The organism is Pontibacter sp. GD13 (assembly GCF_058216355.1).
Genome location: NZ_JBYZMQ010000009.1, coordinates 115,344 through 169,412 on the forward strand (window position 1 = coordinate 115,344; position 54,069 = coordinate 169,412).

The 54,069-nt window shown below is 49.8% G+C and carries 49 protein-coding genes and 1 tRNA gene (1 of these 50 cut by a window edge); 28 read left to right on the forward strand and 22 right to left on the reverse strand.

What is annotated here, in order from left to right:
• From gldD to mutY, 4 genes are all read right to left on the reverse strand, one after another.
• Positions 1-58: the 5' portion of a gliding motility lipoprotein GldD gene (gene gldD / locus AC4BAN_RS13250; protein ID WP_490564935.1), read on the reverse strand. Its footprint begins 509 nt before the window's first position; only the first 58 of its 567 coding nucleotides appear in the window; its start codon is at positions 56-58; its stop codon lies off the left edge, out of view.
• A gap of 19 nt (positions 59-77) precedes the next feature.
• Complete coding sequence (gene gldE / locus AC4BAN_RS13255; protein ID WP_490564890.1) at positions 78-1,448, reverse strand: gliding motility-associated protein GldE; 1,371 nt, start codon at positions 1,446-1,448, stop codon at positions 78-80.
• Positions 1,449-1,475: 27 nt separating this feature from the next.
• The gene (locus tag AC4BAN_RS13260) at positions 1,476-1,931 is read right to left on the reverse strand and encodes a single-stranded DNA-binding protein (RefSeq protein ID WP_490564891.1); all 456 of its coding nucleotides are present in this window, start codon (positions 1,929-1,931) and stop codon (positions 1,476-1,478) included.
• A gap of 104 nt (positions 1,932-2,035) precedes the next feature.
• Positions 2,036-3,121 carry an A/G-specific adenine glycosylase gene (mutY, locus tag AC4BAN_RS13265; RefSeq protein WP_490564892.1) on the reverse strand — a complete coding sequence of 362 codons (1,086 nt, stop codon included), beginning with the start codon at positions 3,119-3,121 and terminating at the stop codon, positions 2,036-2,038.
• 321 nt (positions 3,122-3,442) lie between these two features.
• Between mutY and AC4BAN_RS13270 the strand changes: the two genes are divergently transcribed.
• From AC4BAN_RS13270 to AC4BAN_RS13280, 3 genes are all read left to right on the forward strand, one after another.
• Positions 3,443-3,748 (forward strand): HU family DNA-binding protein, encoded by a 306-nt coding sequence (locus tag AC4BAN_RS13270; protein ID WP_187068752.1) that lies wholly within the window; start codon positions 3,443-3,445, stop codon positions 3,746-3,748.
• 62 nt (positions 3,749-3,810) lie between these two features.
• The gene (locus tag AC4BAN_RS13275; protein ID WP_490564893.1) at positions 3,811-4,677 is read left to right on the forward strand and encodes a tetratricopeptide repeat protein; all 867 of its coding nucleotides are present in this window, start codon (positions 3,811-3,813) and stop codon (positions 4,675-4,677) included.
• 206 nt (positions 4,678-4,883) lie between these two features.
• Positions 4,884-6,482, forward strand: a complete 1,599-nt coding sequence (locus AC4BAN_RS13280) for an Rne/Rng family ribonuclease (RefSeq protein WP_490564894.1) — start codon at positions 4,884-4,886, stop codon at positions 6,480-6,482.
• Between the two features lie 74 nt (positions 6,483-6,556).
• On the opposite strand, the gene AC4BAN_RS13285 is transcribed toward AC4BAN_RS13280, so the two are convergent.
• Positions 6,557-7,216: a porin family protein gene (locus AC4BAN_RS13285; RefSeq protein WP_490564895.1), complete on the reverse strand. Its 660-nt coding sequence runs from the start codon at positions 7,214-7,216 to the stop codon at positions 6,557-6,559.
• Between the two features lie 76 nt (positions 7,217-7,292).
• On the opposite strand from AC4BAN_RS13285, the gene gldB reads away from it, so the two are divergent.
• The 3 genes from gldB (at position 7,293) to AC4BAN_RS13300 (ending at position 10,088) form a co-directional block, all read left to right on the forward strand.
• Positions 7,293-8,297, forward strand: a complete 1,005-nt coding sequence (gldB, locus tag AC4BAN_RS13290; RefSeq protein ID WP_490564896.1) for a gliding motility lipoprotein GldB — start codon at positions 7,293-7,295, stop codon at positions 8,295-8,297.
• A 24-nt stretch (positions 8,298-8,321) separates the two neighbouring features.
• On the forward strand, positions 8,322-9,530 hold the full coding sequence (locus AC4BAN_RS13295; protein WP_490564897.1) for a glycosyltransferase family 4 protein: 1,209 nt from the start codon (positions 8,322-8,324) through the stop codon (positions 9,528-9,530).
• A 117-nt stretch (positions 9,531-9,647) separates the two neighbouring features.
• A complete protein-coding gene (locus tag AC4BAN_RS13300; RefSeq protein WP_490564898.1) occupies positions 9,648-10,088 on the forward strand; it encodes a DUF4890 domain-containing protein in 441 nt (146 codons plus the stop codon).
• Positions 10,089-10,235: 147 nt separating this feature from the next.
• Here AC4BAN_RS13300 and AC4BAN_RS13305 read toward each other — a convergent pair whose 3' ends face one another.
• Positions 10,236-10,748 (reverse strand): LURP-one-related family protein, encoded by a 513-nt coding sequence (locus AC4BAN_RS13305; RefSeq protein WP_490564899.1) that lies wholly within the window; start codon positions 10,746-10,748, stop codon positions 10,236-10,238.
• 293 nt (positions 10,749-11,041) lie between these two features.
• On the opposite strand from AC4BAN_RS13305, the gene AC4BAN_RS13310 reads away from it, so the two are divergent.
• Positions 11,042-12,223 (forward strand): sensor histidine kinase, encoded by a 1,182-nt coding sequence (locus tag AC4BAN_RS13310; RefSeq protein ID WP_490564900.1) that lies wholly within the window; start codon positions 11,042-11,044, stop codon positions 12,221-12,223.
• Positions 12,224-12,287: 64 nt separating this feature from the next.
• On the opposite strand, the gene nth is transcribed toward AC4BAN_RS13310, so the two are convergent.
• From nth to AC4BAN_RS13330, 4 genes are all read right to left on the reverse strand, one after another.
• Positions 12,288-12,971, reverse strand: a complete 684-nt coding sequence (gene nth, locus AC4BAN_RS13315) for an endonuclease III (RefSeq protein WP_490564901.1) — start codon at positions 12,969-12,971, stop codon at positions 12,288-12,290.
• Positions 12,972-12,989: 18 nt separating this feature from the next.
• Entirely contained in the window at positions 12,990-13,220 is a 231-nt protein-coding gene (locus AC4BAN_RS13320) for a hypothetical protein (protein ID WP_490564902.1), read from the reverse strand.
• Positions 13,195-13,797 carry an RNA polymerase sigma factor gene (locus tag AC4BAN_RS13325; protein ID WP_490564903.1) on the reverse strand — a complete coding sequence of 201 codons (603 nt, stop codon included), beginning with the start codon at positions 13,795-13,797 and terminating at the stop codon, positions 13,195-13,197. Before AC4BAN_RS13325 ends, AC4BAN_RS13320 begins: the two co-directional genes overlap by 26 nt.
• Before the next feature lie 1,046 nt (positions 13,798-14,843).
• Positions 14,844-15,191 (reverse strand): hypothetical protein, encoded by a 348-nt coding sequence (locus tag AC4BAN_RS13330; RefSeq protein ID WP_490564904.1) that lies wholly within the window; start codon positions 15,189-15,191, stop codon positions 14,844-14,846.
• 463 nt (positions 15,192-15,654) lie between these two features.
• Between AC4BAN_RS13330 and AC4BAN_RS13335 the strand changes: the two genes are divergently transcribed.
• Positions 15,655-16,917, forward strand: a complete 1,263-nt coding sequence (locus tag AC4BAN_RS13335; protein ID WP_490564905.1) for an MFS transporter — start codon at positions 15,655-15,657, stop codon at positions 16,915-16,917.
• Positions 16,918-16,983: 66 nt separating this feature from the next.
• Here the strand turns inward: AC4BAN_RS13335 and AC4BAN_RS13340 are convergent, their stop codons facing one another.
• Positions 16,984-17,118 carry a 30S ribosomal protein THX gene (locus AC4BAN_RS13340; protein WP_490564906.1) on the reverse strand — a complete coding sequence of 45 codons (135 nt, stop codon included), beginning with the start codon at positions 17,116-17,118 and terminating at the stop codon, positions 16,984-16,986.
• A gap of 323 nt (positions 17,119-17,441) precedes the next feature.
• On the opposite strand from AC4BAN_RS13340, the gene uvrA reads away from it, so the two are divergent.
• The 7 genes from uvrA to AC4BAN_RS13375 all read left to right on the forward strand — a co-directional run bounded on the left by uvrA (position 17,442) and on the right by AC4BAN_RS13375 (position 29,608).
• Entirely contained in the window at positions 17,442-20,249 is a 2,808-nt protein-coding gene (uvrA, locus tag AC4BAN_RS13345; RefSeq protein WP_490564907.1) for an excinuclease ABC subunit UvrA, read from the forward strand.
• A 227-nt stretch (positions 20,250-20,476) separates the two neighbouring features.
• Complete coding sequence (gene tpiA, locus AC4BAN_RS13350; protein ID WP_490564908.1) at positions 20,477-21,238, forward strand: triose-phosphate isomerase; 762 nt, start codon at positions 20,477-20,479, stop codon at positions 21,236-21,238.
• Positions 21,239-21,330: 92 nt separating this feature from the next.
• On the forward strand, positions 21,331-21,705 hold the full coding sequence (locus AC4BAN_RS13355; RefSeq protein WP_490564909.1) for a 7(1) septoil knot domain-containing protein: 375 nt from the start codon (positions 21,331-21,333) through the stop codon (positions 21,703-21,705).
• A 7-nt stretch (positions 21,706-21,712) separates the two neighbouring features.
• On the forward strand, positions 21,713-22,543 hold the full coding sequence (prmA, locus tag AC4BAN_RS13360; RefSeq protein ID WP_490564910.1) for a 50S ribosomal protein L11 methyltransferase: 831 nt from the start codon (positions 21,713-21,715) through the stop codon (positions 22,541-22,543).
• A gap of 34 nt (positions 22,544-22,577) precedes the next feature.
• Positions 22,578-27,323: a hypothetical protein gene (locus AC4BAN_RS13365; protein ID WP_490564911.1), complete on the forward strand. Its 4,746-nt coding sequence runs from the start codon at positions 22,578-22,580 to the stop codon at positions 27,321-27,323.
• Positions 27,324-27,489: 166 nt separating this feature from the next.
• Positions 27,490-28,134 carry a glycerol-3-phosphate 1-O-acyltransferase PlsY gene (gene plsY / locus AC4BAN_RS13370; RefSeq protein ID WP_490564912.1) on the forward strand — a complete coding sequence of 215 codons (645 nt, stop codon included), beginning with the start codon at positions 27,490-27,492 and terminating at the stop codon, positions 28,132-28,134.
• 112 nt (positions 28,135-28,246) lie between these two features.
• Complete coding sequence (locus tag AC4BAN_RS13375) at positions 28,247-29,608, forward strand: dipeptidase (protein WP_490564936.1); 1,362 nt, start codon at positions 28,247-28,249, stop codon at positions 29,606-29,608.
• An 87-nt stretch (positions 29,609-29,695) separates the two neighbouring features.
• On the opposite strand, the gene AC4BAN_RS13380 is transcribed toward AC4BAN_RS13375, so the two are convergent.
• From AC4BAN_RS13380 to AC4BAN_RS13420, 9 genes are all read right to left on the reverse strand, one after another.
• The gene (locus tag AC4BAN_RS13380; protein ID WP_490564913.1) at positions 29,696-30,340 is read right to left on the reverse strand and encodes a porin family protein; all 645 of its coding nucleotides are present in this window, start codon (positions 30,338-30,340) and stop codon (positions 29,696-29,698) included.
• A gap of 130 nt (positions 30,341-30,470) precedes the next feature.
• Entirely contained in the window at positions 30,471-31,139 is a 669-nt protein-coding gene (locus AC4BAN_RS13385; protein WP_490564914.1) for a porin family protein, read from the reverse strand.
• A 333-nt stretch (positions 31,140-31,472) separates the two neighbouring features.
• Positions 31,473-32,063 carry a porin family protein gene (locus AC4BAN_RS13390; RefSeq protein ID WP_490564915.1) on the reverse strand — a complete coding sequence of 197 codons (591 nt, stop codon included), beginning with the start codon at positions 32,061-32,063 and terminating at the stop codon, positions 31,473-31,475.
• A gap of 236 nt (positions 32,064-32,299) precedes the next feature.
• A complete protein-coding gene (locus AC4BAN_RS13395) occupies positions 32,300-33,838 on the reverse strand; it encodes a YifB family Mg chelatase-like AAA ATPase (protein WP_490564916.1) in 1,539 nt (512 codons plus the stop codon).
• 129 nt (positions 33,839-33,967) lie between these two features.
• Complete coding sequence (locus tag AC4BAN_RS13400; protein WP_490564917.1) at positions 33,968-34,627, reverse strand: hypothetical protein; 660 nt, start codon at positions 34,625-34,627, stop codon at positions 33,968-33,970.
• A gap of 241 nt (positions 34,628-34,868) precedes the next feature.
• On the reverse strand, positions 34,869-35,444 hold the full coding sequence (lpcA, locus tag AC4BAN_RS13405) for a D-sedoheptulose 7-phosphate isomerase (protein ID WP_490564918.1): 576 nt from the start codon (positions 35,442-35,444) through the stop codon (positions 34,869-34,871).
• Positions 35,441-35,794 carry a hypothetical protein gene (locus AC4BAN_RS13410; protein ID WP_490564919.1) on the reverse strand — a complete coding sequence of 118 codons (354 nt, stop codon included), beginning with the start codon at positions 35,792-35,794 and terminating at the stop codon, positions 35,441-35,443. The genes lpcA and AC4BAN_RS13410 overlap by 4 nt, the downstream gene beginning before the upstream one ends.
• 126 nt (positions 35,795-35,920) lie before the next feature.
• Positions 35,921-37,759 carry an ABC transporter ATP-binding protein gene (locus AC4BAN_RS13415; RefSeq protein ID WP_490564920.1) on the reverse strand — a complete coding sequence of 613 codons (1,839 nt, stop codon included), beginning with the start codon at positions 37,757-37,759 and terminating at the stop codon, positions 35,921-35,923.
• A gap of 333 nt (positions 37,760-38,092) precedes the next feature.
• Positions 38,093-39,760: a capsule assembly Wzi family protein gene (locus tag AC4BAN_RS13420; RefSeq protein WP_490564921.1), complete on the reverse strand. Its 1,668-nt coding sequence runs from the start codon at positions 39,758-39,760 to the stop codon at positions 38,093-38,095.
• A gap of 120 nt (positions 39,761-39,880) precedes the next feature.
• On the opposite strand from AC4BAN_RS13420, the gene AC4BAN_RS13425 reads away from it, so the two are divergent.
• The 3 genes from AC4BAN_RS13425 (at position 39,881) to AC4BAN_RS13435 (ending at position 42,067) form a co-directional block, all read left to right on the forward strand.
• Positions 39,881-40,819 (forward strand): GNAT family N-acetyltransferase, encoded by a 939-nt coding sequence (locus tag AC4BAN_RS13425; RefSeq protein ID WP_490564922.1) that lies wholly within the window; start codon positions 39,881-39,883, stop codon positions 40,817-40,819.
• Positions 40,792-41,448 carry a uracil phosphoribosyltransferase gene (gene upp / locus AC4BAN_RS13430; RefSeq protein WP_490564923.1) on the forward strand — a complete coding sequence of 219 codons (657 nt, stop codon included), beginning with the start codon at positions 40,792-40,794 and terminating at the stop codon, positions 41,446-41,448. Before AC4BAN_RS13425 ends, upp begins: the two co-directional genes overlap by 28 nt.
• A 166-nt stretch (positions 41,449-41,614) precedes the next feature.
• Positions 41,615-42,067, forward strand: coding sequence for a hypothetical protein (locus tag AC4BAN_RS13435; RefSeq protein WP_490564924.1), 453 nt, complete (start codon positions 41,615-41,617; stop codon positions 42,065-42,067).
• Between the two features lie 70 nt (positions 42,068-42,137).
• Here AC4BAN_RS13435 and AC4BAN_RS13440 read toward each other — a convergent pair whose 3' ends face one another.
• A complete protein-coding gene (locus AC4BAN_RS13440) occupies positions 42,138-43,493 on the reverse strand; it encodes a DEAD/DEAH box helicase (RefSeq protein ID WP_490564925.1) in 1,356 nt (451 codons plus the stop codon).
• A 137-nt stretch (positions 43,494-43,630) separates the two neighbouring features.
• Between AC4BAN_RS13440 and AC4BAN_RS13445 the strand changes: the two genes are divergently transcribed.
• The 5 genes from AC4BAN_RS13445 (at position 43,631) to AC4BAN_RS13465 (ending at position 47,925) form a co-directional block, all read left to right on the forward strand.
• Positions 43,631-44,965, forward strand: coding sequence for a dihydroorotase (locus AC4BAN_RS13445; protein ID WP_490564926.1), 1,335 nt, complete (start codon positions 43,631-43,633; stop codon positions 44,963-44,965).
• 78 nt (positions 44,966-45,043) lie between these two features.
• Positions 45,044-45,120, forward strand: a tRNA-His gene (locus tag AC4BAN_RS13450).
• 151 nt (positions 45,121-45,271) lie between these two features.
• The gene (locus tag AC4BAN_RS13455) at positions 45,272-46,192 is read left to right on the forward strand and encodes a PfkB family carbohydrate kinase (RefSeq protein ID WP_490564927.1); all 921 of its coding nucleotides are present in this window, start codon (positions 45,272-45,274) and stop codon (positions 46,190-46,192) included.
• 156 nt (positions 46,193-46,348) lie between these two features.
• Positions 46,349-46,546 carry a hypothetical protein gene (locus AC4BAN_RS13460; RefSeq protein WP_490564928.1) on the forward strand — a complete coding sequence of 66 codons (198 nt, stop codon included), beginning with the start codon at positions 46,349-46,351 and terminating at the stop codon, positions 46,544-46,546.
• Positions 46,547-46,683: 137 nt separating this feature from the next.
• Positions 46,684-47,925: an NAD(P)/FAD-dependent oxidoreductase gene (locus AC4BAN_RS13465; protein WP_490564929.1), complete on the forward strand. Its 1,242-nt coding sequence runs from the start codon at positions 46,684-46,686 to the stop codon at positions 47,923-47,925.
• 228 nt (positions 47,926-48,153) lie between these two features.
• Here AC4BAN_RS13465 and AC4BAN_RS13470 read toward each other — a convergent pair whose 3' ends face one another.
• Positions 48,154-49,869, reverse strand: coding sequence for a M61 family metallopeptidase (locus AC4BAN_RS13470; RefSeq protein WP_490564930.1), 1,716 nt, complete (start codon positions 49,867-49,869; stop codon positions 48,154-48,156).
• A 234-nt stretch (positions 49,870-50,103) separates the two neighbouring features.
• Between AC4BAN_RS13470 and rpmH the strand changes: the two genes are divergently transcribed.
• The 5 genes from rpmH (at position 50,104) to AC4BAN_RS13495 (ending at position 53,764) form a co-directional block, all read left to right on the forward strand.
• On the forward strand, positions 50,104-50,265 hold the full coding sequence (gene rpmH / locus AC4BAN_RS13475; protein ID WP_115566561.1) for a 50S ribosomal protein L34: 162 nt from the start codon (positions 50,104-50,106) through the stop codon (positions 50,263-50,265).
• 40 nt (positions 50,266-50,305) lie between these two features.
• Entirely contained in the window at positions 50,306-50,716 is a 411-nt protein-coding gene (locus AC4BAN_RS13480; RefSeq protein WP_490564931.1) for a ribonuclease P protein component, read from the forward strand.
• 29 nt (positions 50,717-50,745) lie between these two features.
• Positions 50,746-52,395 (forward strand): S41 family peptidase, encoded by a 1,650-nt coding sequence (locus tag AC4BAN_RS13485; protein WP_490564932.1) that lies wholly within the window; start codon positions 50,746-50,748, stop codon positions 52,393-52,395.
• Positions 52,396-52,535: 140 nt separating this feature from the next.
• Entirely contained in the window at positions 52,536-53,228 is a 693-nt protein-coding gene (gene tsaB, locus AC4BAN_RS13490) for a tRNA (adenosine(37)-N6)-threonylcarbamoyltransferase complex dimerization subunit type 1 TsaB (protein ID WP_490564933.1), read from the forward strand.
• Positions 53,229-53,251: 23 nt separating this feature from the next.
• Positions 53,252-53,764, forward strand: coding sequence for a DUF2480 family protein (locus AC4BAN_RS13495; protein ID WP_490564934.1), 513 nt, complete (start codon positions 53,252-53,254; stop codon positions 53,762-53,764).
• The last annotated feature ends 305 nt before the right edge of the window (positions 53,765-54,069 follow it).

The following is a 54,069-nucleotide window of genomic DNA, read 5'->3' on the forward strand; positions in this document are numbered from 1 at the left end:
CTTTGGGTTTTGGGGTGTACTCGGCGCCGCAGGCTGCCAAGCCGGCTACCAGTCCCATCCACAGCAACACATGTAGCTTAGCCAACTTTGTGGTAGTTCTCTTTTTTATTTGCGACATTGATTTTTACTCGTTTAACGCGCTTTGCATCAGCAGATTCTACCGTGAAATGGAAACGGCCATAGGCTACATCCTCGCCCACGCGCGGAATGCGTGAGAAAAGCGCCAGCATCAGCCCGGCCACTGACTCGTTATCGCCCTTTACCTCGTTAAAGGCATCGAACGGAATTTCGGCAATCTTACAGAAGTCGTGCAAGGATGTTTTACCGTCAAAGATAAACGTATTTTCGTCTAACTGCGAATAGATGATGTCGTCCTCGTCGTCGAACTCATCGTTGATCTCCCCAACGATTTCTTCCACAATATCCTCCAGAGTAAGCAAACCGGAGGTAACGCCATACTCATTCACCACAATGGCCATGTGCACATGCTTGTCCTTAAACTCCTGAAAAAGGTCGGATATGCGTTTGGTCTCAGGTACAAAGAAAGGCGGACGCACCAACTGCAGCCAGTTAAAGCCAGCCCCTTCGTGCAGGTGCGGAAGCAAGTCTTTTACGTAAAGGATGCCCTCTATTTTATCAGTGTTAGCGGTGTAGACGGGTACCCGCGAGTATCCCCACTGTAAAATCTGCGGCACCAGCTCCGGTAGGGTTTCGAGGGCATTAAAAGCCACCACATCTATGCGCGGGCGCATGATCTGCTTTACCGTGATGGAGCCAAAATTTACCACGCCACGCAAAATCCTGCGCTCCTCAGGCGATGTGTCCTCGTTGGTGAGGGCCATGTCCAGGCTGTGATGCAGTTCCTCTATGGTATGGTTATAGCCCCGGATCATGTAGTTTTTTTCGATGTACGCGCTGATGGAGGCCATGAGCCACGACAAAGGCATAGCAGCCTTTTGTAGCAGATGAACAAACGGAGCGATGCGTTTAACGATACGCAGTTGCTTGGTTTGGACGTACACCTTGGGCAGCACCTCGCCAAAGAACACGATGAACAGGGTGGCAAACAGCACGCAAACGATCATGGGCCCCCACGATAACGCTTTGGTGCCGAACAAATGCCAGGCAACGTAAGCAAACAGCGTGATGAGGCTTACATTGATGGCGTTGTTGAAAACCAGGATCGTATTTAAGAGCTTGCGGGGGTTTTGCAGGAGTAGGTAGGCCTTACGCTCAGCACGATTTAGGCTGGTCTTGCACTTTTCCAGCTCCTGCTCTGAGAGAGAAAAAAAAGCTGCCTCTGCTCCCGAAAGGAGAGCAGAGAGCAGCAATAAGATAATGGCGGCGAAAAACGCGGCCAGGTATTCTATCCTGAGTTCGGTAAAAGAGTTTTGTACTACTTGAAATAAACTAAAACTCAGGGGGTCTCCGGAATCTAAACTTTCCAAAATTAAACTGTTTCGTTCAACATAGGGTTAGAACGGCAGGTCGTCCGGCTCGTCGTTCTGAGGGGCAGGCGCACCCGCGTTGCTGTAGTTGCTGCCGCTGTTGGAGCCCGTTGATGCCTGAGCATGCGACTCGCTACTGTTGCTGTTGCCGCCTGCGCCACCAAGCATGGTCATGTTGTCGGCCACAATCTCAGTGCTGTAGCGCTGTACGCCCTCTTTGTCCTGGTAATTACTGGTCCTGATCTTGCCTTCAATGAAAACAGACTGGCCTTTGCGCAGGTACTTTTCCGCCACTTCGGCAAGGCCTCTCCAGAGCACCACATTGTGCCACTCGGTTCTTTCCTGCTTTTGGCCGGCTTTGTCTTTAAATGTTTCGGAAGTTGCGATAGGGAAACGTGCTACTGCTACGCCGCCTTCTAAATGACGAACCTCAGGGTCTTTGCCCAGGTTTCCGATCAGGATTACTTTGTTTACACTTGCCATGTCTTTTTTTGTCTAAATAGTGAATGAAATGGGCTACTCCGGCAACCAAGCCGGAGGCAAATATGGCTTTCTGAACTACAAATCTACACTGATTTTAGTTCAGCTTATAAATATACTAAAATCTTCGCATCTTTCAAATAGCTGTTGATAAGAATCGGCTTCGGTAAAGCTTCTATTTCAGGGGCTGTATAAGCCGTTAAACGCGTTTCAGTCAGTACTTTGTCCTTTAAACGGGATTTTAGCTTAAAACGGTAAAAACGGGCGTTTATTTTCTGATGACTCAGGATGTGTTTGTAGTCTTTTTGGGGTGTGAGTTGTGTGGTGGCCGCAATGTCAATCCCGGCGCTTTCTAATTCCTGCTCCAGCATTTCAGGCGCAAGGTCTTTGCTCTCGTTCTCATACAGGTAAAAGTCGTATAGGCCCTGCCAAATGTCGCCTTCCAGTCTTTTCCGTAGGTAAAATTCTCCCTCAAACTCCAGCACAAGGTAATGGAAGAAGCGGGGGCGGGCAGGTTTTGCCTTCGACTTGACGGGCAGTTCCTGCACCATGCCTTTGTTAAAGGCGAAACAACTTTCCTGCAGCGGACAGAACAGGCAATCGGGCATGACCGGTGTGCACTGGATGGCCCCAAACTCCATGATAGCCTGGTTAAACGTGTCGGGCTCGCTGGCAGGCACCAGCTCATTGGCCAGCTTCTGGAACACCTTGCGCGAGGCCGGGGCTGCAATGTCATCTGTTAGGCCGAAGACCCGGGCAAGCACCCTGAACACATTCCCATCCAGCACGGCAACCCGTTCTTTAAAAGCAAAAGAAGCAATAGCCGCCGCCGTGTAGCTGCCCACCCCTTTCAGTTTCAGCAGCTCCTCATAGCTATGGGGGAACACACCCTGGTGCTTTTCCGCCACTACCTGAGCCGTGTGGTGCATGTTGCGGGCCCTGGAGTAGTACCCCAGTCCTTGCCAAAGGCGCAGCACCTCGTCCTGGGGTGCCGCGGCAAGCTCCTGCACGGTAGGGTAGGCCGCCACAAACTTCTGGTAATAGGGCAGGCCCTGAGCTACCCTGGTTTGCTGCAGGATAACCTCCGATAACCAGATATAATACGGGTTGGTGGTGTTGCGCCAGGGCAGGGAGCGCTTATGCCGGCCATACCAGCTGATCAACTTATGCGAAAAATGGGAAGGGGCAGGCATGGCAAAATAAAATTGGACGCAAATTGCTTACAAGGAACGGACAAAAGTAATCATTTGTTGAAAGGGCTGCACTGCTGGCAGGCCCTGAAATATTATACTACGGGGAGCGTTATGCAGTCGGAGTTGTGGCACGGCTCTTGTTTTAGGAGCGAAAGGGATGTTAAAATCGTAAGTATCAGGCTTTAATAATTTACCATTAAAGCTTTTACTTATCGAAAAGTAAAATTACCTTTGTGCCCCGAAAATCAGAGAATTAGTTGAGTTTCTGATTTTAAACATAGGAAAGTTATCTTATTATTAAATTTATAAAAATCTAAGAAAGTGACTAAAGCAGAAGTAATATCAGAGATTGCTGATAAAACAGGAATCGATAAGGCGGATGTTCAGGCAACAATTGAGGCTTTTTTCAAAGTAGTGAAAGACTCAATGGCCGATGGAAACAACATCTACGTGAGAGGTTTTGGTAGCTTTGTGAATAAGAAGCGCGCTAAGAAAGTGGCACGTAACATTTCTAAAAACACGTCTATCATCATTGATGAGCATTTTATACCGAGCTTTAAGCCGTCTAAAACGTTTATCCAGAAGATTAAAAACAGCAAAAAGATCAAAGAGCTGGCAACTGCTTAATTTTTTGTATCTTTGCAGTTCGGATTTTGTTTAATTCAATCGCACTTACCTAAGCAGAAAGAATGTCCCGGTCCCAAATACTGATCGTTGTTGCAGCCATCGCCTTGGCGGCCGCTATGTTCTTTCTGCCAAAAGTAGTTGTAAATGAAGACGACAAAGACACTTTAGCTACGGGCCAAACAGCGGCAGCCGCATCGGATGGTCATTCTGAAGATGACGGCCATAACCACGAAGCAACAGCTGAAGCCGGGGCGGATGTTCATCAGACAGCCACCCCCGATCAGCTGATGACATTGGCAACAGCCCGTGCTAAGTTTAACAAAACCACGGATACGCAGACGCGTAACCGTTTGGCAAAAGAGTTGGGCGAGGCTTATGCCGCTGCCTCTAAGTATGACAGCGCCGGTTATTATTTTGAAATTGCGGCCAAAAGCCGCGGTGGCGAAAAGACTTATAAAAAAGCCGGTGACGCTTACTACGAAGCATTTACATTTGCCCCTACCCAGGAACGCGCCAATGAGTTAGGTTCCAAGTCCAGGAGCATGTACGAGCAGGTGCTGAAAAACAATCCATCGGACCTGGATGCAAAGACGAACATTGCCATGACCTATATTGCCAGCACCAACCCCATGCAGGGAATCATGCTGCTGCGTGAGGTGATCGCAACGGATCCGAATAATGAGAAGGCACTGTTCAATCTTGGTATTCTGTCCATTCAGTCTAACCAGTACGATAAGGCTGTGGGGCGTTTCCGCCATTTAGTGGAGGTGAACCCCCAGCATGTGGAAGGCAACTTTTACCTGGCCGTGTCGCTGGCCGAAACCGGAGAGAAGGAAGAGGCCAAGGCCTTGTTTAACAAGGTGAAAGGCTTGAGCAACGACCCTGCCCTGGCGGCCTCCGTGGAGGAGTACCTGGCCAAATTAAATTAAATTTAAAGAAATTTTCAAAACATAAATTCAAGACTATGCCTTGCGGAAAGAAAAGAAAAAGACATAAGATCGCTACACACAAAAGAAAGAAGCGTCTTAGAAAGAACAGACATAAGAAGAAGTAATTTCTTCTGCGTTTCTTGAGGCCCACATTGCTTTGCAATAGTGGGCTTTGGTCTATACATCCAACTAATCTTTGAGAGAAATTGAGTAATGAACTAATCATCAATTCTACTCAAGATGGAGAGCGCATCGCCCTTTTACAAGACAAAAGACTGGTAGAGTATCACTTCGAGCGTAAAGACACAAATTACATCGTTGGCGATATTTTCCTGGGCACCGTCAAAAAGGTAATGCCAGGCCTAAATGCTGCTTTTATTGATATTGGCTACCAGAAGGATGCTTTTTTGCATTACCATGATCTGGGAGCCAACATCAAGACACTGAACAAGTACCTAAAAGTAGTACAGACTCAGAAGAACGCAACGCCGAAACTTAACCAGTTAAAATTTGAGCCTGAGATAGACAAACTCGGAAAAATAGCGGATGTCCTTAAAAAAGGGCAGCAGCTGTTAGTCCAGATTGTAAAAGAACCTATTTCTACAAAAGGCCCACGCCTGTCCTGCGAGATTTCTTTGGCTGGCCGTTTTCTGGTACTCGTGCCGTTTTCAAACACGGTAAGCGTATCCAAGAAGATCGTCAGCAAGGAAGAACGCACACGCCTCAAGCGCCTGATCACATCGATCAAGCCGGAAAATTTTGGCGTGATCATCAGAACCGTGGCCGAAGGGCGCGAAGTGGCAGAACTCGACAGAGACCTGCGCAACATGCTTGCTAACTGGGAAGAAGGGTTTCAGACGTTGAAGACCGCTAAAACCTGTGACAAAGTCATAGGGGAGCTTAACCGTTCTTCTTCCATTTTGAGGGATTTGCTAAACGAAAGTTTTGACAACATAGTAGTAGACGATAGTCAGCTCTATGAGGAGATCAAGACGTACATCGGAAGTATTGCGCCAGATAAATTAAAAATTCTGAAGCAGTATTCCGGCAAAACCAAAACCTACGAACACTTTCACATTGAGAAACAGCTAAAGGCTGCTTTTGGTAAAACAGTAACTATACCAGGCGGAGGATACCTGGTGATAGAGCATACCGAAGCCCTGCACGTTGTGGATGTGAACAGTGGAAACAAATCTAATACTGAAAGCGATCAGGAAGCTACGGCTTTAAACGTGAACATGATGGCTGCCAGAGAGGTGTCGCGGCAACTACGCCTGCGCGACCTAGGGGGCATCATCGTTATAGACTTCATCGATATGAAGTCGCCTGAAAACCGCCAGAAAGTATACGAGGTTGTAAAAGAGGAGCTGAAAAGAGACCGATCAAAGTCTACCGTCCTCCCAATTTCAAAGTTTGGCCTGATGCAGATCACACGGCAACGTGTACGGCCAGAGCAAAATATTATTACCGGAGAAGTTTGCCCGACTTGCGGCGGCACCGGTAAGATAACAGCCAGTATTCTGGTAACAGACCAGATTGAGGCAGCGGTGAATGACCTGCTGACAAGCCACAACCACAAAGGGCTGATAATTTACCTGCATCCGTTTGTGTATGATTATTACACAAAAGGAGTCTACTCCAAGCAGATGCAGTGGTTCTTTAAGTACTTTAAGTGGGTAAAACTTGTAAAAGATACCTCGCTGGGCGTCACAGACTTTAAAGTGATGGACGAACGGGGCGATGAAATTGAACTTCGCTCTTCTTATGTAGAAGAACCCGAGGTACTGGAAAAAGAAGAAGAGTAGCCTATACTCAAAACCAAGAAGCCGCCTGATCTTATCGGGCGGCTTCTCGGTTTTCAAATAAGCTGGGTAATGAACTAGAACTTCACGCCGATATCCAGTGAAAAGCCATTGTTTTTTAAGGAGATGTTCTTATCACCGAGCTGCTCGCTGTAGTAATCGTCTATATCAGACAAGCCCCTGTGGTAGGTCAGGCCGGCAAAGATCTTGGTGCTTTCACCCATCTGCATTTCGGCACCACCGCCCAGTATAGCGTCGGCTTCAAAAATGTTGAAGCGCTTGATCACCTTCTCGCTGTTAATAACTTTCTTGTCGTTCACGTTTGCGGCCACCTTCGTGTTTAGGGAGCCACCCACCTGGAAATAAACCAGCGTACCGGGTGCTACCTCGTTTGTAAATAATTTCAAAGAGATCGGAAGCTCAATGTACTGTAATGAGATATCGTCCTGTAACTTAACAGAGTTGCCGTTGCCATCGGTGCCGGAGTACGATATTTCGCTGCCTTTGCTGCGGTAAATCAAGCCGGTGCTGAAGGCATAGTTCTTCGAAAAGAAATAGTCGGCTACAACGCCCACTCCTAAATGCAGCTTGCTGCTCTCTTTCTCAAAGTTATACTTATCTTCGGCAATAAACCTGTTGCTGGAAATGGTAGGCGACAACATTAAACCGATCTCCACCTGCGCCTGAGAGGCATATCCGGCTAATAGAAACAATATTAAGAGTGTGATTTTCTTCATGGTCATAATTAAATTGAAGGGATAGTGTTACCCTAATACGTAATAACCCACTATTTTTGTACAAATATACAAGATAATGTATTATAGATTTTTAATACTTGCACTACTCCCCCTGATTTTTGGCTGCCAGCACAAAGCATGCGAAATACCCGAAGCAGTGGCCAACATTCCGGTTAAGGTGAACATAGAACGCTTGGAGAAGCCTTTTTATGCGGCGGACAGCAGGCAGGAAATGGCTGAGTTCCTGAGGGAGCATCCCCTTTTTGCGGATAAATACCTGCAAAGAAAGCAGTACCCCTCCGACTCTTTGTTGATCATGCCGCTGCTGGAGCTAACCTCTAACCCGTCCTTGGATACGCTGGTGCAGGAAGCCAACGCCCGTTTCGGAGACATGCAACAGGAAAAAAACCAGCTCGAAACTGCCTTTAAGTTTGTAAAGTATTATTACCCGACCTTTCAGGTGCCGCAGGTGAAAACATTTGTAACCGGACTGGGCACCATCGGCAACGACCTGTTTCTGTCGGATAGCCTGCTGGTTTTCGGGTTGGATTACTTCATTGGCAAAAACGCAAGCTATCGTCCGCAAGCCTACGATTACATACTGAAGCGTTACGAACGCGAGATGATGGTGCCTGCCGCCATGCTGCTACTTTCGAACCGATATAACAAAACCGATTTCTCTAACAGGAACCTGCTTTCTGAAATGGTGAGCATGGGCAAAGCCTATTACTTTGTGAAGCAGATCATGCCCTGTACCCCCGACTCCCTCATTATAGGCTATTCCGGGCAGCAGCTGGCCGATGTAACGCACAATGAAGGACGCATCTGGGCACACTTTATCGAGAAAAGCCTTTTGTATGAAAAAAGCCCTTTCCTGATAAATAAATACCTTGGAGAAAGGCCTTTTACCCCTGAGATAGATGCCAAAGCACCTGGGCGCCTGGGGGCATGGGTAGGCTGGCAGATCGTGCGCACCTACATGGAGCGCAACCCTGGGGTGACACTGCCTGCTTTAATGGCCGACACCGACGCGCAGAAAATTTTCAATGCGTCGAAGTATAAGCCCGAGAGGCGCAAATAAGCTGTCCTTTCAGCCAAGCACCTGATGCATATCCTCGTTTTTAACCAGCACCACCACAATCCTGACTGCCCGGCTACTTGCAGGCACTACACTTTTATACAGGAACTGGCAAAACGGCATCAGGTAACGTTGATTACAAGTGACGGATGGCGCCGAACAAAGTTAACGAATCAATACCCTTGGGTGCCGAAAGGAGTGATGCTTTATGAGTGTGCTTCTCCTTATGCCAATAAGATGGGGGTAGTGCAGCGGATGAAGTCCTTTAGCCACTACGGGGCCTATGCTTTAGCCAAAGGATTGACAATACCGAAACCCGATGTGATTTGGGCAGTGTCTACTCCTCTTACTACTCCCTGGGCCGCAGCGCAGGTAGCAAAACTGCGTAATGTTCCCTGGGTGTTTGAGGTACAGGACCTATGGCCACGGTTCCCGATTGAGATGGGAGCCGTAAAAAGTGGTCTAATGCAGCGTCAGCTCTATAAGTTGGAGGCAAACCTTTACCGCAGCGCCAGCCAGGTTATCACGCTCTCTCCCGACATGACAGCGCATGTGGAAAACATAGTAGGCAATACTCCCCGAAAGGTGCATACCATTTTAAATGGCACCGACCTTGATCTTGTACATGCCGTTAGTCCCCGGGATGTGGATAAGCTGCGCCAAAAGTATAACCTGGCCGGTAAACAGGTGGTGCTTTATGCGGGCACTTATGGCAGAGCCAACGCCATACCAACGCTCATGCAGGCCATTAAAAGTATGGCTGGGGATGAAGGAGTCGTGTTTTTACTTGCCGGGAACGGGTATTATGAGCCACGTCTTCAAGAGCTGGCCCAGGAACTGCCGAACCTACTGTTGCTGCCCCCCCAACCGAGGCATCAGGTCTCTGCGCTTTTTAAGCTGGCCAGCTTGTCTTTGGTTACGTTTAACGATTTGCCTGTGCTGGCAACCAACTCGCCTTCTAAGTTTTATGATAGCCTTGCCTGCGGCACCCCGGTGCTTGTCACCAACCCCGGCTGGACGAAAGATTTTGTGGAAGCCCATCGGGTAGGATGGTATGCGCCGCCAGCACAGCCCTTTGCCCTGGCAGCTACAATCCGTGAAGCGCTTAAGGAGCCTGAAAAGCTGCGCCAGGCAGGGGAAAACGGAGCCACCATCGCCAGCGCGCTGTTTGATAGGCAGCAAATGGTTACACGGGTAGAAGCTGTTTTGCTGGCTGCAGCAAACCACCAGAATTAAATAATCAGGCAATTATATTTTTTGGCACAAGGTTTGGAAACTTATGATTTATAGAGCGAATTGCATAAGACCATTTGCTCCTAAAAGTTTTAACTATCCAACCTTTACAGGAAATAGATGAAGAAGATTATAACCGTACTCGTATTGGGTGTGTTGATGGCAGGCACTACGTTTGCCCAGCAGGTGCCACAGAAAAAGCAACGCACAGAGCAACGTAGCAAACGCGTTGAAAAAAATAAGAAAACACCTTCAGAAATGGCGGCTCACCGGACAGAGGCGCTTACCAAAAAGTTAAACCTGAACGACGCGCAGCAACAAAGCCTTTTGGCCCTCAACCTAAAGTTTGCCCAGCAGAAACAAGATCTGCAGGCTAACCGGGGACAGGCCAGCGACAGAGAAAAGATGCGCAACGAAAGGCAGGCCATTAAAGCCCGTTATCATGCCGAGTTGAAAGGTATTCTGGATCAGAAGCAATATGCCCAATATGAAGCCCGTCGGGAAGAGATGAAGGCCAAACACCAGCAACTCCGAAAAGGGCGGCGAGAAGAGAAGCAGTAAAAAAGCTAACATAAGAGAATGCAAAAGGGGGAGGCTATTGGCATCCCCCTTTTATTTTAATGCTCTGGGGTGCTACTCTTTCAATACCATATCTATACACATAACCGCTCCCAGTATTAACAGACGGATATTGTTGTCTTGCGGTACCTAGTCGGTGATAGATAGCATATAATTATCGGCAGAGGTAAACAATTCCTTCCCGATACCCGCCCACTTTTTACTCACCTGGGCAAATTCCACATGCTCTTTTATAAACTTAAAATCCCAGCTTGTCCATTTGCCCTTTAGCGAGAACAGGTAGCTGCCGTCGGCATCCTCGATTTCAAACTTGCCGCCGATCGAAAAAAACTTCTGTTTCATTCGGCCCACTACCTGGTCGTTCTCATCCAGCACTTCCACGGTAGACATAAAAAAAGCAATTCCTCTGCGCACCGTCAGCACTTTTTCGCCATCCGCATTTTTGATCTCGATATGAAAGGGCGTCATCCGTTTATATTCCGTAAACCGGACAATTTTAGTAAAAAAACCCAGTTTCTCCTCACGGCAGGTCATGATCATCTCCTGCGTTTGTGGGTTGAAGATATCGTAATTGTTGGCGGCTTTAAACATGCCGGTGTGCTCTTTTACAAAGTATGCGTTTTGATTCAGGGTAGGGTGCATAAAGGAACAGCGACTTGGATAATTATAAAGTGGTTTTAAGTAAGCATCTTCAATATAGCTAAAATATAATATAAACCCTTATCCTATTTAATCCAGAAGGGTGCAGATCGGATAATCGGAAAGTGTGAGCTGAACAGGTATTACCTTAAAAGTGCCGACACTGGCATTTGCACTTAATTGAAACTTCAAGCGTCTTTATTATAATTTTTTATTAATTTAGACCAATTCTTTACCGGTAAAGAGTAGTTACACTTTATTTGATGATTGATAGCCAAGACGTCTTATTTAAAGACATGGAAGCGGTAAGGCAGATTTCGGTGGTGCCTGCAATGCTAAAGGTGGTTTGCGAGACAACAGGGATGGGATTTGCTGCCGTAGCCCGTGTAACAAACGATAGGTGGCTGGCATGCAGCGTGTTGGATACGGTTGAGTTTGGGTTGAAAGTAGGAGGTGAGTTGAAGGTTGAAACGACCCTTTGCAATGAAATAAGGGGTCACCTCCAACCTGTTGTTATTGACAATGTGGCCCAGGACCCACTTTACAAAAATCATCATACCCCACAGCTTTATGGGTTGCAGAGCTACATTTCGGTTCCCATCATCTTAAAGAATGGCACCTTCTTCGGGACGCTGTGCGCCATAGACTCCAAACCGGCAGAGATAAAAAGCGATAAAGTTGTGAACATGTTCACTATGTTTGCCGAACTGTTGTCCTTTCATCTGCAGAGCCTCGAACTGTTAGAAAGAAGCCATACCGCCAATATTGAATTACAACAGGAGAACAGAGCCCTGACGAGTGCCAACTTTGATTTGGATAACTTTGTTTACACAGCCTCTCACGACCTGAAGTCGCCTGTAGCCAATATAGAAGGTTTATTGGCTGCCCTTTCTGAAACTTTAGCCCGTGAAAACTTGGATAGAGATGAAGTCAGGCATATTGCCAGGCTTATGAAGTCCTCGCTAAAGCGTTTCGCTACCACTATCAACGACCTGACCACCATCGTCAGAATAGATCAACCAAGTGTTGCTGAACAGCCTGCAGTCATTGACATGTTGGAAGTGATGGAGTCTGTTAAGCAGGATTTGCATAATCAAATCGTAGAAACACAAGCCAAAATTGAAGTAACGGGTCAGGATAACCTGTTGATAAACTTCTCGAAGGCGAATTTCAAAAGCATTATTTATAATATCGTGAGTAATGGCATCAAGTACCGTTCACCGGAAAGGACCCCGCAAATACACGTGCAGGTAGAAGCGGTAGGCTGTGCAACGCATCTTACCATTACAGATAACGGCCTGGGCATCCCTCCAAATAAATTAGATGGTATATTTACAATGTTCAAGCGCTATCATGATCATGTGGAAGGAAGCGGCCTCGGCTTGTATATAGTGAAAAGAATCCTGGATAATGCTGAAAAGCGGATAGAGGTGCGCAGCACCCTCCATGAAGGCACAACCTTTACCATCATACTTTAATAATTCCGTACACCCAACTCATAAAAGCCTGCTGCAACATGTATTTGCAGCAGGCTTTTTGTATTTACAAAGCGCCCAGTTTATTCTCAGGGTCGTCCGGAATATTTGGAAAGTTTTTCTGAAAAAAGGCGCAGAAGTGGGTTAAAGGGCATTCTTCGCACTTCGGCTTTCGGGCAATGCAGATGTAGCGGCCATGAAGTATAAGCCAGTGGTGTGCCTTTGAAACAAGATCATTCGGAATGTTGGCTACGAGCTGCTTTTCTACCTCCAGCGGTGTTTTAGCGACTTTGGTTACGAGCCCCAGCCTCTTGCTTACCCTGAACACATGTGTGTCTACGGCCATGGCCGGCTGGTTCCAGATAACCGAAACTATGACGTTGGCAGTTTTGCGGCCCACGCCCGGTAGTTTTACCAGATCTTCTACCGTGCTGGGGACTTCGGAGCTAAACTGTTTCACCAGCATTTTACCCAAACCAGCCAGGTGCTTAGCCTTGTTGTTGGGGTATGAGATACTTTTGATGTAAGGGAGAATATCCTCAGGGGCAGCTTCAGCCAGGTGCTCCGGCTCCGGGAAAGCCTCAAACAAGGCAGGCGTTACCATGTTCACGCGTTTATCGGTGCACTGTGCGCTTAGCACAACGGCCAACAACAGCTGATAGGGGTTTGTATAGGCCAGTTCGGTTTCAGGCTCCGGAAAATGCTGCGTAAAATACGCAATCAGGAGCTTGTAGCGTTCTCGTTTAAGCATAAAAAAAGTTTGCAGTTGTTACAACTGCAAACTTAAGCTTTTTGAATAATTTAGTATGTTCTGAATGGAGCGGTCGCTTGGGCTTTTGAGCGCGCCACCTAAAAGGTTCTGGATCTGCAGGAGGTCTGAGCAGCTTTCGGCCAACTCGTTGTCATGCTTAAAAGTCGACTCCAGGTGTTGGCGGGCATCGGCTGCCAACTCATCATAAACATACTGGATCAACTCATTCTGAGTAGAGGTTTTTATCATATGCGAAATTAGTTTTTAGCATCTTCTTCCTCAGGTTGATCAGCGCATAGCGCATACGCCCCAAGGCAGTGTTGATGCTCACGCCGGTCGCGTCGGCTATCTCCTGAAAGCTCATGTCAGCATAATGCCGCATCATAAGCACTTCCCGCTGCGTTTGCGGCAGCGTTTGGATCAAGTCTCTCAGGCGCGCATGTGTGTCCTCTTTCACTTGAATAGACTCCGCAGAGTCCTCGGAAAAAGCCATGGTGTTAAACACATTGCTGCCATCGTCCAGCGTGATCATCGGGCTCCTTTTCTCTTTACGGAAAAAGTCGATCGCCAGGTTATGGGCGATGCGGCATATCCACGAAGAGAACTTGCCTTCTTCATTGTACCTGCCGCTTTTCATGGTGTGGATAGCCTTAATAAAAGCATCCTGCATCAGGTCTTCGGCAATGTACGTGTCCTTAACAATTAATAAGATCGTTGTGTAGACTTTGTTCTTGTGTCTGTTTACAAGCTGTTCAAACGCATTTTCTTCACCTGCGATATAGAGCGAGACCAAAGCAGAGTCGCTCAGCTGGGTAGTTGTATTCATCGTAAAGCTACATTAGTTTAACGTAGAGCTTTATATCATATTGTTGCGCTTAGGGGTTTTTGAACAAACTTTTTTTGAAGTGTAAATCAAATATATGTAATACATTTTGTTCGTGCAAGAGGAAGCGGACCAGTCTGTGAAAAAAGTTCAGGCTTTAGGTACTAGCTGCCTCTCAGCGCACGTTCTCAGGGTTATTGATTTTTTGTTATACGTTAGGAAAGTATAAATGAGAGTGCTTTTCTTTCAATTTAGTTTTCCACATATAGCTAATAGCTGGTATTCAGCCGTTTCTGTTTAATTAAGGCACTATTTTTACCTTCTTTGCTGACGATTTTATGCTGCGCGCCTGTAAAAATTATGAGCCTGGCCTTTTTAAGAAGCCATGAACATGCACATCTTCATCCGGAATATGCTGTCAATGCGCAGAGTTCTGTGGGTGGGCTCTTCTGTATAAGGCCTTAGACTGGCTGTCCGTGACCTGGCAAATAAGTGTGCCCAGCGTTTGAAGTGCACTGGGCTGGTTGGCAGGTAAAGGTGCTTTCGGGAGGGATGGCTTTTATACGGCATGCTGCCGAACAGAATTCTGCCCGAGAAAATGCATAAGTTGACTTTGCCTGTCAACTTATGCATGGAAGTTAAACGCCGCTGACAGCAGGGCATCCTTATTCGTACTGTCGTAAAAAATACCTGCCAGCGCATTTACATCAGCCTCATTTGCAGTGTCAGTTTTCATGCGTAACACACGACGGATGTCTGCTTGTTTTGAGTTGTGATGAATAAAGTCCGCACTTGGCAAATTTTTATTAGAGAATCTCCAGCTATACTTATTGGAGGCAAAGGAGCGGTAAAATCTTTTTTGACGGCTAAAATCAACCTAGTTGCTTAAATGTTTGACTGCTGTTATGACCACTTAATGCTTCAGCGCGCCAAGGCTTGCAGCACGTTAGGTGCAAGTAAAATAGAACAGCTGGCATAAAAAATCCTTCGAAAGAGCTGAGGGGCCTAACGAAGGATCGGAGTTGGTTCTAAGTGGAATCTACAAAGCGTTATCTTCTGCTATACCCCTTCAGGCGGTTTAATATAAGGAGTATGCGACGGTTAATATCACGTTCTTCCACAGCTTTGCATTGTGCTGACAGGTCGGAGGGCTTTCGGAGCTTTTCTTCCAGGGCTTTCAGGTGTTCTACATAGCAGGCCAGTGTGGTGCACGACACATTCTGGAAAGCAGTTTCCATTTTTTCGTCTGTTGCGTGCTCTTTTTTATATTTTAGGTTAATGGCCTTTGCTATTTCCACATTTATCAGATCCGTAACAGCTTCATCCGTGGTGATCTCCTGTTGACATACTTTCTTCTCAATGTTCTCCAGCAGGTCTCTTATATCATGTAATTTCATATGTTAATTTATCAATGGGTAAATAATAAATTAGGCAACGTCTTAATGTTCTCCTGTATACTTTTCAGGAGATATAGCGTTGGGTTGAATTTGATTGTTTATAAAAAAATAATAGCTCAGCGACTAAGATAACATAAGCACAATGGTCTGATTACATTCAACTAAAACAGGTGCCAATTAGCCGGGTCATTTTTCGAATTGATAACGAATCGTGAATTTTTATACTTCGTTTTAGCAGGTTGTGTTGCGGTTTATAGCTTTTACTGAGGGAATAAATTCAACCGGCTCTTACAAAGGCGGCTTGTAACGGCGATGGTGTTTTGTAAGTGTCTGTAAATTAATATTTTGTTTGTCGGGGAGCTAGGCGTTTAATTGCCAATTAAATAATATACTTCATTGCAGCTAAAGCTTCAGGGTGTTTGCTTAATTTTGTGGTTTAGAAAATGGCACAGCAACGACTCAGATGAAGGATAAGTCCACAAATGATCCTTATGCGGTTTTAAGGATACCAGAGTTCAGGCTTTACATAGCAGCCAGACTGTGCATTACGCTGGCGATGCAGATACAGGCGGTAATTGTGGGCTGGCAAATCTACGATATCACCAAAGATCCGCTTTCGCTGGGCCTGATAGGGCTGGCAGAGGCCGTTCCCTCCATCCTGGTTTCGCTGTATGCCGGGTATGTAGCCGATGTGGTGCCCCGGAAAAAAATAATATTGTCGGTTATTGCCCTGTTGTTGCTTTGTTCAGCAGCCCTGCTGTTCTTTACGCTGGATGTAAGCCAAGTATTGCAGCAGAACGGCGCCTTGCCTATTTACAGTGTTATCTTTATTAGTGGTATTGCCAGGGGCTTTATGGGGCCGGCCATTTTTTCTTTTATGCCCCAGCTGGTGCCTTCCAAGCAACTGTACGCCAACGCCATTACCTGGAGCACCACCACCTGGCAAGCGGCCTCGTTGGCCGGACCCGCCATTGGCGGCCTTATCTACGGCTTTTTTGGGGTAACCGCAGCATACACCACCGACGTGAGCCTGGTGGTGCTTTCCTTGTTTTTCTTCTCCCTGATCGGCGCGCGGGCCCTGCCCGAAAACGCCAACCCGCAAAACATGCAGGACAGCCTCCGGTCCGGCATCCAATTTGTATTCGGCAACCAAGTGATATTGAGCGCGATCTCCCTCGATCTGTTTGCCGTGCTCTTTGGGGGTGCAGTGGCGCTGTTGCCTGTGTTTGCATCCGATATACTGGACATGGGCCCGGAGGCGCTGGGCTTCATGCGCGCTGCGCCTGCCATTGGATTTGTGCTGATGGCCGTGCTCATGGCTTATTTCCCGATAGCGGCGAATGCGGGTAAAAAGATGCTCTGGTGCGTGGCGGGATTCGGGGTGTGCATCGTGCTCTTTGGTTTGTCCACCAACTTCTGGTTCTCGATGGTGCTGCTCGCCCTGAGTGGTGCTTTCGATAGCATCAGCGTCATCATCCGTTCCACCCTCATACATACCCTAACCCCGGAGTACATGAAAGGTCGGGTGTCTTCTGTGAACAGTATTTTTGTCGGCTCCTCAAACGAGATAGGCGCATTCGAATCTGGGTTCACGGCCAGGCTTTTTGGTGTGGTGCCTGCAGTCGTTTTCGGGGGCCTGATGACCCTGGGCGTAGTTGGCGTAACGGCTTTAAAGGCGGATAAATTGCGTACCCTTAATCTCAACCCCGAGGTAGCCGCGGTATAAAAACAAAGCGCGCAGCCCCAACCCATTCCGGGTGCAGGACTGCGCGCTTCTAAGAGAAAGGCAGGCTTAAGCGCTGGCTTCTTTTTTTTCTTTGGTCTGATTTTCGGTGGCGCTGGCGGCTTTGGCCTTGTGTGGGCGGCGGTTACCGAAAGTGCCTTTGGTGATTTTCCCTTTTCTTGATTTTCTATCTCCTTTTCCCATAAATGGTTTTTTAAAGTGTGTATCCACTCTTACGCAAACTATACCAGAAGAGGTAACAGACCTGAAAACTTTACTGCCGGCAGGGCCCGCGACAAAGCAAACAAAAGCTAAACCTTTTAAGAGCGGCGGGTGTTACAAAAAGATGCTTCAAACCTTAAAATGTAATGCCTGCGCCCCCTTTTCTGTTGCCAAACGCATCGGTAAAAACGGATTCGGCAAAGGCTTTCTTAAAGAGGTCAGGTATTTGTAACTTTACACGATTATCTAAAGAGAGAAACAACCTGCGCCGCTGCAATGCTTTACGCTGCCAGGTTTAAGCTTGTATGGCACACACACCAGATTATAACATAGACGAGCTGGACGCTCGACAGAACATCATCATAAAAGGGGCGCGGGTGCATAACCTGAAAGATCTCAGCGTGGCGCTCCCGCGCAATAAATTCATCGTCATAACCGGGCTTTCAGGCTCGGGCAAGTCATCGCTGGCCTTCGATACACTGTATGCCGAGGGCCAGCGGATGTACGTGGAAAGCCTGAGCTCTTACGCACGCCAGTTCCTTGGCCGAATGGATAAACCAGACGTGGACTACATCAAAGGCATTAGTCCGGCGATCGCCATCGAGCAAAAGGTAAGCATAAAGAACAACCGTTCTACCGTAGGCACCAGCACCGAGATATACGATTACCTGAAGCTGCTGTATGCCCGCATCGGGAAAACGATCTCGCCGGTGTCGGGGGAGGTGGTGAAAAAGGACAGCGTGACCGATGTGGTGGACTTCGTTTTCTCGTTGGAGGATGAGGCCCGGGTGATGATATTGGCGCCGCTCCTGCAACCCCACGACCGTACCCTTGCCAAAGAACTGGACCTGCTGCTGCAAAAGGGCTATTCGCGCATTTACGCCGACGGCCAGGTATACTTTATAGAGGAACTGCTGGAGCAGAAGAAGCCGAAACTGGGCAAAGAGATCTATATCCTCGTCGACCGTGCCGTGATCTATCAGTCGGATGAGGACCTGCAGTTCCGGATAGCGGATTCGGTGCAGACTGCCTTCTTCGAAGGCCATGGCGAGTGCCGCGTGCTGTTCGGAGAAAACGAGGAGCGCGTGTTCTCTGATAAGTTTGAGCTGGATGGCATGGTGTTCGAGGAGCCTTCGGTTAACTTTTTCAGCTTCAACAACCCTTACGGCGCTTGCCAGACCTGCGAGGGTTTCGGCAGCGTGCTGGGCATCGACCCTGATCTGGTAATTCCGGACAAAAGCCTGACGATTTACGAAGGGGCCGTAGCGCCCTGGCGAACAGATAAAATGAACGAGTGGCTGCAGCCATTGCTGAAAAATGGCATTCGCTTCGATTTCCCGATTCACCGGCCCTATAATGAGCTAAGCGAGGCGGAGCAGGAATTGCTCTGGACGGGCAACAAATATTTCGACGGCCTAAACGACTTCTTCCGGCATGTGCAGCACCAAACGCACAAGATCCAGTACCGGGTGCTGTTGTCGCGTTACCGTGGCCGCACCGCCTGCCCCGACTGCAAGGGCTCGCGCCTGCGCAAGGATGCAGGCTATGTAAAGGTAAGCGGTAAAAGTATAACCGACCTGGTGCTGATGCCCCTTACCCAGGTGCTGCCGTTTTTCCGTAACCTGGAACTGACACAGCATGAGCAGAACGTGGCCGAACGCCTGGTGATAGAAGTGGCGAACCGCTTGGGCTACCTCGAGCGCGTGGGCCTGGGCTACCTGACGCTTAACCGCCTTTCCAATACCCTGTCGGGAGGCGAGAGCCAACGCATCAACCTGGCCACCTCGTTGGGCAGTGCCCTTGTCGGTTCTATGTATATCCTTGATGAGCCAAGTATCGGTTTGCACCCCAAAGACTCGGAACAACTGATTGGCGTGCTGCGCACCCTGCAACAACTGGGCAACACCGTGATTGTGGTAGAGCACGAGGAGGAAATGATGCGCGCCGCCGACCAATTGATCGATATCGGCCCGGAGGCAGGCACCGGCGGGGGGCATCTGATGTTTCAGGGCTCTTTTGAAGAACTGACTCAAAGTGCCGACACGTATACAGCAAAATATCTGTCAGGGAAGATGGAGGTGCCCGTGCCTGCCCAGCGCCGGAAGTGGCGCAATGCGATAGAGCTGATAGGCGCCCGCGAGAACAACCTGAAGAACCTGAGCGTGAAAATTCCGCTGAATGTAATGACGGTGGTAACAGGCGTGAGTGGTTCCGGCAAATCAACTTTGATCAAAAAGATACTGGCCCCGGCCATGCAAAAACTGCACGGTTCCACCTCAGAGGCCACAGGTAAGTTTGATAAACTGGCCGGCGATTACAACAAGGTCAGGCACGTGGAGTTTGTGGACCAGAACCCCATTGGCAAGTCCTCGCGCTCTAACCCGGTAACGTATGTGAAAGCCTACGATGCTATCCGGGCCCTGTATGCCGATCAGCCGCTGGCCAAAGCCCGGGGCTTTAAACCATCGCACTTCTCTTTTAACATAGAAGGAGGCCGTTGCGAGGTATGCCAGGGCGAAGGCCAGGTGAAAATTGAGATGCAGTTTATGGCCGATATCTACCTGACCTGCGAAAGCTGCCACGGACAACGCTTTAAACAAGACGTGCTGGACGTAAAGTATAAAGAGAAAAGTATCTCTGATGTGCTGGACATGACCATTGCCGACAGCATCGCGTTTTTTGCCGACCAGACCAAGATCATAGAAAAATTGCGGCCTTTGAATGAGGTAGGGCTCGGCTATATTCGTTTGGGGCAGTCGAGTAACACGTTATCGGGGGGGGAGGCCCAGCGCGTCAAGCTGGCATCTTTCCTGACCAAGGGAGCGCAGCCGCACCAGGAAGACATCCTCTTTATTTTCGATGAGCCCAGCACGGGCCTGCACTTCCACGACATCAGCAAGCTGCTCACTTCCATTAACGCACTCATTGAGAATGGCAACACCGTCGTCATCATCGAGCACAACATGGACATCATCAAATGTGCCGACTGGATTATAGACTTAGGCCCGGAAGGAGGCATTAACGGCGGATACCTGTTGTTTGAAGGCACCCCGGAAGACATGGCCAAACTGGAGGATAACCATACCGCCCGGTTCTTGAAGGGAAAGTTGTAAGCAGCAAGTATAAAGTTGAGGTATGGGGAGGCCGCTGCAACTATATGTGCAGCGGCCTTTTTGTTTTCCGGTTCCAAACACCCCTTTATCCCCTCCTTGGTGTATAGGGGGCAGGGGTGGTTTGTTTTACACCTGCTACAAAGTATAAACCAAATTTTCCTATCTTGCCGTAAAGCAGCGGAGGCATTAAAACAAAATATAACCATCATCAACTCAAACTATAAAACATGAGAAAACAGATCGTTGCAGGCAACTGGAAAATGAACAAGACCTACGAAGAGGCGCTTTCGCTGGTGTCGGAGATCGACAACATGGTGAAAGATGAGGTGACCGGCGAAGTGACGGTGGTGATCGCGCCCCCTTTTCCGTTTCTGCAAAGCGTGGGCAAGCTAACACAGGGCAACATCAGGATGCACCTGGCTGCCCAAAATGTGAGCGAGCATGACAGCGGCGCCTTTACCGGCGAGGTGTCGGCTAGCATGCTTAAGTCGGTGGGCGCGGAGTACGTGATTATCGGGCACAGTGAGCGCCGCATGTACCACCACGAAGACGCGCAGACCCTTTATAAGAAACTGAAAGCAAGTATAGCACAAGGCCTGAAGCCGATCTTCTGCTGCGGCGAGCCCCTGGAAGAGCGCGATGCCGACAACCACTTTGCGTATGTGGGCAAGCAGCTGCACGATAGCCTGTCTTACCTCAGCAACGAGGAGTTTGACCAGGTAGTGGTGGCCTACGAGCCGATCTGGGCGATTGGCACCGGTCGCACGGCCAGCAGCCAGCAGGCCCAGGAAATGCACGCTTATATCCGTGAGCAACTCTCGCGCATGTTCGATGCGGAGGCTGCTTTTAACACTTCTATACTTTACGGCGGCAGCTGCAACCCGGGCAATGCGCAGGAGCTGTTCGCGCAGGAAGACGTGGATGGCGGCCTGATAGGCGGTGCATCCCTGAAATCCCGTGACTTTACGGCCATCATCAAGTCATTCTAACTAGAAATTTCTTAAAATATAAAGGCTGCCGATGCAATTTGTCGGCAGCCTTTTTTGTTAGCGCATATAGTTAAATTGATTAACTTTAAACTATGCATTTATTCTTCACTCTTTGGCTGGCGTTCATGCCCCTGCTTACAGCGCCGGTTGCTGCCCCGGCACCTGCCGTTAATGTCCCAATTGCCCGCAACTTTTGCAAAGTATACGGCTCTGTATACCTGGAGCGCGACCCAAAGTATAAAAACACAGCCGCTTTTACAGTTTTCCTGAACGAGGAGGAAGCCTTTGCGGACATGGTGGTGTACCGGGAAAATAACAAACTTTTTGCCGATGGCACGGCTATCTGGTATCTTACCCCGAGCAAAGCTTTTGCCGATCATGTGCTATATGTAACCGAAAACCGTAATTTCGCAGACTTTACCGTGCATTATACCGATGTGCGCTCGTTTGCCACTTGCCGCGAATAATACAACAATGGATTTTATAGAAGTAACCCTTACAGTAAACGCAGATTTTGCGGATATACTTACAGCCGAGTTGGGAGAACTGGGCTTCGACGCTTTTGTGGAAACAGAAGATGGCTTTAGCGCCTACATTGATGAAGACAAGTACTCGCAGGAGGAACTGGAGGAGGTATTAAACCGCTACAAGGACCTGGTGCAGGTGGCCTATGCCACGCAGAAAATTGAGCGCCAGAACTGGAACGAAGAGTGGGAGAAGAACTTTGAGCCCCTGTTCATAGGCGGAAAAGTGTCGGTGCGGGCATCGTTTCACGAGAAGCCTGCAGCGGCAAAGTATGACATCGTGATCAACCCGAAAATGTCGTTCGGCACGGGCCACCATGAAACCACCACCCTCATGATCGAGAACCAACTTACCCTGGACCACCAGAGCAAGCGCGTGCTAGACATGGGCTGCGGCACTGGTATTCTGGCGATCATGGCCGGAGAGTTGGGTGCTTCTGAGATCGTGGCAGTAGAGATAGAGGATTGGACCGTGGAGAATGCCCGTGAGAATGCCGCGCTAAACGGCTACGAAGCCATTGACGTGCGCCTGGGCGGCGCCGAAACCATTGCCGGCGACCAACCTTACGACATCATTCTGGCCAACATCAACCGGAATGTACTTTTAGATGATATGCCGGCTTACAGGGCTGTTCTGAAGCCAGCAGGCTGGCTGTTGTTAAGCGGATTCTATACCGAAGACCTGCCCCTGATCCAGGAACGCGCAGCCGAACTAAAACTCAACTTTGTTTCGCACCGCATAAAGAACAATTGGGTGTCCGCCATTTTTAAAGCAAACTAACTTACTCACAACTCAGGCTTTTACACGTTCCGCTATGAGGCACAAACTTCTACCCTTCTTTTTTTTCTTAACCCTTATTACTGCACAGGCACAGTCCAAACTATCGGACAAGCCCGCTGATTTTGTGGCCGATGTAAAAGCCATGCTGATATCGGGGAAAGCCGAAAACCCCGAAAAGCTGGCCGCCGACCTGCAGCAAGTATGGGACAGCGGCAACCTGACCACCCGGCAGCAGAAAGAAGTGATCGACATTGCGCAAAACCTCTACAAAAAGCGCATGCGCGTTAATCCGCACTTCTCTGACTTCTTTACCATGGTAACCGCTGGGGTAAATAACCAGGGCATGCGTGGCAAGCAGCTGGATGAGATGCTGGATGTTACCGCCAAGGCCGTACAACAGGAAGAGGGTAAGCGGCTGGAGCAATTCCTGCACGCAGCCAGTCTGTACCTGAGCACAAACCGGCTTTTTCAGAACGCATACTACAGCCTACGCGCACCCAAAAGCAGTTTCAGCTTTTCCTACGAAGGCGCCAGCAAGGCCACCGGTACCACCGACGATGTTGCCAGCAGCTGGGACAACGCCTCCTGGGACGATGAGGTGAATGAAAAGGGCGAAGTAATAGCCGATGATGGCTGGGGGACAATAACCTCCGCTCCCAAAAAAGAGGACAAGAAGAAGGCCGAGAAAAGCAGGAAAGAAAGCATCAGGCGACAGTTCGTGCCTGAGCAGCCGAAGCTCAGCGGCCCGGTGCTAAAATTGGAGAACGCCAACCTCACCTTCGTTACCCCCTGGGATTCTACCTCCATCCAAAACACGCACGGCCACCTGATGCTAGCCAACAACCTTTTTGTGGGTGAGGCCGGCACTTTTACCTGGAAAGTGAATGGCGAACCTGTAACAGCAACGCTCAGCAAGTATAACTTTACCACCTCCTTTGCCGGATTCAAGGCCCCGGATGTAAGCATCGCCTACCCGGCCATGCTCGCCATGCCCGTAGATGGAGCCATGGAATGGCTCAGCGGGAAGCGCAAGACCAGTGCCTATCCCTACCCTAAGTTCTTTTCGTTTACCAACGATGCGCAGCTGCGCACGCTGGGGAATAACATCAGGTACACGGGAGGTTTCTCGCTTATCGGAAATGCGGTGGGCAGCAAATCATTGGATAACAGTTTGTCTGAGATTGTGGTTTCGCATAACGGGGAACGGAAGTTTCGCTCCAAGGCACGCAGTTTCACCATCAACGACTCGCTGATTATGGCCAATCGTGCTTCTGTGGCCATTTACCAGCAACAGGACTCTCTCACGCATCCGGCCATGCAGCTGCGTTTTTCCAAGCCCGATCAAACCCTCACCCTTACAAAAGACAAGGGGCCGTATGCCAGCACTCCTTTTTACGATACCTACCACAAGCTCGAGATCACGGCCGAGCGTTTGCTCTGGGATCTAAAAGCCCAGGACATCGATTTCTCCATCATCAATACTAAAACGCTGGTGCCCGTGCAACTGGAGTCCAAACATTATTACTCTAACAACCGATACCAGCAAATGGTGGGTATTGCCCCTTTCCATCCCCTGCAGGTGTTGGTGGGCTATGGCGCCAAGGCAAAGAGCAACACTTTTTTTGTGTCGGAGGTGGCGCAGGCTACAAAATTGAGTGAAAAGGCCATTCAGGAGGCCGCACTTACCATGCAGCATGCCGGCTACATCGACTACGACCCCGCCTCCGGCTACATCGAGCTGAAAGAGAAAGCCTGGCACTACGTGAAATCATCGCGCAGTTTAACGGATTATGACCACTTGGTGATCAGATCGGTGGTGCCTTCCGGCAGAAACGCCACCCTGAACCTGGCGAATAACAAACTGACTGTGCGCGGTGTGGATAAGATCACCTTCAACAACGATACCGCCAGCGTGTATGTGGTTCCCCGCAAAAGCGAAGTGCACATACTTAAAAACCGCGACATAGAGTTTGACGGCAATGTGTTTGCCAGCAGCCTGGCCTTTAAAGGCAGTAAGTTCCGGTTTAACTACGAGGAGTTTACCATTGATCTGGTGAAACTGGATACCGTTGCCTTAATGTCGCGGCAGCGCCGTTCCGGAAAAATGACCAACCAGGTACTGACAGGAAAGGGAGGCGCCCTGACCGGGAAACTTTACATCGATAAGCCAACCAACAAGTCAGGGGAGGAGCATTTTGCCGAATACCCCAAGTTTGATGCCCCGGTGGGTGCCCAGGTGGCTTTCGCCAGGCCCGATGTGGCTGCAGGCGCCTACGACAGCACGGTGTATTTTAAAATGCCCCCCTTCAAACTGGATAGCCTTAGCTCAGGCAAGAACGTGATCGGCTTTGACGGCACCTTCAACTCAGGCGGCATTTTCCCCCCGATCAAAACCAAACTGATCATGATGCCGGATAAAACCCTTGGCTTCTATTACCAGCCAGCCGCCGCGGGTTTAGCGGCCTACGGGGGCAAGGGCATCGCCTTCGATACCATTATGATGAGCGCCAGCGGCATACAGAGCAAAGGCAAACTAACGCACCTGACCGCCACCTTGCAGGCGCCGGCTTATACGTATTATAAAAATTCGGTCGTTACAAAAGCCGGCAGATCGGTCATGATCGCAGAGCAAACATTGGGGGGCACGAAATTCCCGATGGCCAAGCTTACGGGTTTCGAGATGAACTGGCTTCCTAAAGCCGATACCATGTATCTGCAGACCCAAAAAGAGCCGATGAAGATTTACCAGGAGGAGTTTGCCTTTAAGGGCGTGGCCAAGCTGTCGCCGGGTGGTTTGTATGGCGCTGGCGTAGTGGATAACCCTGTGGCCAACGTTACCTCGCCGGAGCTTCATTTTAAGCAGCGCGGTATGAGTGGCAACCATGCCACCATGATCGCCAAGTCTGATGTGGCAGGCAGGCCCGCTATCAAAGCCCAGGACATGGCCTTTGAGTATGACCTGGTAAAAGGCTTTGTGGACTTTGAGAGCGAGCAAAAAGGTGTGGCAAGTATAGAGTTTCCGAAAGCACAGTATAAAACATCGATGAGCAGTGCCCGCTGGGACATGAATGCGCAACGGGTAAGTTTAAAAGCCGATGAGAATGGAGCCAAGAACTGGTTCTACTCCCAGCATCCGCAGCAAGAGGGGTTGCGTTTTATTGCCGCCAGTGGGGTGTATGACTTAAAGGCGAATACCTTGCTGGCAGGTGGTGTGCCTTACATTACAGTAGGCGACTCGTATGTGGTGCCCGATAGTGGGAGGGTGTCAGTAGCAGCCGACGCGACCATTAAAACCTTGCGCAACGCAAAAATATTGGCCGACAGCGCGCAGCAGTACCACAAACTGTACGCGGGTACAATTGATGTGCTGTCGCGCAAGGCTTTTAAGGGTACCGCCAAGCACGACTATTACAATGCCGCCTCCGACTCCTTCCAGCTGCAGTTTACCAAATTCGTGTATGGCAACCCGAAGGAAAAGAAAAAGCCTATCTACACGTTTGCCGAGGCCAAAGCCGACGAAAAGAAGCCATTCTACATATTTCCACGCATCTTATACCGGGGTAACATCGTGTTGAATGCCATGAACGAGAACCTGGATTTTGACGGGGACCTGAAGCTCAACTTCACGGGTAACCCCGCAGACTCTGACTGGTTCCCGTACAAGCAGGAAAGCCTGGACCCGAGGAATGTGCGCATCCCGATCATTAAACCCATGACCGCCGACGGCACCCCTTTGTTCACTGGTCTGCATGTTTCCAGGGGCAGCTCAAAACTTTATAACACGCTCGTATCCAAAAAACAAGCCGACGAGGATCTGGACCTGTTTGTGGTGGATGGCTTGCTATCGTACAACAAGGAGAAAACGGAGTTTAAGATAGGCAGAGAGGGCCGCGCGTACGCCAACTCGTATGAGGGCAACATGCTGCTTTATAACGAAGCCACCAACACCATCCGTTTCGAAGGTAAAATGAACCTGGTTAACCCCATGAAGAATTTTGCCATGGAAGTGGCCGGCAGCGGAAACGCCAAAGTAGACAGCAGCCGTTACGACCTGGACACGTTTATTGCCTTCGACCTGACAGCCCACAGCAATGTGCTAGGCGCCATGGCCAAGTCTTTGAAAGAGAATGTAGGAGGGGCTCCGGAAGCACTGGACAAGAGTGACGCCGCGCTGTATAAGCTGGCCGAGTTTATCGGGGACAGGGAGGTGCGACGTTACCAGGAGAAATCGGCGGTAGCCTATGTGCCGCTCCCTTCTGTTTCCGGAAAGCTGGTGCGTAGCCTGCTGCTGAGTAAAGTGAACCTGCATTGGTCTAACGAGCAGAATGCCTGGTATAGCACCGGTAAACTGGGTGTAGCCGGCATCCTGAAAGAGGACATCAACGCGCAGCTCGATGGATACCTGGAGGTGAGGCAGGATATGAACGGAGAGCCGGCTGTGTCGCTGTACCTGCAGGCTAACCCCTACTCCTGGTACTATATCAGCTTTTTCGAGAATGGTTTAACGATTGCCTCCTCTGATAACGAGCTCAACAAGCAAGTACAGGCCAAGGCAAAAGGAGGCCGTGGCGGCGGCGCTAACTACGGGGTTTACCCAGGCGAGGAGATCGACAAGAATATGTTTCTGGAGCATTTCAGGAAAAGTTACCTAAACGGCGAAAGTGGTTTTAAGGCAGCGAACGGGCAAACCCTACAAGAGCCTGCCAGTACCCCGGTTGAAAAGGAAGAAGTTCAGAAGAAAGACACCAAAAAGAAAAAGAAGGGTGACAAGGGGAGTTAACCATCCGTGATAGACATCCCGTATATAGTTAAAGTAAAACATGATTTTTGGAGTTTAAATTAAGTTATGCCTATATTTGGGCTTGTTTTTAAGCCTGTGCAGCGTTGTTGTTTGCACTTTAATCACAAGCAGGCATGCGCCCTAAAGGCAAAAGATTAGTTACTACATGGATATTTTAATAACAGCTATATTATTTGTGGCCGCTTACCTGATCGGTTCAATCTCAACCGCTGTCTGGTTGGGCAAGGCCTATTACGGCGTCGATATCAGGCAACACGGCAGCGGCAATTCCGGTGCTACCAACACGTTTAGAGTATTGGGCAAAAAACCTGGTACTGCAGTCATGCTCATCGATATCTTTAAGGGTTGGACAGCCACCTCACTGGCTGGTTTCCTGGTTATCTTCAATATCATACCTCCTGATAAGCTGCTCATTTTTCAACTTATATTGGGTGCTCTGGCCGTTGTGGGGCATATCTTCCCGGTATATGAGCGTTTCAAAGGCGGTAAGGGCGTGGCTACTCTGCTGGGCATGATGCTGGCTATACAAACCGAGGTGGCTTTAATGTGCATGGTGATTTTTGTGATCGTGCTCTTTACCTCGCGTTATGTCTCGCTGGGCTCTATGATTGCAGCGCTGGCATTTCCCATCTTGTTGTTGTTGCCGCGCTTTCATCCGGATAACCCCATCCTGATCGTGTTCGGGTTTATACTTTTTGCCGTAGTGGTGCTTACGCACCGTAAAAACATTAACCGCCTGATTGCCGGCGAGGAGAGTAAAGCCAATATTAACCTCGGCCGGAAAAAATGACCACTTAGTCTTTCTTGTAAAGCCTGCAATACTTATCAAAAAGCTATCCTGTTCTATAAGGGTAGCTTTTTTTGTAACTTTAAGCCGAAACAAAAACGTACCTTTTGCTATGATGAACCAATATATCAACGAAAACAAAGACCGTTTTATAAACGAGTTGCTGGATATGCTGCGCATTCCGTCTGTTAGCGCCGACCCTAAATTTAAACAGGATGTGCTTGCAACAGCGGCGTTTGTGCAGCAACGCCTGCAAGAAGCCGGCGCCGATAACGTGGAACTGGTGGAAACGGCAGGCTATCCGGTGGTATATGGCGAAAAGATGGTGGACCCAAGCCTGCCAACCGTAATCGTGTATGGCCATTATGACGTGCAGCCCGCCGACCCTTACGAGCTATGGAACTCGCCCCCGTTTGAGCCCGTGATAAAAGACGGAAAAATATACGCGCGGGGAGCCTGCGACGACAAGGGGCAAATGTACATGCACATAAAAGCCTTCGAAACCATGATGCGCACGGGCACCTTGGCCTGCAACGTGAAATTTATGATAGAAGGAGAGGAGGAGATCGGCTCTGAAAACCTGGCCACGTTCGTGAAAGAGCACAAGGAGAGGCTGCAAGGCGACGTGATCCTGATCTCCGACACCGGCATGCTGGGCAACGACACCCCATCCATTACCACCGGCCTGCGCGGCATGAGCTATGTAGAGGTAGAAGTGACCGGCCCCAACCGCGACCTGCACTCCGGCCTTTATGGCGGCGCAGTGGCCAACCCGATCAACATCCTTTGCCAGATGATCGCCTCCCTGCACGATGAGAACAGCCACATCACCATTCCTGGCTTTTACGACAACGTGGATGAGCTAAGTGCAGCGGAACGGGCTGAGATGGCACGGGCTCCTTTTGACCTGGAGAAATATAAAAAAGCGTTGGATCTGACGGACGTGCATGGCGAGACAGGTTACGTGACCATGGAGCGCAACTCTATCCGCCCAACCCTGGATGTGAACGGGATCTGGGGAGGCTATACCGGTGAGGGTGCCAAAACGGTTATCCCATCCAAAGCGTTTGCCAAGATCTCCATGCGCCTGGTGCCGCACCAAACCTCAGCCGAAATCACTGAAAAGTTCAGGAAGCATTTTGAAAGTATAGCGCCTGCCAGTGTGCGCGTGGTTGTAAAACCCCACCATGGCGGTGAGCCGGTGGTAACCCCTACAGATTCCGTTGCCTACCAGGCCGCAGCCAAAGCATACGAAGAGACCTTTGGCGTTAAGCCTATTCCGGTGCGCAGCGGGGGCTCTATCCCTATCGTGTCTATGTTCAAGTCTGAGTTGGGGCTGGATTCTGTGCTGATGGGCTTTGGCCTTGATTCAGATGCGATCCACTCGCCAAATGAGCACTTCGGCGTTTTTAATTACATGAAAGGCATCGAAACCATCCCCTTGTTCTACCAGCATTTTGCAGAAATGAGTAAATAGCAACCAGGCGTTTCGCAGGGAAAACAGCAAGCACAGCGGCCCGGCTATTTTATTAGCCGGGCCGCTGTGCTTGATGCGCCTGACCCGTTAAGGAAGCGAGGGCCGTATCAGGTAGCCAATGCTCAGCTTAAAGCCAAAGTTTTTTTGGTCTAGTTCTTTTGAGAAGGAGCGCAGGCCGCCCGTGTTATGAAAGCTCATGGAAAAGCCATTGTCCAGCTCTATCCCAACGCCTGCTGTGTAGCCGTAGTCCCAACGCTCGAAATCATTTATGTGCAGGGGGTATTTCCCTATCTCCACCGGGTCTGGGTCTTCCAGCGTGGAACTGTCCAGGATACGGACTCTTGTCTCCTCGGCCACCAAGTAGCCTAAGTACGGGCCCCCGAGTACAAATAAACCTCCTTTTTGCAGTTTAAGCTGTAACGGCAAGGTTAGGTAATGCAGCCTGTGGTCATCTACCAAAGCTTCTGAGGGGCTGATCGGGAAGCCATCGTAAGTGAATCCTTTCTGGTCGTACTGCAGTTCGGCCTGCACGGCCAGGCGCGATACAAACTCGTAACTGCCCACAAAGCCGCCATGGAAGCCTGCTAAATAGTTTGTGAATTCTGCAGGTCCGTCATCGCCCTGAACGCGGGTAAAGCCCCCGCCGATAATGGCACCAAATCGGGCAAATTGTGCCTGCGCCATTAGAAGCGGAGCAAGGATAAACAGGAGCGTAAAAATAGTTTTTCTCATCGTACGGGCTAGGTGGTAAAGCAATACGTTTTACTGTGTTACCGCTAAATTTGTTTGCAGCTACCTGGCATCAAAAAAGCCGTCCTCACCCAAAACAGGGAGGACGGCTTTTTTAAAGAATGCGCTTAAATTATCTGCCGCCTGGCAACATGAAGGCCAGGGTTACCATAAAGGTAGAGTGGCGGGCATTAGCCAGGTCCCCGTCGAAATAATCATTGGGGGCATCCTTGGCAAAATCAGAGAAACCGCCGTTATAACGCACGCCAAAACTGATGCCGTTATTTGATGCAAAACCAATACCAGCGGCATAGCCCAGCTCAAACTCTGATAAACCTTCTTTGCTCTTCTCATCGCGGGTAGTAGACTGGAGGTTACCGTTTAAATAGGTTTTTGTCTCGTTGTTTACGCTTAGCAGATAGCCTGCCTGCGGACCAGCCTCAAAATATAAGGGGCCAGCTTTAATTTTAGCCAGTATCGGCAGGTCCAAGTAATTGTAATTCACTTTGCCCTCTCTGCGTCTTGTGTTGCCCAGTAAGGTAACTTCTTCATCGCTGTTTTTGAAACCCTTTACAGAGTAAAGCAGCTCTGGCTGAATAGAGAAGAAATTATCCACGATACCAAAGTTTAACACGGCTCCTCCATGAAAGCCAACCTTGTTATCAAAACGACTCTCATTACGCAGGTCGCCTGAAAGGTTAGAAATATTGGCACCACCTCTAATACCGAAAGAGGCAGTTTGAGCCTGGGCAAAAGAGAATGTGCCGAATACAAATGCAAATGCAATAAATAGCTTTTTCATAATCGTATAAAGTATGGGTACGCTCTGAATAACGAGCTGTAGCCGGTTAATGGGATAAGTTAATGGTTAAATTTATGTCTATTTTTGAACTGGTTGGTACAACCTATTGATAACTAGAAAGAAAAATAAAACAGCTATCAGGAAGTTGCCCCGGTACATGCATGCAAGAAATGTTTAGCAACAAGCAGGCCAAAATATTGCGGTTGCCTATATAGCTTGTATAAATATTTCTTTGAGGAGGCCGGCTCAGTGTTATGAGGTGGGTTAAACCATTAGAGCCCTTCTCGGGCTCTAATGGTTCATAGTTAATATTCTGTACTAATACGGCAGTTCTTATCTGGTTGGTAGCGTGTACCCCAGGGTTAACATAAACACGTTGTTACGTGCATCTGAAACGTTTTCATTTTCATTTAGTTTAGATATATCGCCATTATATCTTACACCAACGCTTAAACCCAGCGGTGTGGCTGACAAACCGATACCGGCGGCATAGCCAAAGCTGGTTCGCTTAAACTGATCCAGGTCATCATCAATGTTTACACCCTTAGACTCAATGTCGCCACCAACTCGGAAAGACACCTGCGGCCCTCCTTCAAAATAAAGCGGCCCGGCATTCACCCGCGCCAGCACCGGCACGTCCAGGTAGCTAATTTTGTACTTAAAGCTATCATCCTTCGATTCTGCTCCTTTTGTGGAGAACAAAAGCTCCGGCTGAATCGCAAAAAAGTTGTCGCTGGTTAGGATAAACTGTGAGGTAAGGCCAGCATGGAAGCCAAACATCCTATCCAGGTTGTCGGCATCATCACCTGAAAAACCGGAGTAGTTCGCGCCAGCCCGAATACCAAATTTAGGGGCCTGCATTTGTGCCTGTGCGGCAACTGTGGTTACAAAAGTCAATACGAGTAATATCAGTGTCTTTTTCATAAGTTCTTTTTTTAGATGATTGTTAAACACGGGCAAAAGAGCATGCTCAATTTTGCTTAATGTAACCCTCTTACGCAAAGGCATACTTTAAGTCTTTAAAAATTATAAGAAATTTTGTGGGCGTAGCCAGGCATAGCGCAAAGAGAAAGGTGCGGCAAGTATTAAAAAAGCAGCGACACCATGTGCCACTGCTTCTCACTAAATAGCTATCTATATATAATTGAAAGCGTTACAGATCAACCTGCCCACCCCTCGCGGTCCAGGCTTCTGTACTGAATGGCTTCTGCTAAATGTTCTATTTTTATTCCCTCGCTTCCGGCCAGGTCGGCAATGGTTCTGCTTACTTTCAGGATGCGGTCGTAGGCGCGGGCCGACAAACCCAGGCGTTCCATGGCAGTTTTGAGCAGGGTGCGTCCCGCTTCGTTTATCTGGCAAAGTTCTTTCACCATCTGCGAGGGCATCATGGCATTGGAATGCACCGACGGTGCATCCTGAAAACGGGTTGTCTGACGCTCTCGGGCTTCCACCACGCGTGCCCGAACGGTTGCGCTGTCTTCTGACTTTCGGGTGGCGGTCATCTCATCGAAGGTAACCGGTGTTACCTCCACATGCAGGTCTATGCGGTCCAGCAAGGGGCCGCTCACTTTGTTCAGGTAGCGCTGCACTACGCCCGGGCCACACACGCATTCCTTATCAGGGTGGTTATAATAGCCGCACGGGCAGGGGTTCATGCTGGCCACCAGCATAAAGTTAGCCGGGAAATCTATGGTGGTTTTGGCCCTGGAGATCGTTACGCGCCGCTCCTCCAGGGGCTGTCGCATTACTTCCAGCACGGTGCGCTTAAATTCGGGGAGTTCATCCAGAAACAGCACCCCATTGTGCGAGAGCGATATTTCGCCGGGCTGCGGATTGCTGCCGCCTCCCACCAGGGCAACATCCGAAATAGTATGATGCGGGGAGCGGTAGGGGCGGGTGGTAAGCAGCGAGGCGGCCTCTCCCAGCTTGCCCGCCACCGAATGTATCTTTGTCGTCTCCAGTGCCTCGTGCATCGAGAGCGGGGGCAGCACCGATGGCAAACGCTTGGCCAGCATCGTTTTACCAGCCCCGGGCGGGCCGATCATGATCACGTTATGTCCGCCGGCGGCGGCAATCTCCAGGGCGCGTTTAATGTTCTCCTGCCCCTGCACATCGGCAAAGTCGGCGGCATACTGGTCTACGGTGTTCTGAAACATCTCGCGTGTGTCCATGGCGATGGGAGGTATTTCGCGCTTGCCGTCCAGGAATTCGATGGCCTCCAAAATGTTGCTGACACCAATCACCTCCAGGTTGTTCACGATCGCCGCCTCCTGCGCGTTTTGGGTCGGGAGTATAAATCCCTTGAATCCTGCTTTGCGTGCCTGAATGGCAATGGGCAGCACGCCTTTGATCGGTTGCAGCGAGCCATCCAGCGAGAGTTCGCCCATGATCATGTACTGCCCGAGCTTATCGGGGGCAATTTGCCCGGAAGCGGCAAGTATGCCCATGGCAATGGTCAGGTCGTAGGCAGTGCCTTCCTTGCGGATATCGGCGGGCGCCATGTTGATCACCACTTTCTGGCGCGGCATTTTAAAATTGTATTGCTTCAGGGCAGACTCGATCCGCTGCTCGCCTTCCTTTACGGCATTGTCTGGCAGCCCTACCAGGTAGTATTTAGTGCCTGGGCTTACATTCACTTCTACGGTTACAGTGTAGGCATTTACGCCCTGTACGGCGCTGCCAAAGGATTTTATGAGCATCTCGTATAAATAATTCCGATCAATAAAGTATAGCGATTTGTGCGCTAACACACGCCTTCGGCACAAAGTTCTACATATTGTACTTAAATAAGAGTGATCAGCAAAAATAACTTTAGAGAGCGGAGGCTGCTACTGTTGAGCTGGCTTCTTGAGGCGGGTCATGTCGGGGTGAATAGGCAGGTAAGACGCTGTTACGTTCTCCCCTTTTTGGTGCACCGTAATAGCAGTGCATACGCTATCGGGCAGGGTAACCTCGAAGGCAATGCCTTGCGGCTGATCATCGTAAATGTATACTTGTTGTTTTTGTTGGTTTGTATAAAAGGCCAGAGGCTGCAACTTGTTAAATACTTTACGCACGCTGGCAAACTTATCACCGGTACTTAGACCACGTTCAGTTTTATACTGAGGCGAGGTAACCTGTATCTGCTGCACTTTAGGCGGATCGCCGCTGCCATCGAAATTGTTGACGGTGTACGCCGCCACGTAATGGCGCTTCCCTGCAGGATTGTCGCTGATCCAAAACTGCAAAGCCTTACCCATGGCAGCATCCCCGCTGTCTGGCTGGCCCATAACCTGGTGCAATTCATCCGCAGACATTAATAGGTTGATAGGACCTACGCTTTTGCCAGGAATGATAAGAAAGGCAGGGTCGGGCGTTTCAGGTTGCTGTGCGGTAATAGCTGTCGTGTCGGTAGCGGCGGGACCTGTAACTTCGGTCTGCTCTTTGTTATCCTGAGGCTCACAGGCAAGCAGGCCCAGCGCCAAAATAAAGTATAGGATGTGGTTCATAAGTTGATGCCGCTTTCAGAATGAGGCTGAATGCAATATCCTTTACATACGTACCATACTAAGTTGGGAAGGCATCCTTGCTGCCTGTAACAGGTGCGCGTTGAAAGATAAGGTATAATGTGGGTTACTGGAATGTGTGCTGCCTAAGGCAATGTTGCGGTACCCGGTATAAAAAATACCCGCGGCTATCAGGAGTATAGCTGCGGGTATACTTTGGGTGTATAAAAAAGCGATTTATTGGCTAGGCCAATTTTTGCTCAAGCAACAGGATAAGAATATGGATAACCTTGATATGGATCTCCTGTACCCGATCTGCGAAGCCGAAATGCGGGACCCGTATCTCAACATCGCACCAGGAGGCCAGCTTCCCGCCATCCTTGCCTGTCAGGCCTACCACTTTCATGCCCCTGGCTTTGGCGGTTTCAGCGGCTTTTAGCACGTTGCCCGAGTTGCCGCTTGTGCTAATGGCCAGCAGTATATCGCCTTTATTACCCAGTGCCTCCAGGTAACGCGCAAAAACGGCGTCGTAGCCATAGTCGTTGCCTACGCAGCTCATGTGGGTGGCATCGGAAATGGCAATGGCCGGCATGGCCCGCCGGTTTTCGCGGTACCGGCCCGTTAGCTCCTCGGCAAAGTGCATGGCATCGCACATAGAACCGCCGTTGCCGCAGCTGATAATTTTGGCGCCACTGCCAATGGCTTCTGCCATGGTGTTGGCAGCAAGCTCAATGGCGGTTATGTTACTTTGGTCGGCAAGAAACGCGCTGAGCACATGCTGTGCCTCTGTTAACTCTGCCAGTATTAGGTTGGAGGTCATGCTTGTTTTAGTAGTCTCACCTCGGCCGCTGTTTCTTCGGTTTTCGGTAAGAAGGTGTTGCTCCTGAATTCCTGACGCTTTTCATAGAGGTCAGCTTTCAGGCTGTTAATTTTAAGCTGCGCCAGGTGCCGGTCATACTTCAGGTCCGCCACATAGAGGCGCCCGGCAGCCAATCGCGCAAACATGATCACGCCGCCAATAGCCACGATGGCTTTGTAGAGCAAAAGTACCTGGTCTTCGGTGCGGATATCTAAAATAGCGGTCTCGTTGAGAAGTGCGGTTAACAATAAAACGGTGAACACCATGTAGGAGATCACCAGGAAATCAAGTAGTGCTAAAAGTGCTTTCATAATAAGGGTAAGGGCTTGTGGAACATATACTTTTCTAAAGCTAAAAAAAATATGATTCTTTCCAAACGCTAGCCGCTAATTCCTTGTTATTACCAATGTTAGCTAAAAAATAATACTATTAATCCGTTATACGGTCAGCTGCATCTGTGTTAATCTGGCATACATGCCACTGTTTTGCAGCAGCGCCTCGTGGGTGCCGCGCTCTATAATGCGGCCCTGCTGGAGCACCAGAATCTCATCGGCGTGCTGAATTGTGCTGAGCCGATGCGCAATGACCAGCGAGGTCCTGTTCCGCATCAGGTTTGTAAGCGCCTCCTGCACCAGCTTCTCCGATTCGGTGTCAAGCGCCGAGGTAGCCTCGTCGAGGAGCAGGATGGGCGGGTTCTGAAGTATGGCGCGGGCAATGCTCAGGCGCTGCCGCTGCCCGCCGGAAAGTTTGCCGCCCCGGTCGCCGATCATGGTCTGGTAGCCGTGCTCCGAGCTGCTGATAAAATCATGGGCGTTGGCGATCCTGGCCGCCGCCATTACCTCAGCTTCGGTGGCATCCGTCTTGTTAAAGGCGATGTTGTTGAAGATGGTATCGTTGAAAAGAATGGACTCCTGGGTAACCACGCCTACCTCACTGCGCACCGACTCCATGGTATAATCCCGGATGTCGTGCCCATCGATGAGGATGGCACCGTGGGTAGGGTCGTAAAAGCGCGGGATAAGGTCGGCTAGAGTGGATTTGCCGCCTCCGGACGGGCCAACCAGCGCCACAGTCTTTCCTTTCTCAATGGTGAAATTAATATCCTGCAGCACCGGCTTATCGCCATAGTCAAAACCCACATCGATAAACTCGATCTGGCGCTCGAAACGGGGCAGCACTTTCGCGTTGGGCTTGTTCACGATCTTTGGCTCGGTATCGATCACTTTCAGCACCCTTTCCCCGGAAACCAGGCCGCGCTGGATATTGCTGAACGCAGCCGACATGGCTTTGGCCGGCACCAGTACCTGCGAGAAAAGTATGATGTAGGTGATGAACTCTGCCGGCTGCAGGTCTGATTGCTGGGTTAACACCAGGGTGCCCCCGTAAAAAAGCAGGCCTGCCACTACCGTTACACCCAAGAACTCGGAAAGGGGGGAGGCCAGGTCGCGCTTATTGGCAATAGACCTTTGAATGCGGGCGTAGCGGTTGTTCTGGTCATGAAACTTGCTAAGGATAAAAGGCTCGGCATTAAAAGCCTTTATTACCCGCATGCCGCTCAGGGTCTCATCTATAATGGTCAGGATAAAGCTAAGCGAATCCTGGCCCTGGCTGGCCTTGCGCTTAAGTTGTTTGGAGATGCCGGAGATAATGCCGCCCGAGATCGGCAGCAGGATCAGGGTAAACAGGGTGAGTTTAACCGACATGGTGAACAGGATGGCGAAAAACGCGATAATGGCAATCGGCTCCCGGATGATAACGGTCAGTGTGCTTACTACAGAGCTCTCCACCTCCTGTATATCCACTGTGAGGCGTGTCATGAGGTCACCTTTGCGCTCGTTGCTAAAATAGCCCAGTTCCAGCTCCGTTACGCGCCGGTATACTTTTTCGCGCATCTTTTCTACCACGTGTGCCCGCAAAGCGCCGATGATCCGGAATGCCAGGTAGCGGAACAGGTTACTGAAGAAGATAGACACCACAATGATGATGCAGACAAACAGGAGGGCACCCAGGCGGCCTTCTTCCAGTATAATCTGGCCGAAGTGGAAATTAAAAAAGCTTTTGATGAAATCGATGGTAAAGCTAAACTCTGGCTTAGTGGTGGCCATAACAGCGGCTTCCTCAGAGCCAACCTGCCCAAACAAAACATTCAGCAACGGTATAATGAGCGTGAAGTTGAACAGGCCGAAGATAATGCCCAGAATGGTGTACAGGGTATAGAGCGGCACAAACCTGCTGTAGGGTCTGGCAAACTGAAGTATGCGAAGGTATGTCTTCATGGTATGTCTGGGGTTGCCGGTTGTTTCTGCTGCACAATGCCCTTGACGCGCCTGGCAACCAATGTGGTAACCAGCCCCGGTTCCCCTATCATGTAATTACTGGTTTACAAAAAGCCTGCCTTCGGAAACCCGGAGGCAAAGCCGCCGCAAAGATACTTAATAATAGGCAGATTGGAAGGAAAGTAAAACCACATGGTAAGAGGGGCCTACTTGTGGCTCCTTTGCCTTATATAAAGGAGCCACAAATGAAAGTTGCATCGCCCTCGCCATGTAAGCTACCCGGCACTTGCCAGCCTAAGCCTCGGCTGTCAACAATAGAAGAAAAGCTTCAGCTTAAAACTCGTGCAGCCTTTGCGGAATGTTCCAGCGGAATGCAAAAGAGCCAAAGGCAGTGTTGCGATCCGTGGCGTTTAGCTCTGCATCCGTGCGGCGCAGAATGCCCTTCAGGTCCAGGAACATGTTATGGCGCAGCTGAAAGGTGGCCGTCAGGTCGAGGTGGAGTTGGTTGGTGGTATTGCCCTGGCCGATCTCGTTGCCGTAGTTGGATACCCGCGTGGTGTAGGGCAACAGCACATTGCCGCCATAGTTCAGCGTGTCGGTGGCGGTTACGATGTCCTGGCCAAAGCGCGTGGCAATGGCTTTACCGGTTAGCATCAGGCGCGGCATAGGCTGGTAGTAGATAATGCCCACGAGCTCAGCCAAGTTGGCCCCCATGGGGTGAGCGAGCGGTTGCCTGTAGTGCTGGTAGTTGGTGGCGGAGGTACGGTGCTGGTATGTGTAGGGGCGGATGATATTAACCTCGCCCTGCAGGTCGAGGTTGGGCAGGCCAAAGGCGTTGATGTATTTGGCACCCAGTTGCCCGGCCTGTTTGTTTGCCCACCAGCCGTTCATCGCTTTTACCTCTTTCAGCAGAAACTCATCTAGCTGCAACTGTCCGTAAAGCTGCACCCTGTTGTAGATGTTCCAGCGGAAGTCTGCCCCCACCATGGCGTTGTCCTCGCTGCCGAGCGCCTGCTCAATGGCCCTGTAAAAGATGACCGGGTTCAGGTACTGCAACTCGAATTTGCCTTTGTCGCGCGCGAACACCACCTGCTCAAACACACCCAAGTTCAGGTTATCGGTTACGTTAATGCCCAGGCGGTGCAGGGCCATGTATTTCTTAGGCAACAGCCTGTCGCCTCCGCCACGGCGAAACTCGGAGGTAAGTTCCTGAAACAAGTTCATGTAATGCAGCTTCCACACGCGGGTGTTCAGCTTCAGGAAGAAGGCCGGCGGGGCGTAGTCGGAAAGGGCCAGCGAGCGGTAGCCATCGCCGATAAAATGGCGGTCGTGGCCCAGCTGTATTTCCACGTGTTTGCTCAGGGCATAGTTCAGGTAACCGCGGGCCGTAAAAAAGTCGTACCCATCTGTCTTAAAGTTTTTCCAGAAGCCCTCATGGGGCACCACGCCGTCGCGCCGGATGCGGTCCATGACGTAGGCTGGAAAGCGGGCCTGGTTCTCACCAATGAACGTGTAAAAGCCGAAGCGCTTGTCGATGCTGCCCTCGATCTGCACGCCCCTGGTGTTCACGTAGCGGATGCCCTCCGTCTGGTTGTCGAGGCCCACCTCCAGGTGTAGCACGGGGTTTACCCTGATGGAGAAATCCTCGTTCTCGAAATGATATAGGTCTGTCTGGTTGCGGTAAAAATACTTCAGGATGGGTTCGCTGTCGTTGTTTTCCTGGCTGGTGTAGTTCCAGTTGTCGTTCAGGAGGTAGGTAGTGTTAAAGGCATCTACTCGCGTACGGACATTGCGGGCACTGATCTCGGCCAGGTTGGCCACATCCTGGCGTCCGTAGGGGTGAACAGCCGTCTGGAGGGCAGGCACCTGGTCACCGTACAAGATCTGGTAACGACCTATCCAGTGGTACACATCACGGTTATAAGGCACATACACGTCCTGGGCCTGGGCGTAAGATCCGGTGAGCAAAGCAAGTGTCAGGGCACAAAGTATAAATCTCATGATGGTGGTTTTAGCAAGTTATGGCAGCTATTAAGTGCGAATGTACTCTTTTCTAAAATTATTGTTCAGGAAACGGCGCTGAATTTATACTTTAGCAGGACAGAAAACACACAGCCCCTCATGTTGCGCTACCTGCCCCATCAAGAGATAAACAAAGAAGCATGGAATGCCTGTGTTGCAGCCTCGGCAGAGCACATGGTGTATGCCTTTGCATGGTATCTGCAGGAGGTGTGCGATCGCTGGGATGCCGTGGTAGAGGAGCAGGAGGGGCACTACGTCTCAGTATTTCCTTTGCCGCTGGGCAGGCGCTGGGGCCAGTGGGGCGTACAACAGCCCTTTTTTACGCAGCAGCTGGGTCTTTTTACTACAGCCAAAAGCACGTGTAAAAGTATACCGGATTACCTGGCGCTTATCCCCCCTAAGTATAAAAATGTGTACCTGCAGCTGAACACCGGTAATGCCCAACCCCCGGCAGGTGCTTTTGATTTGCAGCAGGTAAGCCGGGTCACGTATCACCTGCATCTGAGCCCAGCCTATGCGTGCCTGCTGCGTGGCTACCGCAACCGCCATAAACTGCACAAGGCACAGCGCGCGGGGATAACGGTAAAACCACTGGCAGATGTAAAGCCGCTGATTGCCCTGTTTAAGGCTACCAAGGGCCAGGAACTGAGCGAAGTAAAGGCAAAGCATTACCGGCTGCTGGCCAGGCTGTATCAGGTGCTGGCCCAGCGAAAAACCGCTGCGCTGCTGCAGGTGGCAAACGAGGCAGGCAACCCTATTGCAGCCGCTCTTTTTATCCTGCAGCCCGAAAAGGTGATCTTCCTCTTTTCCGCAGCCTCGGAAGAAGGGCGCAAAGCCGCCGCCATGACCCTGCTGCTGGACCACATCATCCAAAAATACGCAGGCAGTAACCGCATTCTCGACTTCGAGGGGAGTATGGTGCCCTCGGTGGCAAAATTTTACGCAAACTTTGGGGCCACACCAATCAACTACGTATCTTTAGCAAAACGACACAAACCCTGGTACCTCCAATGGAAAGACGCAACCTCTACATCCTGACCGAAACTCCCTCCCTGGCAAACCACTACATTGCCGAGCTGCGTAATGTGCACGTACAGGGTGACAGCCTGCGCTTCCGTCGGAATCTGGAGCGTATAGGGGAGTTGCTGGCGTACGAGATATCTAAAACGCTGCCTTACGAGGTGAGCCGCATTACCACGCCCCTGGCCGAGACAGAAACCATGCTGCTCTCTAACCAGCCGGTGCTGGCTACCATACTTCGGGCCGGTTTGCCCATGTACCAGGGCATGCTCAATTATTTTGATAAGGCCTACAGTACCTTTGTGGGCGCTTACCGGGTAGAAGAGGAGAACACCGAGCTGCAGATTAACATGGAATACCTGGCCTCTACCGACCTGCACGATAAGATCCTCATCCTGGCAGACCCGATGCTGGCCACCGGCAGGTCGCTGGTGAAATCGTATCAAGGGATGCTGCGCCACGGCAAACCTGTTCAGGTACACATTGCTGCGGCTATTGCCTCCCCAGAGGGCGTAGCGCACGTGCAGCAGGAGATTCCGGAAGCACTTGTCTGGCTGGGCACCATGGACAGCCACCTGAACGAACGCTCCTATATCGTGCCGGGGCTGGGCGATGCCGGCGACCTGGCCTTCGGACCCAAGATCTAATCCTGAACTTTAAGCGCTGCCCTCCTGTTTGTTTTTATAAGCAGTTAATATTTAATAATTTATATAAACTTTGTATTTGATAATTTATATAAATTTTATGCGTGCTGTGCGTATACTACGGTATACAAGTCCTCCCTTTTTTAGAGTACAATTTTAATTGAATGCTGTGTTGGTAGAAATCCTGAAGTACCTGTCGGTGTACTTAGTGAGTATGGTGAAATTTTTTGGAGGTCCGGTAACCGGGGCAAGCCTGGGCTTAACGTATATGGAGTCGGTGCTGTTAACGGTGGCAGGGATGATGACCAGCGTGGTGATCTTCTCCATTGTTGGCCGTGCTTTTTCAAAAAGGATATCGGCCAATAACCGGGCAAAGCGCAAACCCATCTTCAGTAAAAAGAACCGGCGCGTCGTGCAGATCTGGAATAAGTTCGGGGTAACAGGCATCGCTTTTTTAACGCCTATCTTGCTCACGCCTATCTTCGGCACGGTAGTGGCCTCGCTTTTCGGGGCATCTCGCAAGCATATCTTCCTGCACATGCTCTGGAGTGCCATTTTTTGGAGTGCGTTGCTAAACCTGATGGTTTTTGAGTTCGGCAGTATCGCCACCCGTTTTTTCTAACACCTTATATACGGGCAGGCTAAACCAAAAGAGGCCCGAAGCATGTGTGTGTTTCGGGCCTCTTTTGGTTTCATTTCTTCCGGCTGCTTTTCTTCGTCTTCTGCCAGTAGGAGCTTTTCGGGTCGCCTTTCTTTTTACCTTTCTCGAAGTTAGACTTGTGCCTGCCTTTCTTCTCATGGAAGGCACCTTTGAAGTCCGGGTTATCGCTTCGCTTCTGGTGGTCAATGTCGCGGGCAATGGCCTGCTGCTCTTCAAATGTGATGTCGTAGATCTTTACTTCCGGGGGCATAGGCTGTTCCGGTATCTGCATCCGGATCAGCTTCTCGATCTTGCGGATGTGGTACATCTCAGCTGGGTTGGCAAAGGTAATGGCAGCGCCCGCATTCTCAGCACGGCCTGTTCGGCCAATGCGGTGCACGTAATCTTCGTACACAAAAGGCACATCAAAATTGATCACGTGGCTCACCATGGTTACATCTATGCCGCGCGATGCCACGTCGGTTGCCACTAAAAAGCGCACATCGCCCCCTTTAAATGCCTCCATGGAGTTGATGCGGGTATTCTGGCCTTTGTTGCCGTGTATGGCCCGCACCTCCCCGTACTCGCGTCGCTCCAGGAACTTGGCCACGTCTTCCGCATTCTTCTTGCTCCTGGTAAAAATGATCACGCGGTTAAACGTTTCCTTATCCTGGATGACATGCTCCAGCATCGCAATTTTGGTACGCAGGTTGGGTACCTGGTACAGCACCTGGCTTACGGTTTCCACGGGTGTGGCCTGGGGGGTTACTTCGATGCGGGTCGGGAACTCCAGGAACTCTTCCGACAGCTCCACCACTTTCGGGTGCATGGTGGCTGAGAACAAGAGGTTCTGGCGTTTGCGCGGAATCACTTCCAGCAACTGGCGGATCTGTGGCATAAAGCCCATGTCCATCATCTTGTCAGCCTCGTCCAGTACCAGTGTTTTCACTTCCTTCAGGATCAGTTCACCTTTCAGATATAATTCCATCAGCCTTTTTGGCGTGGCAACCAGTATGTCAAGGCCTTTATTTATAATTTCTATTTGTGTTTTGGGGCCTAGTCCGCCATAAATTACGGTGTGGCGAATGCCGGTGTATTTGCCTAGCAGCGTAATATTCTCTTCTATCTGCATGGCCAGTTCGCGGGTAGGGGCCAGTATAATGGCGCGTGGGTTCATGCCCTGCGCATATTTCACCTTCATCAAAATAGGCAGCAGAAAGGCAGCTGTTTTGCCGGTTCCGGTCTGGGCGATACCCATTACGTCGTGGCCACCCATTATTACCGGTATCGCCTTTAACTGAATAGGTGTTGGCTTTTCGTACCCGGCCTCCTCAATGGCGTTCAGCAACTGCCTGTTCAGCTTAAAATCCTCGAACGTGCTTATCTCTTTCTCTGCTTCTTCGGCCATGGTAATAGTGTGTTGTGGGTAATGTTGACTTACAAAAGTACATGAATTTTATGGTTTAAGGGTGAAGATTCACGTTTGAGTCAGGAAAAGCCAGTAGCATCGCGTATATTAGCTTTTCTGTAACTTGCACAGCCTCTATGAAATCCATTCTGATTAAAAACGCACAACTCGTAAACGAAGGAAGTATAACTACTGCCGATGTTCTAATCCAGGACGGGCGCATCGCGCAGATCGGCCAAGGCATAACCACCGAAGCTGGCGAAACTATTGATGCCACTGGCCTGCATTTGCTACCCGGCGTGATCGACGACCAGGTTCATTTTAGGGAGCCGGGGCTAACGCACAAGGCAAACATTCAAACCGAGGCGAGAGCCGCTGTGGCCGGGGGCACCACTTCTTTTATGGAGATGCCCAACACCGTGCCGAACGCCACCACCCAGGAACTACTGGAAGACAAGTATAAAATTGCTGCGGAGTCCTCGTTGGCAAACTACTCCTTTTACATGGGTGCCACCAACGATAACCTGGCCGAAGTGCTGTTAACCAACCCGAACACGGTTTGTGGCATCAAGATCTTTATGGGCTCCTCAACGGGCAATATGCTGGTAGACAACGAGCAGACCTTGGAGCAGATATTCTCCAGGGCCCGGTTGCCCATTGCCGTACATTGCGAAGATGAGCAGATCATCCGCGATAGAATGGCTGTGTATGAGGAAAAGTATGGGGAGGATATCCCGATAGAGTGCCACCCGGAAATCAGAAATGAGGCGGCTTGCTTTAAATCGAGTTACCTGGCCGTGAAACTGGCCGAGAAACACAACACGCGCCTGCACATCCTGCATATTTCCACGGAGGAGGAGCTGAAGCTGTTCCGAAACGATATTCCGCTGGCACAGAAACGCATCACCGCCGAAGTATGTGTGCACCACCTCTGGTTCGATAAGCAAGATTACGCGCAGTTCGGTACGCAGATAAAGTGCAACCCGGCCATTAAGGAGCATCGTCACAAAGAGGCGCTCCTGCAGGGGCTGCTCGAGGACAAGCTGGACGTGATCGCCACGGACCACGCCCCCCACCTCTGGGAGGAAAAGCAAGGCAAGTATAAACAAGCGCCATCGGGGGTGCCGCTGGTGCAGCACTCCCTGCAAATGATGCTGGAGTTTGTGAAGCAGGGAAAACTAACGCTGGAAAAGATGGTGGAGAAAATGAGCCACGCGCCGGCCATACTTTTTAATGTGCGCGAGCGCGGCTTTCTACGGGAGGGCTACTGGGCTGACCTGGTACTGGTAGATTTAAACAGGCCTTACACCGTAACCAGGCAAAATACTTACTACAAATGCGACTGGTCGCCTTTCGAAGGACATACGTTTAGCAGCACCCCCACGCATACCTTCGTTTCGGGGCACCTGGCTTTTGCCAACGGGGCTTTTGATGAGAGCAGGAGAGGCGAGCGGCTGTTGTTCGACAGGTAAAATATTTGCACAAAAATGTGCCGTAGCTATTGCATTGTGTGGTTTGCTGCGTATATTTGCACTCTCAAATAATACACGGTGGTTGTAGCTCAGTCGGTTAGAGCACCAGATTGTGATTCTGGGGGTCGTGGGTTCGAGCCCCATCTTCCACCCCAAGCCCTTGAAGCAAACCTTCAGGGGCTTTTTTATTTGGATAGATCTGGAATATCTGGTTTTCAGCATCTGGCGCGAAAAAAACATAGCACCGGGCAATTAAAACCAGTTATTCGGAATGAAAGGAATCAGTCATTCAAAATTAAAAAAGATATGAGCTTAACAGTAGTAGGTTCGATGGCGTTTGATGCGCTGGAGACACCCTTCGGAAAAACAGATAAGATCGTTGGCGGTGCGGCCACCTACATTTCCCTGTCGTCTTCATACTTTGTGAAGCCGGTAAATGTCGTGTCGGTGGTGGGCGGCGATTTCGACCAGAACCACATCGAGCTGATGCACCAGCGTGACATCAGTACGGAAGGGGTACAGGTAAAGGAGAATGAGAAGTCTTTTTTCTGGTCTGGCCGCTACTTCAACGACATGAACAGCCGCGAAACGCTGGTGACAGAACTGAACGTGCTGGGCAATTTCGATCCTATTATTCCGGATAGCTACCAGGGGTGCGAGTACCTGATGCTGGGCAATCTGGCGCCGCAGGTGCAGCGCACCGTGATAGAGCGTTTAACAAAGCGCCCGAAGCTGATTGTGATGGACACCATGAATTTTTGGATGGACATTGCCCTGGAGGAGCTCAAGCAGACCATGGCGCTGGTGGATGTGCTCTCGATCAACGACGAGGAAGCACGCCAGCTTAGCGGGGAGTACTCTTTGGTGAAAGCTGCTAAGGTGATCATGGCGATGGGGCCGAAATTCCTCATTATCAAAAAAGGAGAGCATGGTGCCTTGCTGTTCCATGAGAAGGAGGTATTCTTCGCTCCGGCCCTGCCGCTGGAAGAGGTTTTTGACCCAACCGGCGCTGGGGACACCTTTGCCGGCGGCTTTATTGGCTACCTGGCCAGCTCTGGCGATATTAGCTTTGCAGGCATGAAGCGCGCCGTGATCTACGGCTCGGCCATGGCTTCTTTCTGCGTGGAGAAATTCGGCACAGAGCGCCTGAAAAACCTGACCAAAGAAGAGATAGAGCACCGTGTGCAACAGTTTGTGAACCTGGTTCAGTTTGAAGCTGCGCTGTAGTACTGCTCTTTAGTATACAAGGTATGAAAGGGAGGCCGCGGCTTCCCTTTTTTTATTACTGCCTGTCGTGCGCATGGAAGGCAAATTAAACAAAATTGTAACAAAATAGGGTGCGTAGGTGTAAAACTGTGTATAGACTAACGAGGAGATAGGATTATGAGCATAAAGAACGAAAATAAAAAAGACATAGAGGAGCTGAAGAAAAATAACCCTAATCAGGAAGATCCGAACAAACCGATGGGAAACATTAATGACAGCCCTAATCGCAACGCACTAAACAAAGACGCTACCAAAGTACAAAACCCGAACCGCAATTTAGCGAAGGGTGGCAATAACACGCCAGACAGGAAGTAGCGCAACACAAGCAAAATAACAACTATGAAAATATAAAAGGAGGATGGCCCAGGTGGCTTTCCTCCTTTTTTTGTGCAGATGGGTAGAGGCTGTATGTGTACAATTGCTTATCTTTCGAATGCTCATAAAGCTTACGCATGTACAAAACTGACATCTGCATACTTGGTGCCGGCCCAGGCGGCGCTACAACTGCCCTGCACCTGGCCAATAAAGGAATCTCTTCTGTATTGATTGACAAGGCCACCTTTCCCCGCGACAAAGTATGCGGCGATGCGCTGAGCGGAAAAGTGGTGAACGAGCTTCGCCGTATTTCGCCCGACCTGCCCCACCTTTTCAGCCTGGAGCAGGAAGTGCAGGTGCCCTCGTGGGGCATCCATTTTATCTCGCCTGGTGGCAAAAAGCTGAGCGTGCCCTTTAAGTATAACTACAAGCCCGAGGAGGACGCGCCTGCGGGGTACATTTCCAAACGCATCGACTTCGATAACTTTTTAGTGCAGCAGGTAAGGCAGCGTCCCGAGATCGAGCTGCTCGAAGGGGTGGATGTAGCCAGGTATGAGCGCCAGCCAGATGGGAGCTTTTTGCTTTCAGATAAAAGCGGCAACGCGCGAATAGCGGCTAAGTTGCTGGTTGTGGCCAATGGGGCGCAATCCGGCTTTTCGCGGCATGTGGCGGGACTGCAACAAGAGCCAGAGCATTTCTGTGCGGGACTGCGCGCCTACTATAAAGGTGTAGAAGACCTGGACAAGGATAATTTTATTGAGCTCCACTTCTTCAAAGATTTTCTGCCGGGTTATTTCTGGGTCTTCCCGCTTCCGAACGGCCATGCCAACGTAGGGGTGGGCATGCTTAGCAGCGCTATCAGCGCTAAAAAGATAAACCTGAAAAAAGAGATGCTCCGCATGATCGAGACGCATCCGGAACTCCGGAAACGCTTTGCCAGGGCTGAACTGGTGGGCGAAATTAAAGGCTACGGCCTGCCGTTAGGCTCTAAAAAGCGCTCGCTGTCAGGCGACAACTACATGCTGGTAGGCGATGCCGGCGCTTTGATAGACCCCTTTACAGGCGAAGGCATCAGCAACGCCATGATCAGCGGACGTTGGGCTGCCGAGCAGGCAATAAAATGCCTGGAGCAGCAAAACTTCTCCGCTCCCTTTTTACAGCAATACGATAAAGCCGTGTACAACCGCCTCTGGAAAGAGTTGAAACTAAGCCGCCAGATGCAGAAGCTATTGAATTATCCCTGGCTGTTTAACCAGGTCGCGAATAAAGCCACTAAAAACCAGGCCCTGGCCGAAACAATTTCCTGCATGTTCAACGACCTGGACCTGCGGGAGCGCCTGAAGCAACCGTCGTTTTACTTTAAACTGCTCTTTAATTAAAGCCGCAGCAGTCTGAAAATGGTAGTGCATTATGCAGCGGCTAAAGCTGTTGCTGCTAGAGTTATCCCTGGCACTTGCAAGGCTTTTTTATAAGTAAAAATTATCAGAGGCGCCCATACCGCCAGTTTGAAACCCACTACCATGCTTTACTATCAGTTGCCGCTGCAGTTAAACTGGCAGTATGATTTTCTGAAAAATATGTGGCAGGCTGAAAGCTTGTTCCCCTTCTCAAAACGCCTGCTTTAGCCATAACCTGAAGTTCTCCTTCTCCGCTTCTGTCGCATCAGGTCTCTTTTCCACTGTATACTTTCGGAAGTAACCCTCATGGTTTGGCTCCATGCGCACTACCCGCAAATGCTTGCCGCGGAACAGCGTAAACTCCGCCTGCTCTTTTGAGAGCGCCAGCAGGTGTTGCAGGTTGTTCTCTATTTTGCGCCCGTTCAGGGCCACCAGTTCATCCTCTACGCTCAATACTTCACTGGCCTGAGAGCCAGGCGCTAGCGCCGTTACCTGCACGCTTCCTTCCGAGCTAACTTTAAACCCATACTTACCCTCGTTTATTAGCGGATTCTCCGCCTCTAGTAAAGAACAGCCTACAAAGCGCAGCGCTTCGTTAAGCGCCGTTTCAATAGGAGCCGTGCCGTTAATATAGTTGTCAAAGTATGATGTAAGCGATGTTCGGGCCACATTGTTAATTAGTTGTACGTAGTCGGCGGCTGTATACCCAATCTCCCGCTTCCCAAAATCCTCCCAAAGGGCACGCATTACCGTGTCGAGGTTAGCCTGGTTGCTGGTATGCTGCCGTAGCAACAGGTCCAGGAGCAGGGCCGTAAGGGCACCTTTGATGTAGATGGATACTTTACGGTCAGGGATGCCCGGCTTATAGCCGTCCAGCCACAGGTCAAAAGAGGCGTCGGCCACCGATAGGTTATTGCGGCCATAGTCGTTGAAGTAGCGCTGCAGGGTAGTGTTGAGCTCACCAAAGTACTGCTCGGCCGTAAAAACCCCTGCCCGGGCCAGTAGGTAGTCGCCGTAATAGGTGGTGACGCCCTCGGCCACATACCCGGTTCTGAAATAATTCTCCTGTGCCAGGTTGTACGGCATCATCTCTATAGGCCTGATTTTCTTCACATTCCAGGTATGGAACAGCTCATGTGAACCTACGCCCAGGAACTCCTTGTAAAGGGAGGGCGTCATGAGCAACTCGCCAGGTCCCAGTGTAATGACAGTAGAATTTCGGTGTTCCACGCCATGGTAGGTGCGGTAAGGCAGGATCTGGTTCAGGAAATGATACTCAGGCACCGGAAAGTCGCCGAATACCTCCAGCTGTTCCTGGGTAAATGCGCTGAAGTCCTGCAGTACCCTTTGCCAGTCGGGTTGGCAGTCGCCCTGGATCCAAATATGGAAGATGGTGCCCTTTACTTCATAGGTTTTGTGTTTGAGAGTGGCGCTGGCAATTAACGGACTGTCCACTAGTTCATCAAAACTAGTCGCTGTTACGGTATGCTTTGCTTCTTGGGGTAAACCACAGGCCAGTTGCCAATGCCCGGGAATTGCCAGTTGCAGCTGGCACGGTTCCGTTTCCCGGCCTTCCACGGCCATCAGGCAGTTGATGGGGTTCAGGTAGAGCTGCCCCTCGTCGAGCCAGGAGCCGCCGCCATCCATTTGGTGGGCGTAAAAGCTATACGTTATTTCTAGGGTTTCGGCTCCATTCGCCTGCACTGCCCAGCGGTCTTTGGTTTTTTTGCTGATATTGATACTTGTTCCGTTGGCGCTGGCCGAAACACCGCGTAATTTCTGTGCAAAATGTTGCAGTTCGTAGCGGCCAGGGCGCCAGGCAGGCAGTTGCAGGTAGAGCTGTTCAGATCTGTTTTGCGTGATAGTGAGGGTGATGTTTAGAAAATGCGAAAGCTGACTGGCGTAGGATACGGAATATGTGAGCATGGTTTCGGGGCTTTGTTTCGATTATGTAGCATTATACGGATAGGTTACAGTGCGTTTAGGAATGCCGTTTGCTAATGCTTACGCGTAAAAATAGCATCTGTAAAGCAATAAATTTGCCCTTGTTAGATGAACTGGGCGATGTAGCGCATATTTTTACGAAATATCTGAGGCAGGCTTTGTAATTTACAAAAGGTTGTCTAATTTTGCAGGCCATAATAAAACCATTGGCAGACGATGAAAAGAACATTCCAGCCTTCGCAGAGAAAGAGAAGAAACAAGCACGGCTTCAGATCAAGAATGGAGACCGCTAACGGTAGAAGAGTATTGGCTAGCAGAAGAGCCAAAGGCAGAAAGAGAATATCTGTTTCTGACGAAAAAAGACATAAGGCGGCTTAATCCCTGATGGGAGATTTGCATCGCTTGTTGGTAGCCGCTCATGGATAAGGAGCAAGCTAGCGATAGTAAAAGCGGGCAGCCAACTTTCTATACATTTTCGAAAGAAGAACACTTGTGTAGCAGGCGCCTTATCGCGCTGCTGTTCAGCAAGGGTTCTTCTTTTAATTTGTATCCGCTGCGGTTTGTGTTCTACTCGCCGCAGGATATGCCTTCAGGTTCGCCCCAGGTACTCCTCTCTGTTTCCAAACGCTACTTTAAGCGCGCCACGGATCGTAATCGCCTGAAGAGGCAAATGCGTGAGGCATACCGTTTGAATAAGCACATCTTCACCCAGAATCCGGAGCGTGCGCCACAGCTTTTGGGCATTCTTTACATCGGTAAAGAAAAAAAATCCTTTCAGTCCATCCAGAAAAAACTAATTTCAGGTTTGGAACGTTGTTTGATTAAGTAGTCTTACCCCGTTCTTTACGCCTAGAAATTATGTACAAAAAGTCTATTGCCGGCCTTCTGGTTGGTATCCTTTCCGTAGCCTTATTCTCCTTTAAAACAGACTCGGAGCGTTATTTCGAGATAGCTAAGAACCTCGATGTTTTCGCCACGCTGTTTAAGGAGGTAAACACCTTTTACGTAGACGACGTGCCCCCGGCCAAAATGATGCGCACAGGTATTGATGCCATGCTCAAATCGCTGGATCCCTACACCAACTATATTCCTGAAGATGATATCGAAGATTTCCGTACCATGACCACGGGTCAGTATGGCGGCATTGGTGCGCTTGTAGGGAACCGTGACGGGAAAATTGTGATTCAGATGCCTTACGAGGACTCGCCGGCAAATAAGGCGGGGTTGGTAATCGGGGATGAGATCATGAAAGTGGATAATGTCACCGTTACCGGCAAATCTACCTCAGACGTTACGAAACTACTTAAAGGGCAGGCCAACACCCCGGTTAAATTGGAGGTGCGTAGCTACGGTCAGAGCAAGTCCAGAACAGTAGAGTTGCTTCGCGCCAACATTATGGTGGATAACGTGCCCTACTATGGCATGCTCGACGATCAGATCGGCTACTTCCAGCTATCCGGCTTTACCGTGGATGCTTCTAAAGAAGTAAAAATGGCAGTACAGAAGCTGAAGGAGATGGGAGCCAAGAAAATAGTTTTTGACCTGCGCGATAACCCAGGCGGCTTACTGCACGAGGCGGTTAATATCTCGAATGTGTTTGTGGACAAAGGCAAAGACATTGTGAGCACCAAAGGAAAAGTGAAGGAGTGGAACAAGACCTATAAGGCGCTGGACGAACCTTTGGATAAGAGCATCCCGCTTGTTATCCTGACCAGCTCCCGCAGTGCGTCTGCCTCAGAGATTGTGGCCGGTGTTATGCAGGACTATGACCGTGCCGTGCTGGTAGGAGAGCGTACGTTTGGAAAGGGACTCGTGCAGGCTACCCGCCCGCTTTCTTACAATTCACAACTAAAAGTTACCACAGCCAAGTATTATACCCCAAGCGGCCGTTGCATTCAGGCCATCGACTATGCACACCGTAACGAAGATGGCAGCGTAGGTAAAATTCCGGATTCACTGCGAGTGGCCTTTAAAACATTAGGAGGCCGTGTTGTGTATGATGGCGGCGGTATCAAGCCGGACGTGGAGGTAGAGCAGCCTACTTATTCAGAGATCATCAAAACGATTGCCAGGAACGGTTACTTCTTCGATTACGCTAATAAGTATAAAGCCGGTCACGCTTCGATTGCTCCAGCAAAGCAGTTTAAGCTTTCTGATCCGGAATACCAGCAGTTTATAGATTTTCTGGCTGATAAAGACCTGTCTTATACAACCGGTGTTGAAAGTGAGCTGGAAGATCTGGCTGAGAAAGCAAAGGATGGTAAGCACTACGACGATATAAAAAGTGAACTTGATGCTATTAAGACGAAAGTAGCTCATAACAAGTCAAATGATATGTTGCGTTTTAAAACAGAGATCAGGGAAATGCTGGAGGCCGAGATAGCCTCGCGCTACTACTTACGGAAGGGGTATATAGAATCGTCTTTTGATGATGATCCTAATATCTTGATGGCAAAACAGGTGTTAAACGATACACAGAAATATAACGCATATTTAAAGTTAAAATAAACTGTTGCAAAGGTTTAAAAGGAGGCTATACTATACAAGTGTAGCCTCCTTTTGATTAAAGCCAGCCAGAACCGGCATGCTGGTATTTTGTGCCTTCGTTCGCTTCGCTTAATTTTACGGGACAATTTTCCTTTTAAACCATGTCTACACCTCTGCTGCTTGCTCTCGAAACGTCTACATCAGTGTGTTCTGTTGCGCTGTATAAGGGGCCGCAACTTTTGGGCGCCTCCGAGCTGCGGATAGAGAAATCACATTCCTCTTATATTACAGTGATGATCTCGCAACTGGTTGAAAACTGCGGAGAGCAGATGGAGAGCCTGAGCGCGGTAGCTGTTTCGGGTGGTCCTGGTTCTTACACAGGCTTAAGAATAGGCGTATCAACCGCGAAGGGCTTGTGCTACGCCTTAAACATTCCTTTAATAGAAGTGTCTACATTATATGGTATGGCAGCACAGGTTATTGACTTTACCCCAACTCCTAAACACTTCATGTTTTGCCCCATGCTTGACGCGCGGCGAATGGAAGTGTATACCTGCCTACTGGATGCAGAAATACACGAAGTAGTACCGATAGCCCCGGTTGTATTGAATGAACAAGCTTTTCAAAAATACTTAAAAGAGCAAACGGTGATCTTCTTCGGAAGTGGAGCCACAAAGTTAAAACCACTTTTAGCAAACCAGGCACATGCACAGTTCATCGAGGAGGTAGCGCCATCGGCAATTACAATAGGCAGGCTGGCGCTGCCAAAATTTGAACAGGGCTTATTTGAAGATGTAGCCTACTATGAACCCTTCTATCTAAAGGATGTTTATATAACAAGTGCGAAAAAATAACGCATACTATAATAGCTAATAAGATGTCAGAGATAATAAATAAAGTAGCACAGAGCTCACTGGTAACAATTAACCTGGAGGAATTGCTTCATCCGGGGGAAAGAGTGGTGTATGATATCAAAGAAAATCTATTTCACGGACTCATATTAAAGGAAAAGGACTTCCGGGCCTTTGTGAAGGAGAATGACTGGACCAAGTATGATGGCAAGAATGTGGCGATTATTTGTTCAGCAGATGCCATAGTGCCTACATGGGCCTATATGCTTTTAGCAACAAAGCTTAACGGGCATGCAAACTTCTTTGTATTTGGGGATGAGGAGGCACTAGAGCAGGCTATGCTGCAGGAGGCAATCGCAAAAATAGACCCAGAGGAATACAGAGACGCTAAAGTGGTAGTAAAGGGATGCGGGAGTATTCCGGTGCCAACTTACGCCTATGTAGAAATAATGCGGAAGCTTTTACCCGTAACCAGTAGCCTTATGTATGGGGAGCCATGCAGCACAGTTCCTCTATATAAGAAGCCCAAAAACGGGTAATAACATTTACAGAAAAAAGAGGGGGCAGTGTGAACTAAACACTGCCCCCTTTCTGTTTATCATCTGCTGAAAGGTAAAAAATACTGCTGGAGGCGGCGGGAAAAGTTCTGTGAAAATTTTAAAGCTGCAACACAGTTACTTACACAAAACTGTAAAGAAACTTCACACCCACCCCTTGCGGTTGCCGCCGTTTTGCTTACCTTTGCATCCCGGTTCAGCAGGGACGGGTTAAGCGGGGAGGATAGGGCGGCGAGAGCGGCCCGCGGGCGGCGGCAGGGCCTTTTCAGGCGGGCTTTAGGCCCCGG

What these genes read in the sequence shown, in the direction of transcription:
- AC4BAN_RS13260 (WP_490564891.1), bottom strand. Translation starts at nt 1,931, where the DNA reads ATGGCAAGTGTAAACAAAGTAATCCTGATCGGAAACCTGGGCAAAGAC.
- mutY (WP_490564892.1), bottom strand. Translation starts at nt 3,121, where the DNA reads ATGCCTGCCCCTTCCCATTTTTCGCATAAGTTGATCAGCTGGTATGGC.
- AC4BAN_RS13275 (WP_490564893.1), top strand. Translation starts at nt 3,811, where the DNA reads ATGTCCCGGTCCCAAATACTGATCGTTGTTGCAGCCATCGCCTTGGCG.
- AC4BAN_RS13285 (WP_490564895.1), bottom strand. Translation starts at nt 7,216, where the DNA reads ATGAAGAAAATCACACTCTTAATATTGTTTCTATTAGCCGGATATGCC.
- gldB (WP_490564896.1), top strand. Translation starts at nt 7,293, where the DNA reads ATGTATTATAGATTTTTAATACTTGCACTACTCCCCCTGATTTTTGGC.
- AC4BAN_RS13295 (WP_490564897.1), top strand. Translation starts at nt 8,322, where the DNA reads ATGCATATCCTCGTTTTTAACCAGCACCACCACAATCCTGACTGCCCG.
- AC4BAN_RS13300 (WP_490564898.1), top strand. Translation starts at nt 9,648, where the DNA reads ATGAAGAAGATTATAACCGTACTCGTATTGGGTGTGTTGATGGCAGGC.
- AC4BAN_RS13305 (WP_490564899.1), bottom strand. Translation starts at nt 10,748, where the DNA reads ATGCACCCTACCCTGAATCAAAACGCATACTTTGTAAAAGAGCACACC.
- AC4BAN_RS13310 (WP_490564900.1), top strand. Translation starts at nt 11,042, where the DNA reads ATGGAAGCGGTAAGGCAGATTTCGGTGGTGCCTGCAATGCTAAAGGTG.
- nth (WP_490564901.1), bottom strand. Translation starts at nt 12,971, where the DNA reads ATGCTTAAACGAGAACGCTACAAGCTCCTGATTGCGTATTTTACGCAG.
- AC4BAN_RS13320 (WP_490564902.1), bottom strand. Translation starts at nt 13,220, where the DNA reads ATGATAAAAACCTCTACTCAGAATGAGTTGATCCAGTATGTTTATGAT.
- AC4BAN_RS13325 (WP_490564903.1), bottom strand. Translation starts at nt 13,797, where the DNA reads ATGAATACAACTACCCAGCTGAGCGACTCTGCTTTGGTCTCGCTCTAT.
- AC4BAN_RS13330 (WP_490564904.1), bottom strand. Translation starts at nt 15,191, where the DNA reads ATGAAATTACATGATATAAGAGACCTGCTGGAGAACATTGAGAAGAAA.
- AC4BAN_RS13335 (WP_490564905.1), top strand. Translation starts at nt 15,655, where the DNA reads ATGAAGGATAAGTCCACAAATGATCCTTATGCGGTTTTAAGGATACCA.
- AC4BAN_RS13340 (WP_490564906.1), bottom strand. Translation starts at nt 17,118, where the DNA reads ATGGGAAAAGGAGATAGAAAATCAAGAAAAGGGAAAATCACCAAAGGC.
- uvrA (WP_490564907.1), top strand. Translation starts at nt 17,442, where the DNA reads ATGGCACACACACCAGATTATAACATAGACGAGCTGGACGCTCGACAG.
- tpiA (WP_490564908.1), top strand. Translation starts at nt 20,477, where the DNA reads ATGAGAAAACAGATCGTTGCAGGCAACTGGAAAATGAACAAGACCTAC.
- AC4BAN_RS13355 (WP_490564909.1), top strand. Translation starts at nt 21,331, where the DNA reads ATGCATTTATTCTTCACTCTTTGGCTGGCGTTCATGCCCCTGCTTACA.
- prmA (WP_490564910.1), top strand. Translation starts at nt 21,713, where the DNA reads ATGGATTTTATAGAAGTAACCCTTACAGTAAACGCAGATTTTGCGGAT.
- AC4BAN_RS13365 (WP_490564911.1), top strand. Translation starts at nt 22,578, where the DNA reads ATGAGGCACAAACTTCTACCCTTCTTTTTTTTCTTAACCCTTATTACT.
- plsY (WP_490564912.1), top strand. Translation starts at nt 27,490, where the DNA reads ATGGATATTTTAATAACAGCTATATTATTTGTGGCCGCTTACCTGATC.
- AC4BAN_RS13375 (WP_490564936.1), top strand. Translation starts at nt 28,247, where the DNA reads ATGAACCAATATATCAACGAAAACAAAGACCGTTTTATAAACGAGTTG.
- AC4BAN_RS13380 (WP_490564913.1), bottom strand. Translation starts at nt 30,340, where the DNA reads ATGAGAAAAACTATTTTTACGCTCCTGTTTATCCTTGCTCCGCTTCTA.
- AC4BAN_RS13385 (WP_490564914.1), bottom strand. Translation starts at nt 31,139, where the DNA reads ATGAAAAAGCTATTTATTGCATTTGCATTTGTATTCGGCACATTCTCT.
- AC4BAN_RS13390 (WP_490564915.1), bottom strand. Translation starts at nt 32,063, where the DNA reads ATGAAAAAGACACTGATATTACTCGTATTGACTTTTGTAACCACAGTT.
- AC4BAN_RS13395 (WP_490564916.1), bottom strand. Translation starts at nt 33,838, where the DNA reads ATGCTCATAAAATCCTTTGGCAGCGCCGTACAGGGCGTAAATGCCTAC.
- AC4BAN_RS13400 (WP_490564917.1), bottom strand. Translation starts at nt 34,627, where the DNA reads ATGAACCACATCCTATACTTTATTTTGGCGCTGGGCCTGCTTGCCTGT.
- lpcA (WP_490564918.1), bottom strand. Translation starts at nt 35,444, where the DNA reads ATGACCTCCAACCTAATACTGGCAGAGTTAACAGAGGCACAGCATGTG.
- AC4BAN_RS13410 (WP_490564919.1), bottom strand. Translation starts at nt 35,794, where the DNA reads ATGAAAGCACTTTTAGCACTACTTGATTTCCTGGTGATCTCCTACATG.
- AC4BAN_RS13415 (WP_490564920.1), bottom strand. Translation starts at nt 37,759, where the DNA reads ATGAAGACATACCTTCGCATACTTCAGTTTGCCAGACCCTACAGCAGG.
- AC4BAN_RS13420 (WP_490564921.1), bottom strand. Translation starts at nt 39,760, where the DNA reads ATGAGATTTATACTTTGTGCCCTGACACTTGCTTTGCTCACCGGATCT.
- AC4BAN_RS13425 (WP_490564922.1), top strand. Translation starts at nt 39,881, where the DNA reads ATGTTGCGCTACCTGCCCCATCAAGAGATAAACAAAGAAGCATGGAAT.
- upp (WP_490564923.1), top strand. Translation starts at nt 40,792, where the DNA reads ATGGAAAGACGCAACCTCTACATCCTGACCGAAACTCCCTCCCTGGCA.
- AC4BAN_RS13440 (WP_490564925.1), bottom strand. Translation starts at nt 43,493, where the DNA reads ATGGCCGAAGAAGCAGAGAAAGAGATAAGCACGTTCGAGGATTTTAAG.
- AC4BAN_RS13445 (WP_490564926.1), top strand. Translation starts at nt 43,631, where the DNA reads ATGAAATCCATTCTGATTAAAAACGCACAACTCGTAAACGAAGGAAGT.
- AC4BAN_RS13455 (WP_490564927.1), top strand. Translation starts at nt 45,272, where the DNA reads ATGAGCTTAACAGTAGTAGGTTCGATGGCGTTTGATGCGCTGGAGACA.
- AC4BAN_RS13460 (WP_490564928.1), top strand. Translation starts at nt 46,349, where the DNA reads ATGAGCATAAAGAACGAAAATAAAAAAGACATAGAGGAGCTGAAGAAA.
- AC4BAN_RS13465 (WP_490564929.1), top strand. Translation starts at nt 46,684, where the DNA reads ATGTACAAAACTGACATCTGCATACTTGGTGCCGGCCCAGGCGGCGCT.
- AC4BAN_RS13470 (WP_490564930.1), bottom strand. Translation starts at nt 49,869, where the DNA reads ATGCTCACATATTCCGTATCCTACGCCAGTCAGCTTTCGCATTTTCTA.
- rpmH (WP_115566561.1), top strand. Translation starts at nt 50,104, where the DNA reads ATGAAAAGAACATTCCAGCCTTCGCAGAGAAAGAGAAGAAACAAGCAC.
- AC4BAN_RS13480 (WP_490564931.1), top strand. Translation starts at nt 50,306, where the DNA reads ATGGATAAGGAGCAAGCTAGCGATAGTAAAAGCGGGCAGCCAACTTTC.
- AC4BAN_RS13485 (WP_490564932.1), top strand. Translation starts at nt 50,746, where the DNA reads ATGTACAAAAAGTCTATTGCCGGCCTTCTGGTTGGTATCCTTTCCGTA.
- tsaB (WP_490564933.1), top strand. Translation starts at nt 52,536, where the DNA reads ATGTCTACACCTCTGCTGCTTGCTCTCGAAACGTCTACATCAGTGTGT.
- AC4BAN_RS13495 (WP_490564934.1), top strand. Translation starts at nt 53,252, where the DNA reads ATGTCAGAGATAATAAATAAAGTAGCACAGAGCTCACTGGTAACAATT.